General features: G+C 61.6%; 58 protein-coding genes, 1 tRNA gene and 5 pseudogenes (2 of these 64 running past the window's edge). 34 read left to right on the top strand and 30 right to left on the bottom strand.

Annotation, left to right across the window (positions count from 1 at the left end; translation table 11 throughout):
• Window positions 1–824: the 5' portion of an ABC transporter ATP-binding protein gene (locus tag AC0L3D_RS06205; RefSeq protein WP_023797498.1), read on the bottom strand. Its footprint begins 709 nt before the window's first position; the window shows 824 of its 1533 coding nt (coding positions 1–824); its start codon is at window positions 822–824; its stop codon lies beyond the left edge, outside the window.
• 163 nt (window positions 825–987) lie between these two features.
• Between AC0L3D_RS06205 and AC0L3D_RS06200 the strand changes: the two genes are divergently transcribed.
• Complete coding sequence (locus AC0L3D_RS06200; RefSeq protein ID WP_031254215.1) at window positions 988–1197, top strand: SlyX family protein; 210 nt, start codon at window positions 988–990, stop codon at window positions 1195–1197.
• Window positions 1198–1218: 21 nt separating this feature from the next.
• On the opposite strand, the gene AC0L3D_RS06195 is transcribed toward AC0L3D_RS06200, so the two are convergent.
• From AC0L3D_RS06195 to AC0L3D_RS06180, 4 genes are all read right to left on the bottom strand, one after another.
• Window positions 1219–1680: a GNAT family N-acetyltransferase gene (locus AC0L3D_RS06195; protein WP_473643476.1), complete on the bottom strand. Its 462-nt coding sequence runs from the start codon at window positions 1678–1680 to the stop codon at window positions 1219–1221.
• A 100-nt stretch (window positions 1681–1780) separates the two neighbouring features.
• Entirely contained in the window at window positions 1781–2770 is a 990-nt protein-coding gene (locus AC0L3D_RS06190) for a BMP family lipoprotein (RefSeq protein ID WP_023797496.1), read from the bottom strand.
• A 186-nt stretch (window positions 2771–2956) separates the two neighbouring features.
• Complete coding sequence (gene msrA / locus AC0L3D_RS06185; protein WP_023797495.1) at window positions 2957–3619, bottom strand: peptide-methionine (S)-S-oxide reductase MsrA; 663 nt, start codon at window positions 3617–3619, stop codon at window positions 2957–2959.
• A 49-nt stretch (window positions 3620–3668) separates the two neighbouring features.
• A complete protein-coding gene (locus AC0L3D_RS06180) occupies window positions 3669–3986 on the bottom strand; it encodes a hypothetical protein (protein ID WP_473643474.1) in 318 nt (105 codons plus the stop codon).
• Window positions 3987–4402: 416 nt separating this feature from the next.
• Between AC0L3D_RS06180 and AC0L3D_RS06175 the strand changes: the two genes are divergently transcribed.
• The 5 genes and pseudogenes from AC0L3D_RS06175 to AC0L3D_RS06155 all read left to right on the top strand — a co-directional run bounded on the left by AC0L3D_RS06175 (window position 4403) and on the right by AC0L3D_RS06155 (window position 10025).
• Window positions 4403–4492, top strand: a tRNA-Ser gene (locus AC0L3D_RS06175).
• Window positions 4493–5597: 1105 nt separating this feature from the next.
• Window positions 5598–6416 (top strand): alpha/beta fold hydrolase, encoded by an 819-nt coding sequence (locus AC0L3D_RS06170; RefSeq protein ID WP_473643472.1) that lies wholly within the window; start codon window positions 5598–5600, stop codon window positions 6414–6416.
• Between the two features lie 310 nt (window positions 6417–6726).
• Window positions 6727–8626: pseudogene (locus AC0L3D_RS06165) on the top strand (tetratricopeptide repeat protein).
• Window positions 8627–8736: 110 nt separating this feature from the next.
• Window positions 8737–8889, top strand: a pseudogene (locus tag AC0L3D_RS06160) (IS5/IS1182 family transposase); the annotation flags it as partial.
• A 590-nt stretch (window positions 8890–9479) separates the two neighbouring features.
• Complete coding sequence (locus tag AC0L3D_RS06155) at window positions 9480–10025, top strand: globin domain-containing protein (protein ID WP_473629196.1); 546 nt, start codon at window positions 9480–9482, stop codon at window positions 10023–10025.
• Between the two features lie 75 nt (window positions 10026–10100).
• On the opposite strand, the gene AC0L3D_RS06150 is transcribed toward AC0L3D_RS06155, so the two are convergent.
• The 3 genes from AC0L3D_RS06150 to AC0L3D_RS06140 form a co-directional block, all read right to left on the bottom strand.
• Window positions 10101–11027 carry an ATP-dependent DNA ligase gene (locus AC0L3D_RS06150; protein WP_473643470.1) on the bottom strand — a complete coding sequence of 309 codons (927 nt, stop codon included), beginning with the start codon at window positions 11025–11027 and terminating at the stop codon, window positions 10101–10103.
• Window positions 11028–11313: 286 nt separating this feature from the next.
• Complete coding sequence (locus AC0L3D_RS06145) at window positions 11314–12225, bottom strand: PhnA-like protein (protein WP_473643469.1); 912 nt, start codon at window positions 12223–12225, stop codon at window positions 11314–11316.
• Window positions 12226–12317: 92 nt separating this feature from the next.
• Window positions 12318–12866, bottom strand: a complete 549-nt coding sequence (locus tag AC0L3D_RS06140; protein WP_473629215.1) for a sigma-70 family RNA polymerase sigma factor — start codon at window positions 12864–12866, stop codon at window positions 12318–12320.
• Window positions 12867–13400: 534 nt separating this feature from the next.
• Between AC0L3D_RS06140 and AC0L3D_RS06135 the strand changes: the two genes are divergently transcribed.
• Entirely contained in the window at window positions 13401–14054 is a 654-nt protein-coding gene (locus AC0L3D_RS06135) for a Crp/Fnr family transcriptional regulator (protein WP_292432737.1), read from the top strand.
• A gap of 136 nt (window positions 14055–14190) precedes the next feature.
• On the opposite strand, the gene AC0L3D_RS06130 is transcribed toward AC0L3D_RS06135, so the two are convergent.
• From AC0L3D_RS06130 to AC0L3D_RS06115, 4 genes are all read right to left on the bottom strand, one after another.
• Window positions 14191–14973, bottom strand: coding sequence for a tyrosine-type recombinase/integrase (locus tag AC0L3D_RS06130; RefSeq protein WP_473629194.1), 783 nt, complete (start codon window positions 14971–14973; stop codon window positions 14191–14193).
• A gap of 42 nt (window positions 14974–15015) precedes the next feature.
• A complete protein-coding gene (locus AC0L3D_RS06125) occupies window positions 15016–15306 on the bottom strand; it encodes a hypothetical protein (RefSeq protein WP_473643467.1) in 291 nt (96 codons plus the stop codon).
• Window positions 15307–16119: 813 nt separating this feature from the next.
• On the bottom strand, window positions 16120–16476 hold the full coding sequence (locus AC0L3D_RS06120; RefSeq protein WP_473643465.1) for a hypothetical protein: 357 nt from the start codon (window positions 16474–16476) through the stop codon (window positions 16120–16122).
• 1256 nt (window positions 16477–17732) lie between these two features.
• Window positions 17733–18629, bottom strand: coding sequence for an ATP-dependent DNA ligase (locus AC0L3D_RS06115; protein ID WP_473643463.1), 897 nt, complete (start codon window positions 18627–18629; stop codon window positions 17733–17735).
• A 70-nt stretch (window positions 18630–18699) separates the two neighbouring features.
• Between AC0L3D_RS06115 and AC0L3D_RS06110 the strand changes: the two genes are divergently transcribed.
• Entirely contained in the window at window positions 18700–18888 is a 189-nt protein-coding gene (locus tag AC0L3D_RS06110; protein ID WP_128169910.1) for a DUF3606 domain-containing protein, read from the top strand.
• 254 nt (window positions 18889–19142) lie between these two features.
• Here the strand turns inward: AC0L3D_RS06110 and AC0L3D_RS06105 are convergent, their stop codons facing one another.
• Both AC0L3D_RS06105 and AC0L3D_RS06100 read right to left on the bottom strand, forming a co-directional pair.
• Window positions 19143–19598 carry a YybH family protein gene (locus tag AC0L3D_RS06105; protein WP_473643461.1) on the bottom strand — a complete coding sequence of 152 codons (456 nt, stop codon included), beginning with the start codon at window positions 19596–19598 and terminating at the stop codon, window positions 19143–19145.
• A 396-nt stretch (window positions 19599–19994) separates the two neighbouring features.
• Entirely contained in the window at window positions 19995–20885 is an 891-nt protein-coding gene (locus AC0L3D_RS06100; RefSeq protein WP_473643459.1) for a LysR family transcriptional regulator, read from the bottom strand.
• Between the two features lie 121 nt (window positions 20886–21006).
• On the opposite strand from AC0L3D_RS06100, the gene AC0L3D_RS06095 reads away from it, so the two are divergent.
• The 7 genes and pseudogenes from AC0L3D_RS06095 to AC0L3D_RS06065 form a co-directional block, all read left to right on the top strand.
• Window positions 21007–21732, top strand: a complete 726-nt coding sequence (locus AC0L3D_RS06095) for an SDR family oxidoreductase (protein ID WP_473643457.1) — start codon at window positions 21007–21009, stop codon at window positions 21730–21732.
• Window positions 21733–21817: 85 nt separating this feature from the next.
• Window positions 21818–22090: an Atu4866 domain-containing protein gene (locus AC0L3D_RS06090; protein WP_128247428.1), complete on the top strand. Its 273-nt coding sequence runs from the start codon at window positions 21818–21820 to the stop codon at window positions 22088–22090.
• A gap of 86 nt (window positions 22091–22176) precedes the next feature.
• Entirely contained in the window at window positions 22177–22941 is a 765-nt protein-coding gene (locus AC0L3D_RS06085; RefSeq protein WP_473643510.1) for an NYN domain-containing protein, read from the top strand.
• 598 nt (window positions 22942–23539) lie between these two features.
• The gene (locus tag AC0L3D_RS06080) at window positions 23540–23734 is read left to right on the top strand and encodes a DUF982 domain-containing protein (RefSeq protein ID WP_473643455.1); all 195 of its coding nucleotides are present in this window, start codon (window positions 23540–23542) and stop codon (window positions 23732–23734) included.
• Window positions 23735–24012: 278 nt separating this feature from the next.
• Window positions 24013–24201: a DUF3606 domain-containing protein gene (locus AC0L3D_RS06075; protein WP_023797481.1), complete on the top strand. Its 189-nt coding sequence runs from the start codon at window positions 24013–24015 to the stop codon at window positions 24199–24201.
• A complete protein-coding gene (locus AC0L3D_RS06070; RefSeq protein WP_036262205.1) occupies window positions 24201–24383 on the top strand; it encodes a hypothetical protein in 183 nt (60 codons plus the stop codon). The genes AC0L3D_RS06075 and AC0L3D_RS06070 overlap by 1 nt, the downstream gene beginning before the upstream one ends.
• A 389-nt stretch (window positions 24384–24772) precedes the next feature.
• Window positions 24773–25393: pseudogene (locus AC0L3D_RS06065) on the top strand (response regulator transcription factor); the annotation flags it as partial.
• A gap of 31 nt (window positions 25394–25424) precedes the next feature.
• Here the strand turns inward: AC0L3D_RS06065 and AC0L3D_RS06060 are convergent.
• Window positions 25425–25755 (bottom strand): annotated as a pseudogene (locus tag AC0L3D_RS06060) (IS5/IS1182 family transposase); the annotation flags it as partial.
• 230 nt (window positions 25756–25985) lie between these two features.
• On the opposite strand from AC0L3D_RS06060, the gene AC0L3D_RS06055 reads away from it, so the two are divergent.
• The 6 genes and pseudogenes from AC0L3D_RS06055 (at window position 25986) to AC0L3D_RS06030 (ending at window position 31769) form a co-directional block, all read left to right on the top strand.
• Window positions 25986–26177: a CAP domain-containing protein gene (locus tag AC0L3D_RS06055; protein WP_473643453.1), complete on the top strand. Its 192-nt coding sequence runs from the start codon at window positions 25986–25988 to the stop codon at window positions 26175–26177.
• A 375-nt stretch (window positions 26178–26552) separates the two neighbouring features.
• A complete protein-coding gene (locus tag AC0L3D_RS06050) occupies window positions 26553–27224 on the top strand; it encodes a hypothetical protein (RefSeq protein WP_473643451.1) in 672 nt (223 codons plus the stop codon).
• Window positions 27225–27302: 78 nt separating this feature from the next.
• Window positions 27303–29062: pseudogene (locus AC0L3D_RS06045) on the top strand (type I secretion system permease/ATPase).
• A 191-nt stretch (window positions 29063–29253) separates the two neighbouring features.
• The gene (locus AC0L3D_RS06040; protein WP_473643508.1) at window positions 29254–30513 is read left to right on the top strand and encodes an HlyD family type I secretion periplasmic adaptor subunit; all 1260 of its coding nucleotides are present in this window, start codon (window positions 29254–29256) and stop codon (window positions 30511–30513) included.
• A 321-nt stretch (window positions 30514–30834) separates the two neighbouring features.
• The gene (locus AC0L3D_RS06035; protein WP_473643449.1) at window positions 30835–31131 is read left to right on the top strand and encodes a hypothetical protein; all 297 of its coding nucleotides are present in this window, start codon (window positions 30835–30837) and stop codon (window positions 31129–31131) included.
• A gap of 128 nt (window positions 31132–31259) precedes the next feature.
• A complete protein-coding gene (locus AC0L3D_RS06030; RefSeq protein WP_473629189.1) occupies window positions 31260–31769 on the top strand; it encodes an NUDIX hydrolase in 510 nt (169 codons plus the stop codon).
• On the opposite strand, the gene AC0L3D_RS06025 is transcribed toward AC0L3D_RS06030, so the two are convergent.
• The 5 genes from AC0L3D_RS06025 to AC0L3D_RS06005 all read right to left on the bottom strand — a co-directional run bounded on the left by AC0L3D_RS06025 (window position 31745) and on the right by AC0L3D_RS06005 (window position 36981).
• Window positions 31745–32596, bottom strand: a complete 852-nt coding sequence (locus tag AC0L3D_RS06025; protein WP_473629188.1) for a citryl-CoA lyase — start codon at window positions 32594–32596, stop codon at window positions 31745–31747. The genes AC0L3D_RS06030 and AC0L3D_RS06025 overlap by 25 nt on opposite strands.
• A gap of 13 nt (window positions 32597–32609) precedes the next feature.
• A complete protein-coding gene (locus AC0L3D_RS06020) occupies window positions 32610–33794 on the bottom strand; it encodes a CaiB/BaiF CoA transferase family protein (protein ID WP_473629187.1) in 1185 nt (394 codons plus the stop codon).
• 15 nt (window positions 33795–33809) lie between these two features.
• Window positions 33810–35333, bottom strand: a complete 1524-nt coding sequence (locus AC0L3D_RS06015; protein ID WP_473629186.1) for a tripartite tricarboxylate transporter permease — start codon at window positions 35331–35333, stop codon at window positions 33810–33812.
• A gap of 4 nt (window positions 35334–35337) precedes the next feature.
• A complete protein-coding gene (locus tag AC0L3D_RS06010; RefSeq protein WP_473629185.1) occupies window positions 35338–35874 on the bottom strand; it encodes a tripartite tricarboxylate transporter TctB family protein in 537 nt (178 codons plus the stop codon).
• Between the two features lie 129 nt (window positions 35875–36003).
• A complete protein-coding gene (locus AC0L3D_RS06005; RefSeq protein WP_473629184.1) occupies window positions 36004–36981 on the bottom strand; it encodes a Bug family tripartite tricarboxylate transporter substrate binding protein in 978 nt (325 codons plus the stop codon).
• Between the two features lie 204 nt (window positions 36982–37185).
• Here AC0L3D_RS06005 and AC0L3D_RS06000 point away from each other — a divergent pair, with 204 nt between their 5' ends.
• A complete protein-coding gene (locus AC0L3D_RS06000) occupies window positions 37186–37959 on the top strand; it encodes an IclR family transcriptional regulator (protein WP_473629214.1) in 774 nt (257 codons plus the stop codon).
• 50 nt (window positions 37960–38009) lie between these two features.
• Here the strand turns inward: AC0L3D_RS06000 and AC0L3D_RS05995 are convergent, their stop codons facing one another.
• Together AC0L3D_RS05995 and AC0L3D_RS05990 are read right to left on the bottom strand one after the other, a co-directional pair.
• Window positions 38010–38549, bottom strand: coding sequence for a GNAT family N-acetyltransferase (locus AC0L3D_RS05995; RefSeq protein WP_473629183.1), 540 nt, complete (start codon window positions 38547–38549; stop codon window positions 38010–38012).
• A gap of 201 nt (window positions 38550–38750) precedes the next feature.
• A complete protein-coding gene (locus AC0L3D_RS05990) occupies window positions 38751–38951 on the bottom strand; it encodes a YdeI/OmpD-associated family protein (protein WP_128169938.1) in 201 nt (66 codons plus the stop codon).
• A 168-nt stretch (window positions 38952–39119) separates the two neighbouring features.
• Here AC0L3D_RS05990 and AC0L3D_RS05985 point away from each other — a divergent pair, with 168 nt between their 5' ends.
• Window positions 39120–39575 carry a DUF2214 family protein gene (locus AC0L3D_RS05985; RefSeq protein ID WP_473643447.1) on the top strand — a complete coding sequence of 152 codons (456 nt, stop codon included), beginning with the start codon at window positions 39120–39122 and terminating at the stop codon, window positions 39573–39575.
• Here AC0L3D_RS05985 and nth read toward each other — a convergent pair.
• Window positions 39569–40372, bottom strand: a complete 804-nt coding sequence (nth, locus tag AC0L3D_RS05980; RefSeq protein ID WP_473629181.1) for an endonuclease III — start codon at window positions 40370–40372, stop codon at window positions 39569–39571. The genes AC0L3D_RS05985 and nth overlap by 7 nt on opposite strands.
• Before the next feature lie 22 nt (window positions 40373–40394).
• Here nth and AC0L3D_RS05975 point away from each other — a divergent pair, with 22 nt between their 5' ends.
• The 5 genes from AC0L3D_RS05975 to AC0L3D_RS05955 all read left to right on the top strand — a co-directional run bounded on the left by AC0L3D_RS05975 (window position 40395) and on the right by AC0L3D_RS05955 (window position 45242).
• Window positions 40395–40889, top strand: coding sequence for a DUF2244 domain-containing protein (locus AC0L3D_RS05975; protein WP_091595586.1), 495 nt, complete (start codon window positions 40395–40397; stop codon window positions 40887–40889).
• Between the two features lie 235 nt (window positions 40890–41124).
• Window positions 41125–42003, top strand: coding sequence for a methylated-DNA--[protein]-cysteine S-methyltransferase (locus AC0L3D_RS05970; RefSeq protein WP_287346458.1), 879 nt, complete (start codon window positions 41125–41127; stop codon window positions 42001–42003).
• Window positions 42004–42149: 146 nt separating this feature from the next.
• On the top strand, window positions 42150–43061 hold the full coding sequence (locus AC0L3D_RS05965) for a ribokinase (protein WP_473523540.1): 912 nt from the start codon (window positions 42150–42152) through the stop codon (window positions 43059–43061).
• A 5-nt stretch (window positions 43062–43066) separates the two neighbouring features.
• A complete protein-coding gene (locus AC0L3D_RS05960) occupies window positions 43067–44515 on the top strand; it encodes an amidase (RefSeq protein ID WP_473629180.1) in 1449 nt (482 codons plus the stop codon).
• Between the two features lie 112 nt (window positions 44516–44627).
• On the top strand, window positions 44628–45242 hold the full coding sequence (locus AC0L3D_RS05955; RefSeq protein ID WP_023797453.1) for a LysE family translocator: 615 nt from the start codon (window positions 44628–44630) through the stop codon (window positions 45240–45242).
• 235 nt (window positions 45243–45477) lie between these two features.
• Here AC0L3D_RS05955 and AC0L3D_RS05950 read toward each other — a convergent pair whose 3' ends face one another.
• Window positions 45478–46419, bottom strand: coding sequence for a nucleoside hydrolase (locus AC0L3D_RS05950; RefSeq protein WP_023797452.1), 942 nt, complete (start codon window positions 46417–46419; stop codon window positions 45478–45480).
• Between the two features lie 143 nt (window positions 46420–46562).
• Here AC0L3D_RS05950 and AC0L3D_RS05945 point away from each other — a divergent pair, with 143 nt between their 5' ends.
• Entirely contained in the window at window positions 46563–46988 is a 426-nt protein-coding gene (locus tag AC0L3D_RS05945) for an Hsp20 family protein (RefSeq protein ID WP_023797450.1), read from the top strand.
• A gap of 63 nt (window positions 46989–47051) precedes the next feature.
• A complete protein-coding gene (locus AC0L3D_RS05940) occupies window positions 47052–47309 on the top strand; it encodes a BQ00720 family protein (protein WP_023797449.1) in 258 nt (85 codons plus the stop codon).
• 91 nt (window positions 47310–47400) lie between these two features.
• Here AC0L3D_RS05940 and ptsN read toward each other — a convergent pair whose 3' ends face one another.
• The 6 genes from ptsN to lptC all read right to left on the bottom strand — a co-directional run bounded on the left by ptsN (window position 47401) and on the right by lptC (window position 52674).
• On the bottom strand, window positions 47401–47865 hold the full coding sequence (ptsN, locus tag AC0L3D_RS05935) for a PTS IIA-like nitrogen regulatory protein PtsN (RefSeq protein WP_023797448.1): 465 nt from the start codon (window positions 47863–47865) through the stop codon (window positions 47401–47403).
• A 106-nt stretch (window positions 47866–47971) separates the two neighbouring features.
• The gene (gene hpf, locus AC0L3D_RS05930; protein ID WP_023797447.1) at window positions 47972–48556 is read right to left on the bottom strand and encodes a ribosome hibernation-promoting factor, HPF/YfiA family; all 585 of its coding nucleotides are present in this window, start codon (window positions 48554–48556) and stop codon (window positions 47972–47974) included.
• 269 nt (window positions 48557–48825) lie between these two features.
• Entirely contained in the window at window positions 48826–50352 is a 1527-nt protein-coding gene (gene rpoN / locus AC0L3D_RS05925) for an RNA polymerase factor sigma-54 (protein WP_287260989.1), read from the bottom strand.
• 189 nt (window positions 50353–50541) lie between these two features.
• The gene (lptB, locus tag AC0L3D_RS05920) at window positions 50542–51360 is read right to left on the bottom strand and encodes an LPS export ABC transporter ATP-binding protein (protein WP_027153062.1); all 819 of its coding nucleotides are present in this window, start codon (window positions 51358–51360) and stop codon (window positions 50542–50544) included.
• A complete protein-coding gene (locus tag AC0L3D_RS05915; RefSeq protein WP_473643445.1) occupies window positions 51360–51974 on the bottom strand; it encodes an LptA/OstA family protein in 615 nt (204 codons plus the stop codon). Before AC0L3D_RS05915 ends, lptB begins: the two co-directional genes overlap by 1 nt.
• The gene (gene lptC, locus AC0L3D_RS05910) at window positions 51961–52674 is read right to left on the bottom strand and encodes an LPS export ABC transporter periplasmic protein LptC (RefSeq protein ID WP_091595571.1); all 714 of its coding nucleotides are present in this window, start codon (window positions 52672–52674) and stop codon (window positions 51961–51963) included. Before lptC ends, AC0L3D_RS05915 begins: the two co-directional genes overlap by 14 nt.
• A 322-nt stretch (window positions 52675–52996) precedes the next feature.
• Here lptC and sppA point away from each other — a divergent pair, with 322 nt between their 5' ends.
• The 4 genes from sppA to lhpI form a co-directional block, all read left to right on the top strand.
• Window positions 52997–53950, top strand: coding sequence for a signal peptide peptidase SppA (gene sppA, locus AC0L3D_RS05905; RefSeq protein WP_473643444.1), 954 nt, complete (start codon window positions 52997–52999; stop codon window positions 53948–53950).
• 68 nt (window positions 53951–54018) lie between these two features.
• The gene (locus tag AC0L3D_RS05900) at window positions 54019–54303 is read left to right on the top strand and encodes an integration host factor subunit beta (protein ID WP_023797441.1); all 285 of its coding nucleotides are present in this window, start codon (window positions 54019–54021) and stop codon (window positions 54301–54303) included.
• Window positions 54304–54384: 81 nt separating this feature from the next.
• Complete coding sequence (locus AC0L3D_RS05895) at window positions 54385–54717, top strand: LapA family protein (RefSeq protein WP_027153064.1); 333 nt, start codon at window positions 54385–54387, stop codon at window positions 54715–54717.
• A 134-nt stretch (window positions 54718–54851) separates the two neighbouring features.
• Window positions 54852–55185, top strand: partial view of a bifunctional Delta(1)-pyrroline-2-carboxylate/Delta(1)-piperideine-2-carboxylate reductase gene (gene lhpI, locus AC0L3D_RS05890; RefSeq protein ID WP_473643442.1) — the 5' end (the start) only. The gene runs 635 nt beyond the window's last position; 334 of the gene's 969 nt are visible here — the first part of the coding sequence; it begins with the start codon at window positions 54852–54854; its stop codon lies beyond the right edge, outside the window.

Below are 55185 nucleotides of genomic sequence, written 5' to 3'. Positions count from 1 at the left end.
TCCACCATGGTGACGCCACGCGAATCCTTCACCGTCAGGTTCCTCACCGCGAGCTTGACCCCGCCGGCTTCAGCCTCGCCCTTCTCGACCCTGAGCAGCACGCGGCGCCCGACCATCAGCTCGGCCAGTTCCCCGACCGTGGTCTTCGTGGTTTCCCGTGTCGCCACCATCGTGCCCTGGCGCATGACCGAGACCGTGTCGGTGATCGCCATGATCTCGCGCAGCTTATGGGTGATCAGCACGATCGTTTTACCCTGCTCCTTCAACTGCCTGAGGATGCGGAACAGATGGTCGGCTTCTGCGGGCGTCAGCACGCCCGTCGGCTCGTCGAGAATCAGGATCTCGGCGCCGCGATACAGCGCCTTGAGGATTTCGACACGCTGCTGCAGTCCGACCGGCAACTCCTCGATGATCGCATCGGGATCGACCTCCAGCCCATATTCGCGCTCGAGCCGTTCCAGCTCGGACCGCGCCTTGGCGATGCTCTTCTTCAGCAGCGCATCGCTTTCAGCGCCGAGAATGACGTTTTCCAGCACCGTGAAATTGTCGACCAGCATGAAATGCTGATGCACCATGCCGATGCCGAGCGCGATGGCGTCGTTGGGCGATTTGATCGACGCCGGCTGGCCGCCGACGCGGATCTCGCCGCTGTCGGCCTGATAGAAACCATAAAGGATCGACATCAGCGTCGACTTGCCAGCGCCGTTCTCGCCGACAATGCCGTGGATGGTACCGCGCGCGATCTCCAGATTGATGTCGCGATTGGCGCGGACGGCGCCAAAACTCTTGTTGATGCCGACCAGCTCGATTGCGGCTTGCGCCATGCGGCCTTTCCCATCGTATTTTTATCGCTTGGTCAAAACGCCTAGCATGACGCCCCGCCCGTGCCAATTGCCGGAGCAGCGTTCACTCTCGACAAATCCCCGCGCGCTTGTCAATTTCGAACGTGGCCGCAGCCTGCACAATCGCCTGGATCGAGGATTTCAAATGACCATGCCCGACGACCGGCTGACGACGCTGGAAATCCGCGCCGCCGAGCAGGAGAAGACCATCGAGGAACTGTCCGGCCAGATCGCCGAGCAGTGGAAGGTGATCGAGCGCATGCAGCGCAAGCTCGATGCGCTGGCCGACCGCTTCCTGGCGCTGGAGGAACAGAGTGCGTCCGACGTGCCGGTGACCAAGCCGCCGCATTGGTGAGCGACCGAGGATGAGCAAAGGCTAACGGCCGAGCCTGCGCGTCATCAGCAGCATTGTCCGGCCATCCTGCTCGAATGTTTCGACCGCATGCCAGCCGAGCGTAGCGTAGAAATCGCGAGCTTCCCAGGTATAGAGATAAAGTTTGCTGACGCCGGCCGAAGCGGCATGCGCTTCGATCGCCCTGACCAGAGCCCGGCCGATCCCGCACCGCTGATGCTCGGGAACGACAGCCAGCCCGGCAAGGCATGGCGTCAGATCATGCGCCGGCTCGAGTTCATGGCGGACCAGCAAGCAAGTCCCGACCGGGACACCACCGATCCGGGCAACCAGCGAAGCCTCGAAGCCGTCGCCAGCCAACAACTTTCGCAGCCCCGCCGTGTCCTCCGTCAGCGTTCGTCCGGTGCCCTCAAAAAATACAGCGAGCCGCAGTCGCGCAACCATCTCGACGTCGCCCTCGTGCATTGGTTCGATTGTCTGCTGCATCGGTGTCCTGAATGGCTGATATTGTTTGGAGGAAAAACTGCTGCCCCAAACAAAACCGCCGGGACCATGCCCCGGCGGTTCGCAATCAGTGTCGGGTCGATCAATAAGGGCAGGAATTGTCCGACATGTAATCATGCACCTTGATGGTACCGGCGATGATGTCGGCCTTGGCCTTTTCAACCGCCGCCTTCATCGCGTCGTCGACAAGCGCCTTGTTGTTGTCGTCCATGGCGTAGTCGACACCGCCTTCCTTGAGGCCGAGATCGTTGATGCCGCCGGTGAACTTGTCGTTCTTGGCATCCATGAACGTGTTGTAGACGGCGACATCGACGCGCTTGACCATCGAGGTCAGCACCTTGCCGGGCTGCAGTCCATTCTGGTTGGAATCGACGCCGATGCCGAGCTTGCCGCCGTCGGCCGCTGCCTGCAGCACGCCAACACCGGTTCCGCCTGCCGCTGCGTAGATCACGTCGGCGCCCTGGTCGATCTGCGTCTTGGCGATCTCGCCGCCCTTGGCCGGATCGTTCCAGGCTGCCGGCGTGTCGCCGGTCATGTTCTGGATGACATCGGTCGCGCCGGCCGCCTTGGCGCCACCGACATAACCGCAGCCGAATCGGCGGATCAGCGGAATGTCCATGCCGCCGATGAAGCCGACCTTTTTGGTCTTCGAGGCCATCGCCGCCATCACGCCGACGAGATAGGAGCCTTCCTGCTCCTTGTAGACGACGGAGCGGACGTTGGGCTTGTCGACGACCATGTCGATGATGGCGAATTTGGTCTCGGGAAACTCGACGGCGATCTTCTCCAGCGCATCTGCCCAGGAGAAGCCCGCCATGGCGATTGGATTGCGGCCATCCTCGGCGAAACGGCGCAGCGCCTGCTCGCGCTGGGTGGCGTTTGAGACCTCGAATTCCACATAGGCGATGCCGGTTTCGGCCTTGAACTTTTCGGCGCCGTTGTAGGATGCTTCGTTGAATGACTTGTCGAACTTGCCGCCGAGATCGTAGAGAAGTGCTGGCTGGATGTCCGCGGCGAAGGCCGGAAGAACCATCGCAGTTGCGGCCAGGAGGCCGAGAACGATACGTTTCATGTGATCCACACCCTGTCGGTTATTTTTCCGTTATGCACCGCCTGCCTGCCCGGTTCTCCGGCAGGCATGCGACATCAGACAGGAGTGTCTTCCTCCCGCTTCGGGCCAATCTGGCACGGCCCGAAGCAAAATTCACGCGGAATTTTGACCTGTTGGAAAAGCCGGGATCATCGTCCCGCCAAGGCCTCAGGCGGAGACGGCAGCCGGGATGGCGCAGGTGACGCCGGTGCCCTGCAGATTGCAATAGCCGTAGGGATTCTTCGCCAGATATTGCTGGTGGTCTTCCTCGGCGAAGTAGAATTCCGGCGCCGGAGCGATCTCGGTGGTGATCTTGCCGCGCCCGGCGCCGCGCAGCGAGGCCTCGTAGGCGTCGCGCGAGGCGATCGCCGCCTGGTATTGCGCATCGCCGAAGGTGTAGATCGCCGAGCGGTAGGTGGTGCCGACATCGTTGCCCTGGCGCATGCCTTGCGTCGGATCGTGGCTTTCCCAGAACAGCTTCAGAAGCTGTGCATAGGACACGATTTTTGGGTCGTAGACGACCAGCACGACTTCGGCATGGCCGGTCAAACCGGTGCAGGTTTCCTGGTAGGTCGGATTGGGGGTGACGCCACCGGCATAGCCGACGGCCGTGACCCATACGCCCTCGACCTGCCAGAACATGCGTTCCGCGCCCCAGAAGCAGCCCAGCCCGAACATCGCCTTCTCCAGCCCGTCGGGATAGGGGCCCTTCAGCGGCCGCTTCGAGACAAAATGATTGGATGCCGTCGGGATAGGATTGGCGCGACCCGGCAGCGCCTCGGCAGGTTTCGGCAGGTTGAGCTTCTTGTTCAGCATGTCGCTGAGAAACATGTGCAGTCTCCCTTTCTCTTTGGTTGGGGACGCTGGAAAATTATCAAGTCTAGGCGAACCGCCCGGTCGCCCGCTCCCGCCTGTAGCCTATCATGTAGAGAATGAAGGCAAGCACCGCGAACACCGCGAAACCGGGCTGGTTGAGCACCCAGGCGATGGCGCCGTCCCACAGCAGCGGACCAAGCCTGTCGCGGACGAAGCTTTCGAAGGCGCTTCGCGTATCCGGCGCGACGGCGAGCCAGCTCGTGTTGAGCGGGGTCATGACCAGGGCGGAGGCCGCCACAGAGCGCGTCGCGTCGACTACCGCCATGATGACCGAAACCGAAAGCGCAACCATTGCGGCAAGACGGAAGACGAAGCGGAACATCCTACCTCCCCGCAAGCTTTTCAGAAATATCTATATCGGACTGATAAATAGGATCTGCGCGCTTTATCCGCAATCGCGACACGCGAAGTTGAACCTGCGCCGCCGGTTTTCGCCGCTGAGCGTCGGTCGGTTGAGACGACGACGCCGATCGCGGCGATCGGCGTGCCAAGGCAGCGCTGGCGGTATGGACAGAGCATCCGACAAAGCGAATGCAGTGCTGTTATGTCTTGGCATTCGGCACCGGATCGACTAGATGAGCCCCGCGCCTGTTGCTTTGACGGCTCAGGTGTGGGGAAAAGGTGTCCGCTGGTTGACGGCGCCTACGGTGCGAAGTTCCGGACCGGGAATCCCCCAACAAGGAGACGGCATCTCCCCAACCCGCGCGGCGAAACCGGCCGCAGCGAAAATGCCAGGACGGAGAGGTGGCCGAGTGGTTGAAGGCGCACGCCTGGAAAGTGTGTTTACGGGAGACCGTAACGCGGGTTCGAATCCCGCTCTCTCCGCCAGATGATATTCTATCAAATTGATTTCATTGCGCTTTGCAAGTTGCAGACTTACAGTTCCTAACTCCGTTCCTAACGTTCACAAACGATGAAGCCCGCCACCGTGAGGCAGCGGGCGACTTGGTCGTGGGTGCCGGCCGTTAGGAATTCTTATCGCCCGTTTGGATTTGGCGCCGGTGCCTCTCGCACATCTCGCGGTGGCGGATCGACATGTTCAGGCTCTGGCGATGCTTTTTTGTCGGGCCGACGAACAGGTGTCTTCTTCTTCGGGTCGGGCCTCGGTGGTGGCTCTTTGATTTTGTTTTGCATATCCAGTTTCCTCCATCCTCCTGAAACCGGATCGCCTCTCTCTTGTTCCTATGGCGCCATTAAAAGGCCCGCCACCGTGAGGCAGCGGCAGAGTTTGCCGCCGTTCAGTGACGCTCTGCCGGTCCTTCGAAGAAACTCCACGAAGTTGTCGAGCACTGTCTGACCTTTCGAAGGCCGCCGGAGTTCACCGCAACACGATTCGAACTTCGAGACATGCCGATACGGCGGTTCGGAAGATGCTTTGGCTGCGATCGAACGAGCGCTAGTCTCGGCCGGTGTCGAGTTCATCCCCGAGAACGGCGGCGGCGCTGGCGTGAGACTGAAGAAGTCGCTTGCGCCCGCCCCTCACCTGACATCGCCAAGCCACCACTCGGACGTCGCGTTTTGGGCCGACAGCGGAAGGTCGGCTTCTGGCTCCGCAACGAAGATTGCAGACGTTCAACTTACTGGGAGAAGGTCGCGAATTGACCCTAGTCGGACATTCCCGGCTCAAATTTGCTCCCGGAAGCGGACCTTCACCGGAACCAGGGGATTTGACCCGATGCCGCCACTCCCGACAACCGCGACGAACGGCTTAATCAAGCCCTAAACCGCCCTTTGTGAACCCAATACGCTACCGGAAAGCGTACTTTGGGCCGGGACCAGCGCTCCTGACCCAAAGTTGCCAAGCGGCATTCGACCCTTGTGCACATTTTTTTCTGGTTCCATAGTAGGGTCCAATCGACCTTGTGGGCAGGACAGTGCGGGAAGGCCGGACGAGCGCGAGGGGCTCGCAGGTGTTCGCCCGCAGCGCAATTCTTTGCTTGCCAGCGGCAGCGTATTCGACTGCAGGCGGTTGGGCGACAGATGTTCTTTGGGGAAGAAGCTTGGGATGACCATCGTTCTCGTTCATGGAATTCCGGAAACGGAGGCGATCTGGGACGATCTCGTCCCGCATCTGCGCGACGATGACATTGTTCGGCTGTCTCCACCCGGATTTGGGTCCGTCATCCCTGCCGGCTTCGACTGTTCCATTGATGCTTATCGCGACTGGCTTGCCGGCGAACTCGAGAAGTTGGCGCAACCGATCGATCTCGTGGGGCATGACTGGGGTGGGGGACATGTCATGCGCATAGCAATGGACCGCCCGGACCTAATACGGTCTTGGACGGCCGATGTTCTGGGCGTGCTCGACCCGGATTACGTCTGGCACGACCTGGCGCAGGCCTGGCAGACGCCGGAAATCGGCGAGCAGGCGGTTGCGCAGATGGTCGGCATGCCGGCCGAGGCCAGAGCCAAGCAGTACGATAGCTTGGGTATGACCTCGGCGATTGCTGAAAAGGTGGCGGCGGGTACGAACGCGGAGATGGGCAGGGCAATCCTGGCACTGTACAGATCAGCCGCTCAACCGGTGATGCGCGAACTCGGAACCGGCTTGCCGCGGGCAGCCGCCAAACCCGGCCTGGCGCTGATCGCGACGGAAGATTCCTATTGCGGCGGCGAGACGCTCGCGCGCCGTTCTGCCGAGCGCGCCGGGGCAAAGGTTGCCGTTCTGGAAGGGGCGGGTCATTGGTGGATGTGCCAGCAGCCAAAGCAAGGTGCTGACGCGATCAACGCGTTCCTGGCAGAGCTGAACTAGGCCAGAACCGCGCGACGAAAGACGGTCGGTGACAAGGGGACGGGCAATGCGCATGATGAGAGGCCAGCATGCTACCGCATTGCCGCTGTAGTCTTCAGAGCAAACGGTGCTATCTCTGCTAACTGCGAAGGCCGATCTGAAGCGGCGCCCTGCCGTCAAAAGCGACGCTCCCTGTTGCCGCGAATTGCTGCGTCGCCGTAAAATGACGCGAAGTGCAACAGCGGTCATGCCCATTTGGCAGCGTGCTCGCCATGGCACTTCGAGGGGTGTAGACTCCGCGCACGTTACATGTTCATGCAGGGGCGCGCTCATGAATGTTCCCCCGCTCGACCGGAAGCTGCTGGCGATCCTCGCTGCGGACATGGCAGGCTATTCGAAAGCGATGGAGGCCGACGAAGCCGGCACGATTGCGCGGTTAAGGGCGGTTCGCACCGAGGTCATCGATCCCGCCATTGCCCGGCATCATGGCCGTATCATCAAGCTGATGGGCGACGGCGCGCTGGTCGCGTTCGATAGTGTCGTCGATGCGGTTGCATGTGCCGTGGAGATCCAGACAGCGTCGGGGACGCGCAATGCCGGATTGCCCGAGGCTGAGCGCGCCGTGTTCCGTATCGGCGTCAATCTTGGCGATGTCGCCCTGGTGGATGACGATGTCTATGGCGATGGCGATGGCGTCAATGTCGCAGCGCGGTTGTAGCACTCGCCGAGCCGGGAGGCGTGATGGTGTCCGGCACAGCCTACGATCATCTGCAGGGCAAGCTCGACGCCCTCTCGATTTCCTGAGCGAGCAGCGGGTAAAGAACATCAGCCGCCCGGTTCGGATCTACCGACTGAGACTCGACGGCAAACGAGTGCGCCGGCCGTTTCGCCAGATCATGCCGCACTGGGCTGCCATCGCAGCGGTAGCGATCCTGGTGCTGGGTTTAACCGGCGCTTGGTCGTTTTTTTTCAGCCCGCACCCTTGAGCGCCAAGCCTTCGGTCGCAGTTCTGCCCTTCGCCAATTATGGCGGCGACGATGCGACCGGGCGTCTGGCCGACGGCTTGACCGAAGACATCATTACCGACCTAGCCCGGTTTCCCGAACTCGAGGTCGTCGCGCGGAATTCGACGGAAGTTTACAAAGGAAAGGCGGTTGATGCCCGTCAGGTCGCGAGTGTCCTCCACGTTGGCTATGTACTAGAAGGCTCGATTCAACGCCAAGGTGACCGGGTGCGGATCGCTGCGCAGTTGATCGATGCGAAAACTGGCAACCATCTTTGGTCGGAGCGTTGGGATCGGCCCACTGAGGACGTCTTCGCCGTTCAGACCGAAATCGCAGAGCAGGTCACCAACCGCCTCGGCGGCGGAGTGGGACTAATTCAAGAAGCCGGGCGGGCTGCAGCCAAACGTAAACGGCCTGAAAACCTGAATGCCTATGATTACTATCTGCTCGGGACGGAGAAGATTGAAAAGCTCACCAAAGCGGATGAGGAGGCGGCCATCACGTTTCTCAACCGTCGAGCTGGATCCGGGGCTGGCCCGGGCTTGGGTAGAACTTTACCATGCTCATGCTCTATTGGCTGTGTTTGGTTTCAATCCCGAGAGCAACTTCAAGGCGGCTGCCGAGGTGGCCGAACGCGCGGTGCGGCTTGACCCGAGCGACGCTGAAGCACACGCGGTGTTTGGTATGAGCCTTGCAGATCAGGGCGACATCGCCCGCGCCAAGGCTGAGATGGATACGGCCCTTCGCCTAGCTTCTGGTTCGTCCGAAATCCTGACTTTCTATTCCGGCTTTGCAGCGCATTTCGGTTAACCCGAACGCGGTGCTCAAATGGTCGACCAAGTCATCCGGCTCGACCCGAACTACCCGATGTGGACGTCCAACTTCTTCTCCAATGCCTATTTTATGGTGGGCCGGTATGAGGACGCGCTGAAGACGCTGGAGCGCATGACGCGTAACAACTACCAAAAGTGGAATTGGGTGGTGCGTAGCAGCTCCCTCGCGGCACTGGGTCGAACCGATGAGGCAAATGCTTCGGTTGTGGAAACTCTCGAGCAGCACCCGGACCTGACTGTCGAGAGCATGATCAATGAATCCGGCCTGAGCACAATGGAGCGCAGTCGGTTCATAGAGACAATGCCGCTAGCTGGTTTCCCTCCCTGCGCCAAACCGGAGGTGCTTGCGAAGCCCGCCAAACCTGTGCGGCTGCCGGAATGCGAAGCAGGATAGTCGTGCTTCCCAGACGCCGATTGGATCTTGTCCTCCAGCATGGAGCCTGGGCGAATATCCCTCCAAAGAGCAATCGGAAAGACGCGCTCAGCTTCAGCCCGTAGCTCTAACGGGCTCGAAATCTGGTCGAAAGGTTCTTCAACAAGATCAAGCAGTGTCGGCGAGTGGCAACACGCTACGACAAGCTCGCGGCCAACTACCTTGCCTTCATTCAACTTGCGTCAATCCGGGTATGGCTGCGCGTTAACGAGTCCACGCCCTAGTTCCCAGTTAATCCGATAGATCATCGATCGTCTGCCGCATAGCCGGGCCATTGCCTGGACAACCGCCAAGGCTGCGATTGTGCGTTTGGTCCTGCCTCCGTTGCGATAGTTGCCGTTCCGCTTGCCTTCAGGTGCGCCACCGCCGGCACCGTGCATGCGACAGACTGCGCAGCCCCTCACCGCTGGCGATCGAGACTGGCAACCCGTCCGCTTCGACTGAGCATGACACCGAGGCGCTAGGTTCATGAGGTTGACGTTATTTTTTTCCGTCACCCTGCGGCGTTTTCTGTGCCGCCGTCATAAGTCGAGCACTGTTTGACATGAAACGTCAGCCTGAGGTTGTCGCCCATGAACTGGAGCGGGCCGGCGGGCCCATCTAAAGTCCGCAACGCTTGGGGAGCATCCGCGGTTTTCGCCTTCTAACGAATGTCGAGCGTCGGAATGTGGTCACTCGGAATAATTCGGGCGGGGGGCTCGTTGATTCCTTAGACGATGCCCGGTTACGGCAAAGTGGATATGTCCGAATGTCACTTCATGAAGCCGCCAGACATGCTGCGGCTTGCTCTGGCTTAACTCGAAGGAAAACAGAGATGAAAACGGCTGTCTCGACCTCTTTCACAAGACGAAGCGTTGTCGCCGGGCTGACCGTCGCCCCGATGGCTTTGGCGGCGGCGGATAATACCTCCGCGCAGGCCAACCAAACCACGCCTGAGAACAGTCTGTACGAGCGGCTGGGAGGCGTCTTCCCCATCGCAGCGGTGGTGGATCACTTCAGCGACGCCATCGTGAAGAACCCCATCGTCGGCCAGACGTCCGAGAACCCGCAGCTGCGAGAATGGCACACCGAGAACCTTGGAAGGTTGCCCGGCCTCAAGTTCATGCGCACGCTGTGGGTCTGCGACGTTTCTGGCGGGCCCTTCAGGTTCACGGCCACCAAGCCCGGCACGACGCCGCTCGGCCTTGAGGAGGCCCACCGGGACCTCCGGATCTCTCCCGCGGAATTTGATGAGGTCGCAGCGGAACTCGGACGGACGCTGGACTTCGCCAAGGTTCCGAAGCCTGAGAAAGCGGAGGTCCTCGCAGCCTTCGCCGCACACAAAGACGAGGTCACCGCCGGCTACGTCAAGCAGGGCTGAAGCGCCTCAGGGTCGACTCAATCAACCTACCGCAAGTGGCCCAGATGGTGGAAGCGGTAAGGACGACCCGACTGCTTAAGGATCAACAAAAGGCGGTTCAGATCGAAGCGGAAGCTCACTCGTCATCCAGAAGTCCTGCAGCGAGGCGTGCCGAAGGTCCTCTTCGCCGCGCAAGTGCTTCACGCGGGCTTTGACCCCCGGCTTGACCCACTGCGTTGCCGGCCGCTTTGGCATGTCCTTGGGCGGTGGCCCGGCATGTTCCTGGACCCTTTTCCAAAGTCTCTCGCGCATCTCGCGATTGACGCTGACGGCACTGCCGGCATATTTGCGGGTCCCCGGCTCGGCCATCAGGGCAAAGGCCGGCTTACCCCGCTCGCGCTCGACACCAAGAAGCTCGAATTCGCTTTCGGTGAAAGATTTTGTCTTCAGCCAATTGGTAGTCGGACCGCTGCGGTATTTAGAGTTCGCGCGCTTTGATACCATCCCCTTCAGGCCAGCCTTGTCGACTAGGTGATAAATCGCATTCGCCTCGCCCGGCAGTGCCTCGCTGAATTGGATACGGATATCAGGAGGGATCATGCCGTGCAGTATCTCCCGCCGGTCCCCCAGTGCCATGTCGCGGAGGTCGTGGCCGTTGAGGTGCAGCAGATCAAAGGCGACGAAGTAGAGGTCGTGCTGGCGCCGCGTGATCGCCTTCCGAAGGGCGGCAAAATCCGAAATGCCATCCTCATTCAAGACGATAATTTCGCCGCCGATGATGGCACCCTCGACATGCATTGTCTTGGCCGCTGCAGCTAGGTCGCGGTATTTGGAGGTCCAGTCGAGTCCGCGGCGGGTGAAAATCCGCGCGCCGCCGCCGTCGATGATGATCTGGGAGCGGTAGCCGTCGAACTTGACCTCGTGAATCCAGTCGTCCCCCCGGGTGGCTTGGCGACCAGCTTGGGCTCCATCGGTGGAATAAACGCCAGCCTTTCGGCCATACAAACCCCAACGCAACAGCACCCGATTTCAATAAAGTTTGATCTTTTTGGTTCCATGAGCGAAGAAAGCCCGCGCCTCCGGGAGAGGACGCGGGCTGATCGGAGGACACCGATCGCAGCATGTGCCTGCGAAAACATGCTGCAAATGGCCAAACTATCGTCGCAAGCCTTTGTTCCACGCGCAAAAAAAGCCCGCCGCACCTTTCGGCATGGCGGGCTTAAGTCGCATGCGGCCCCTATGTTTCAATCCTTCAAGGCATCATCGCGCTTGAACGAGGCCGGCGTCGCGTCATCGGCGGAACTGAGAGTCATGTCAAACCGTGCCGCGTAGGTATGAGGCGGTCTGCAAAGACTGGGTGAACCACCCCGGAACGGCCACCAAACCAGCCCGCAATCGCGCCAAGCACAAGGGAAGCGAATGCCAGGAGTGCGCCGGACGATACGACCGAAGCAGCGATATCTGCGGCTTCCGCCGCTTGTTGCTTCGCCTGCTCGACGGCTTGGTGATATTGTTGTTCCATCTGCGTCACCTGCTGCGTGGCTTGTTCGAGAGGGATGCCGCGCGCCGTCGCCAGTGCTTGTGCCGCGTTTTGACGCGCTGCGTTCGCATCCGCCTCGTTGCCCATGATGAGAGCGCGCATCGCGTTAATGGCCGCATTGTTAAGGGCTTCCGGATCTGTTCCGGTCGAGCGCACCTGAGCTTCAATAGCTTCGAGAGGATTGGCCTCTGCGACAATCGGGGCCGCAGTCTGCGCTACAGTCTCGCTCAAGCCGCCGACGGCACTTGCGATGCCACTGAAAGCTCCGCCAACAATCATGCCGACGGTGCTGGTGAGGAAATATAAGACCAGCAAGGTTGTGAGTGCCCACGTTGTCAGACCATGGAAGGCGCCCGTGGTCGGGAGCGTCTTGCCGGACATCCGAGCAGCGATGTAGCCGCCAACAAACGCAGCAACAATGCCGGACAGGACGTACCAGATACCGGCTACAATCGACAAGGTCGATGCCTCGGGATTGTCACCGGTCCCGGGATCGAGCGTGGCGATGCCCATACCCGCACCCAGCAAAGTCAGCAGGACTTGGACCACGAGAGCGACGACCACCCCGGCGAAAATGGCGCCCCAGCTAACTTTGTTCAGCAAGATCGTGCGAGCGTCGTCACTGGCGGTCGAGTAAGCCAAATTTTCGTCCTGGCGGGAGTGGGGAAATGCGTCGCTCATCAGTTTTATCCTTATTGCGGCGAGTTACTGGGGGACCAGCGCTGCGAATGATTTGCCTCGGCTTGCTGGTGACTGCATCGAAAGGGTTACTCCTAAACGCGCGCCTCGTCGAACTGGAGGGCGGCGGCGGAGATGGACGAGGTGGTTACGGCATCGCCCGAACCCTTTTCGCCAAACGTTCCTAGGAGCCGGTGGCGCGCGCGGCTCAAGCGGCTCTTGATCGTTCCGATGGCGCAGCCGCATATGCTTGCCGCGTCGTCGTAACTGGTCCCGAGAACGCCTATCAAAACAATAACCTGGCGCTGATCGTCCGGCAAAGCTTCGATGGCCCGCGCCATCTCCTGGCTGCGTAGCGACCATTCCTGGCTCGCCGCGATCGCAGGCCGGCTCGAAGCGCAATCGAGCAGACCGGGTCCCTCGCGATTCGCCATTTTGATGCGCGTATAGAAAGTGTTGCGCATTATGGTGAAAAGCCAGGATTTCATATTGGTCCCGGGCTGGAAGCGGTTGATGTTTGCGATACCTTTCATCAGCGTCTCCTGGACCAGGTCGTCGGCATCGTAGGCATCCCTAGAGAGCGTGCGGGCGAAGGCCCGCACGGCAGGGATGAGGGTCACAAACTCGCTCCGCTCTGTTGGCATGTTTATCTCCGAGTTCGAATGAGGTTGATCGGTCTGATAAGCCCACGCTAACCCGTCGAAAGAAGGTCGGTTCCACATTGGCGTCGCGGTTTTGGAATTACTTACGTGCAGACTAACAAATGCTAATTTTCCGGCATCGTGCGGGTCGGGACGACAGCTTCGAATCTTATTGGCGGTCGTCTTCGCGAGCGAGACGACACGCCCTCATCAACCATTTAGCTGTCCGTTGAGGGTCACCTCCGTTCCGCACATTCGGACCTGATGGGCGCGGCGCGTGGGACGAAACGGAGCCCCGGACCGACAAAGGGGATTGGCCAGCAAACCGCAATCGCTTAAAAAGGGGTTGGTCTGATCATCGGTGTTTCCTCGCCCGATGAGCGACCATAAGCACCAGAAGGAGAAGGCTGTGCCACAACGCGACCAACCACCTCCCTGGGGCGTCGGTGCCCCCGGCATATTGTGACTGGCACTTTCACAGCGCTGATCCTGGCTCTCGAGCGCCGAGACCACATCAGCGAGGAAGAGAAGAGGTTATTGGAGCAGCTGCCGTTCCGAATCCGGACGTTTGCTGCTGGCGAGAAACTTGTGGTGGAGAGCTCCCGTCCAACCGAAAGCTGTCTTGTCCTGAACGGCTTTGCGGCCCGCCAGCAATACGTCTCCGAGGGCAAGCGCCAACTTACGGCAGTTCATATAGCGGGCGACTTCGTTGACCTGCACTCGATGCTGCTAAAGGTCATGGACCACAGCGTCGTGTCGCTTGGGGATTGCATCGCTGCGTTCGTGCCCCATACCAGTCTCCAAGCCATAATCGCTGCGTCGCCACATCTCGGTCGTCTGCTGTGGCTCTCTACTGTGATAGATGCCGCCATAGAGCGGAACTGGGTCACCTGCCTCGGCCGCCGGCCGTCCAATACTCACCTTGCTCACTTGATCTGCGAGCTCTACGCACGTCTGGAAACTGTGGGGCTTGTCCGTGGCCAAAGCTTCCAACTACCCGTTACGCAGTCCGACATTGCCGATATCGTTGGTTTATCAGTCGTACACGTTAACCGGATGATCCAGGAGTTGCGCGCATCTGGGCTGATCAGATGGGATCGCAAAATGGTGACCGTTCTCGATATCGATCGCCTTCGCGAGTTGGCGGATTTTGACCCGACTTACTTGAACTTGATACGAGAGCCTCGGTAAGTGCACGTGTGCCTGCTAGGGCTTCTAGACTTTCCGGTTCCTCTTCGGCTTGGCTGCTAAGGCAGCAGGAAGAGTGATTTCGGCCTTAAGTCGTTGCTCCCGAAGGCGAGCCGTCTTTGCATCCCGTGCGGCGCGCTCATTGTGCGTGAATGCCCGTGCAGCATCCGACGTGCGCGTCTTTGCCCGCCTTCATGCGCTCAGCCGGCACGGTCCAGACCTTTTCGTCCAGATCCACCTCAGGCCACTTCATTCCGAGAACTTCGCCCGAACGCGCCGCCGTCAGGATGAGATAATCCAGCGCCTTTGCCGACAGGGCTTCAGCGGCCCGCAGGCGCTTCGCGAATACCGGGACATCAGCGTAAGGCATCGCTGGGTGGTGCCCGCGAGAGAGCTTCTTTGCCTTCGCCAGCAGGTGTTGCAGATGGCCGCGCCACAAAGCTGGGTTTTCGCCCGATCGATGCCCCGAGGCCTTGGCAAAGTCCAGCACCCGTTCAATTCGGCCGCGAAGCCGTTGCGCCGTTTCCGGCTTGGCCTGCCAGACCGGCTTTAAAATTTCGAGGACCTCGGCCGTGGTCACCTTGTCGACCGGCTTTTTGCGGATCGGTTTGCAGTAGGCATCGCCGAGGGTCATTTCCCATTGGGCCTTGTGTTTCGGATTCCTCCAGCTCTTGCAGACTTCAACAATGAAGTCTTCCGCGCACTCAGCGAATGTTGGAGCTTCGGCCTTCTTTTCGGAAGGCTGTTCTATTGGGTCAAGCCCGCGCCGCAGGCGGTCGCGGCAGGCGGTCGCGACAATGCGCGCATCTTTCAGGGAGACAGAGGGATAAGAGCCGAGCCCCGCTTCCTTCCAGACGCGGCCGGCACCCGAGCCCTTGAAGTGGACGAAGGTCCAGGACTTGGTCCCACCCTTCTTGACCATCAGATAGAGCGGTGAAAACTCAAGGGAATCAACGGCTTTTGGTTACATTAGCAGACGTTGGCGGACAATGGTGTAGAAGACGCTCTCTCCGCCACATTTCCCTACTAAAAGGTTGTTTAGCTGAGAAATATCGATCGTCGTCGAATTTCCTTGCACCTTCGGTTGGCGCTTTGCGCAGGCCCGGTCCGCGACAGCCTGCTGCATTCTCGAACCATCCGAAACGACGCTTCCGCCTGCATTCGCGTCAGGCAGTTTCCCCTTCACCAAACGTGGTTCAACGACGGACGCCACGGCGGTGAACGCAAGTAGTGTACGGCGGGTGACTTCGGGCATGCGTCATATCCTTGCTATCTGACAGGCCGGCCGGCGCAACACTTCGGAGAGGCGCTCTAGGACGCGACTACATCGTTTGCTGACAAAATGTATCCGCATTGCTGGCCGGTTCCCTAAAAGCCGAAAAAAACGCAGGGTGGTGGGCTCCCACAATCCGCACCCACCCCGCCTTCGGACAAGCTCCCCCGGGGGGGTCAACCGGCACGGACAAGGATGCCTGCTTCGCGCACCCATCAGCAGCGGTGTGGCTTCTAGCCGCAAGCAATTGCTTGAAGCAGTTCCCGACACCACATGGTGTTCCATAGCCAGCCAAGCGAGATGAACTCGCCCGACCCAGTCGCTGCCCTCCACCGTGGATCATGGCGACGACGTACGGCCAACCTTTAGGAACCAGAAAGACATCATGCCTGAAAATACCAGACTGCCAACGAGTGACGTCCCCCTCATCAAGCTGGGCAGTTGTCAATGCCGCTTCCCGGTTCGCGAAGATCGGTCAGTGCCCGGCGGTCACCGCTTTTGTGCTGGGCCAACTTCGCCTGACCGCGTGTACTGCGATCACCACCACAGCATCGTGACCGCCGTCGAGCCTCGTCGAGCCCGTTCGGGTTTCCACCTCGCTCAACGACGCGCCGCGTAAGTAGATACCGGGCGGCTGCACCTCGAACCGGTCTCAAGGGCTCGATGTGATGCTCTCCCACGTGTTCGGGCACCCACATCGTCGGGCCGAGCAGTCCAAGAGAGCCGCAGAACCATCCGCTTTCCATTGAACTCGCTGGAGCCATCGAATTGCGGTGGCTGCCGGTGACAATGGTATCAGCCCCGCATTATCGAGTGCAGGATGGCCTGCATGTGCTCTTCCAGGTCAAGTTCGCCCCGTGCTTCAGTGGCTAACAGGTACTGGGCCTTGGCTCGGCGGTCGCCTCGACCGATCGCAGGATACGAGCAGATGGCCAGCAATGCGTCCTCTTCAATCCGGTCTGCCCTCTTGCGGTCGTGGCTGCTGCTGTCCGCTCGATGAACAACCCTGTGGAGCGCGTCGTAGGCGGCCTCATGGGCTCCGATCAGCGCCTGCAATTCGGGTGAGGCACCTTCCCCTTCAGCAAACGTCGGTTCAACGAACGAGGCTACGGCGGTGAACGCAAGAAGTGTACGGCGGGTGAGTTCGGGCATGCCTCATATCCTTGCAGTCTGATCAGGCAGGAACACCATAGCACCGAAGCAACAGTTCGGAGAGGCGTTATGGAATGGGGCAGCGTTGTCTGCTGACAAAAATGTATCCGTTCCCTCACGCAGCAAGCACCGTAATTGCCTATAGATCAGGAAAGCTTGCTTTTGAGCAGTCATTCCGGCTCCGAAATGAAAAGCCGCTGTCATAAGGCGGCGAGGCGCTACGGCGTTCTTGCGCGGCGGTTAGGACTTCCTGTCGCCGTTTGGATTTGGTGCCGGAGCCTCACGCACGTCTCGTGGCGGCGGGTCCACATGTTCAGGCTCCGGCGATGCTTCCTTGTCGGGACGACGGACAGGTGTCTTCTTGGGGGCGGGCTTCGGTGGCGGGTCTTTGATTTTGTTTGGCATATCCAGTTAACCGGATCGCCAAGCTCTGGTTCCGGTGTGCCCATCAAAAGGCCCCGCCACCGTGAGGCAGCGGGCAACGGGTGGAATGCGGGAACAGAAGACAAAAAGGTGCACTGTCACCGTAAAACGTTGGCACGTTAGGGGAATAGTCCCTTCCAGATGGTCGGCGCCGCTGAGAGGATCAATCCGTCGAGATCGTACACTGAACTACTTGACCCGTTGCCTTGTCACGAACCCTTTTCGAAAACACGCGATGAAGGCCGATTGCGCGTGATTTAGCTTCATCGCTCGCAACGTAATCGGGAGTGCCGACATACATTACCCAGCGAATGTCTCTGGGGGCAGGTTTCCACGTAACTTTTGATCCATAGGCCGCTTTGCCCGGAGCTGTGCTATCGAACCGGCAGTCGATCGCTACGGGCATCATGCCTTTCTTAAACATTGCTTCGTCAACCCTGGCAAAATTTGACTTCGTAAGCCATCCATCCGCACCGCTAGTCGAAACTGTAGTGCACCCTGCCAGAGATATGCTCGATATCAAAAGCCCGATGGCCAGTGCGTTGCCTATGGATGATCGCCGACTGCCTTCTTGATTCTGTTTCATACCCGCCCCCTGAGATTGAAAGTAGTTCGGGCTAGGTAGGATGTCGGCAGGAAACAACGCAAGGCCACTTTTTAGTATTCCCCCCGAAAATCTTGTGGCGAACCACGCGGCAGGTCTCCTTGCCGTGCAGGTGCATCACACGGCCGATCATCCCCGGCTTGACCCCTGTGTCGCTGGCTCTTAAGCCCCTCGGTAATGCCGCGTGCCAAAGGCGATCATCGAGCGACTAAGCCGATGCCAGACGACGCTACTCCTCGTCAGCGAAACCCAGCAGCGACGCATTGCGTATCTGGCTGTGGTCGCCGCGCAGATGCTTGATGCGCAGCTTCACCCCCGGCCTGAGCCATTGCGTCCCAGGCCGTTTCTTCATCGCCTCTGGCGGCGGCCCGGCGTGCTCCCGAACCCGCTTCAACAGCCGCTCCTTCATGTCGCGGCTCAGGCTGATCAGGGCGGAACCGACATATTTCCCGCTGCCGGGCTGTGCCAGAAGGGCGAAGGCTCCCTCGCCGGGCTGGCGCTCGACGCCCAATAATTCGAATTCATCGACCGTGAAGCTCTTGGCCTTCAGCCAGTCCGTGGTCAGGCCGCTGCGATATCTGCTGTCGGCGCGCTTCGAGACAATGCCCTCAAGCTCGACCTCCTCGACGAGGTGGAAGAGCGACTGCGCGTCGCCAGGCATGGCCTCGCTGAACCGAATCCGGCTGTGCGGCTTGATGATACCGCTGAGAATTTCGCGGCGCGCCTTGCAACCGATGTCGCGCAGATCATCGCCGTTGAGGTGCAGAATGTCGAATGCGCACAGGTACATGCCGTGGGGATTGTTGTGGACGGCGTTCTGGAGCGCGTTGAAGTCGGGCATGCCGGCCTTGTCGGTGACGACCGCCTCGCCGTCGATGATGGCGTTCTTGACCTCAAGCTCACCCGCGGCTTCCATGATGCCCAGATATCGACGCGTCCAGTCCTTGCCGGTTTCGGTATAGACGCGGATATCCTCGGGCCCGTTGATAGTGATCTGGGCGCGGTAGCCATCCAGTTTGATCTCGTGAATCCAGTCATCACCCTCGGGCGGCATGGCCACCAGCCTGGGCTCCATCGGGGGAATGAACTCTAGCCGGCCGGTGCCGGCCTCTGCCCGCCTGCGCATGGAACCCAGTCTAGGTCATCACCGTATATTAGCCATAGTAAATATTAGAAAATTCTAAAGGATGTGCGATATGGCAGACGACCAAAGCAAACGCGACTTTCGCGACCGCAACAAGATATCGGCGAGCGACGATTATGAAGTGAACTTCTTCGCTCTGCAGAACAACATCACGCCGGAGCAGGTGCGCGAACTGATCCGCAAGCACGGCAACGATCGGGCAACCCTGACCGCTGCCGCGAAGGCATTGCCGGCACAATGATGACCAAACGCTCAGACCTGGGGCCGCCGATCGCCGGCTGGTCATTGGCTATTTCCGTACGATAGGCAGAAAAGCCCGCGCCCCGTGGTGGGGAAGAGGACGCGGGCTGATCGGAGGGACGAGCCGATCTCGCAACATGTCTGCACAGGAAAGAATGCTGCGGAAGCCGAACTTTCTACCTAAGCCTTTGTTCCAACGCAAAAAACCCGCCGCAGCTTTCGCCAAGCCGGTCAATGAGGCCCGGATTTCAATCTCTATTGGGCCGCACCCAAATTCCAGATGTCCCGATGCAGGCGCCATGTCCCGTCGTCGCCCTTTTTCCAGACGACGATGTACTTGCCCGCAAGGGTGGAGAGGGCGCCGTCTTTGCTCGGCACATCGAGCGTAAATGCGCCAACTTCGTAGGCAAAGTTCGCGCTCTCTTCCACTTCCAGCGCCTTCAGGGTGAGATTCTTCATCCCGCCTTTGATCGCGCCCTGCCAGAATTCTTCCACGCCCTTGCGACCATCGACACGCTTGCCGTCGGGCGGCAGCAAGGCAGCGTTCTCGGTATACAATTGACCCACCGCCGCCGCGTTTCCGCTGTTGAAGGCGTCCGTGAATTTCGTCAGCGCCGCTTCGATGTCCTCGCGAGCCGACTGGGCGGCCGCAGACAATGCAGACGAAAGAAGCAGCACAGCAGCAAATGCAAATGACTTAACCGGTCTCATCTCGTCCTCCCTTTGCGTGATCGACATATCTACCGGATGAATAGCACACCCAACCCGAGTGCGCCGCCGCGCCCGCTCAATCGGCCAGACCTGATTTGCATTAGGCTTATCTAATATAATTGCGCAAGCGCCAGACGCTCTCAGCCCACAACCCGATCTGCCCGCTTTCTCCGCCAGAGGCGCGGGATTGCGGGCGGCCCGGCAGCCTGTTGGGGGTGACCGGCCGGCCGCCGGGCCTGACCGGCTTGCGACCGGCTGACGGAAACATGCGCTCACACTAATATAATTGCAATATCGAGATAGCGCTGCGCACAGCGAGTTTTGACGATCTCCCGTCCCAAAGCGGATGATGGGCCGGAAAGCGATTTCGGCTCGATCGGTCCGCGTGAAAAAAAGCTAGCCAGGACGCCGCAGGTGTTCGACAAGCGCGCGCAGCTTCGGCGCGGCGTTGCGACGGCTCGGATAATACAGGTAGAAGCCGGCAAAGCGCGGGCAAAAATCCTCGAGAACCGGCACCAGTTCGCCCCGACCGATCCACGGGCGAAAGCTTTCCTCCATGCCGAAAGTGATGCCGGCGCCGGCAATGGCGAGCTTTATCATCAACGCCATGTCGTTGGTCGTGATCTCCGGCGCAACCGCGACGCTGAACTCCTTGCCGTCCTCGGCGAATTCCCAACGATAGGGCGCGACTTTCGGCGCGCGGCGCCAGCCAATGCAGCGATGATCAGCGAGTTCCTTCGGATGCGAGGGCTCCCCGAACCGATCGCGATAGGCCGGCGCGCAGACGGCCAGCTGCCGCTCGTCACCGGCAACAGGCACTGCGATCATATCCTGCTCGATCACCTCGCCGAGCCTGACGCCGGCATCGTATCCCTCGGCGACGATATCGAATTCCTCGTCCGTCACCATGATGTCGATCTGAACCTCTGGATTGGCCTCGGCAAAGGCCGCCAGGAACGGCCCTGAAAGAAAGCGCTCGGCGATCGACGAGACGGCGAGCCGCAGCTGCCCGCGCGGACGCCCGCGCAGGTCGCCGGCGCTCTCCATTGCGGCGCGCATGTCGGCAATGGCGGGCGCAATCTCGGCGTAGAGGCGTTCGCCAGCCTCGGTCAGGCTGACGCTTCGCGTCGTGCGCTGGACGAGCGCGATACCGAGCGTCTCTTCCAGCCGCTTCATCGTCTGGCTCACCGCCGAGCGGGTGACGCCCATTCGGTCCGCAGCCGCACGAAAGCTCCGCTCCTCGGCGACGAGGGCGAAGACGGCAAGCGCATTGAGATCCGGCTGCATTGGTTAGCTGTGCTTTCGACGCTGTGAACAAATGGTCGTCTTATCGCAACAGTGAAACAGATCCATCTTCGTGGCAACCGCTGCATGGCGGCTCGCAAAATCAACCAGACGGAGACGGAACATGTCCCTTAGCAAAGTCGTGCTCATCACCGGGGCGTCGAGCGGCATCGGCGCCGCCATCGGCCGGGAGCTCGGTGCCGCAGGAGCAAAGGTCATGCTCGGCGCGCGCCGCACCGATCGGCTGGACGCCCTCGCAGAAGAGATTAGGGCAAAGGGCGGGGAGGCAATGACGCGCCGCCTGGACGTGACCGACCGCGCCGATGTCGCCGCCTTTGCCGAGGCAGCGCGTCAGGCCTGGGGGCGCGTCGACGTGATCGTCAACAATGCCGGCGTCATGCCGTTGTCGCTGATGGCCTCGATGAAGGTCGATGAATGGGACCGAATGGTCGACGTCAACATCAAGGGCGTGCTCTACGGCATCGCTGCCGTGCTGCCGCAGATGACGGCCCGAGGCTCCGGCCATGTCGTCAACATCGCCTCCATCGGCGCGCTTTCGGTATCGCCGACAGCCGCGGTCTATTGCGCAACCAAATACGCGGTCCGCGCCATCTCCGATGGCTTGCGGCAGGAGCACGACAACATCCGCGTCACTTGCATCCACCCCGGTGTGGTCGAGAGCGAGCTCGCCGACACGATCACCGATCCGGTCGCGGTGGAAGCGATGAAGACCTATCGTGCCATTGCCCTGCAGCCCGACGCGATCGGCCGTGCCGTGCGCATTGCCATCGAACAGCCGGACGATGTCGACGTGAACGAGATCGTCATCCGGCCGACAGCCAGCAAGTAGTCCCATGAAACAGATTTCCATACTTGCCGCTGCCGTGCTTGTTGCCGGCGCGGCCGGCTCATCCGCACAGAAAGGCTTCGCCCAAATGAATATCGCGCAAAATTCGGTTACCCCAGCTTCGGCAAGCCACCCCTATGTCGGGATGTGGGTCACGGCGGATGGCCATATCCGCCACAACTTGCTTCCAAATGGTCGCTATGACGAAGCGCGTGGGAACCGTGACAGCGCATACCAGGGGCGCTATGAGATCCGGGGAAATCACATCGACTACTGGGACGACACCGGCTTTACCGCTGACGGAACGTTCATCGACGGTGTGCTGCACCACGCCGGCATGATCTTGTATCTGGAGAAGTAGATGACGTCCGTATCTCGATAAAGAGGTTTCGCATGGCTCCGCTGCACCATATGTCTCTGGTGCGCAGCCAAAAACAGGGGCTCACCTTGCCAACCGAACCACGTTCTCCACGGCTTGCAGTGCTGATCGACGCGGACAATACCTCGGCCAAGATTGCCGACGGCTTGTTCGAGGAGATCGCAAAGATCGGCGAGGCAAGCGTTCGTCGCATCTACGGCGATTTCTCCAGCACCCGCTCAAAGGCATGGGCCGATGTGCTGTCGAAGCATGCGATCATCCCGCAGCAGCAATTCGCCTACACCACCGGCAAGAACGCATCCGACATCACGCTCGTCATCGACGCCATGGACCTTCTCCACAGCGGGCGGTTCGAAGGCTTCTGCCTGGTGTCGTCCGACAGCGACTTCACCCGCCTTGCCGCTCGCATCAGGGAGCACGGCATCGACGTTTATGGATTTGGCGAGCAGAAGACGCCGGAGAGTTTCCGGCAGGCATGCCGCCGCTTCGTTTACACCGAGAACCTGCTTCCGACTGCGTCAGCCAACGCGCAAGATGCGGCGCCAACGAAATCCTTGCAGCCGCCCAGCGCCGCGACACCGATCATCACCAGAGTCATTTCACAGATGGGAACCGAGGACGGCTGGGTGCCGCTCGGCATTGTCGGCAATCAGCTCGCCAATCTGGTATCCGACTTCGATCCCAGAACCTTCGGCTTTCGCAAGCTGAGCGATCTCGTGCGCAAGACCAACGCCTTTGAGATCGACCAGCCCGAGGGCGGTGGAGCGATGCGCATAAGGGTCAAGTCAGCGGCAAAAAGCCGAGAGAAATCGAAGTCGGCAGCATCGCGCTGAGCCCTGCAAAAAGCTAGCTGGCTCGGTACTGGCCCGGTCCAATTGGTGTCCGGATCGGCCTCTGGTCGGACCACAATTTCGCTGGCGAAAACCGCCGTTCGGCGTATCATTCTGGTGGGAAAGGCTTCATGGTGGAGGATGCCAATGAACGTCGTTTCGAGAGCGCCTGTCGTCGACTTGCCGGCCCATGAACTTGTTTCATCTGCGCTTTCAAAATTCCGCGCCGGCGACACCATATCGACCAGAGCCGCAATAGATTCCATCCGCCGGGCAGGCCCGGCTTGTGCGGACAGCGACGACCAACTGGTCGAGCTTATCGTCATGACCGCAATTGGTAGGACCATGGGGATCGTGTTCGACCATCGGTGCCGCTAACCCATCGCCTGCAATCGGCTTGCGCATTGTCGAAAATGAGACCGGCGACGTAAGCCACTCGGTAACCATGAATAGTGATCGGGATGGTTCGCGTCATTCGAATCGGAACTGACAATCCGCTGCGCCGTTGCTGCCGTTGGGCTCAAGGAGTGGCGGCAATGCGTGATGAACAATTCGACGTTCCGGTGACGATCGAGAGCGAACGCACCGGACCCGGCTTTCTGTGACGAGGACGGTCCAGGCGGCCTCGCTTCTGGTCGACAAATGGCCAGACGAAAAGCGCGGGCCGAAATATCGCGCGGCCTTGAAAGCCATGATGGATGCGATGGAGCAGCGGCGGGCGGTTGGCACTGCGCGGCGGGCATTCACGGCGGCCGCCAAGGAAGCCCATGTGTTTGTGCGCGAAGGCCGGCATTAAAGCGCGTCACGTCTGAAGAGCGCGATGCCACGTGCTTTTGGTTCTTGTTTTAGGGATGTCGTTGCCCAAGACCGCTGCGCAGCTTTGGGCGACATGCATTGTTCCTGTTTATGCATGTCGTTGTCCCAAAACCGCTGCGCACTTTTGGGCGACAGGCATTGCTGCTGTTTATGCAATCGTTGTCCCAAAACCGCTGCGCACTTTTGGGCGACAGGCATTAAGGAACCTCACGAAATCTCCGCCGTTATGCTCCAGGTCCAAGCGAGGAGAGAACTGCCATGCCAGACGACAAGACCAAGACCGACAACCGCGATCGCTCACAAGTAGCCGGCGACGAAGACTATGAGGTGAGGCATCTCGCCGAGGAAGCCGGCATCACTCCTGACCAGGCTCGCACGCTGATCAAGCGCCACGGCACCGACCGCAAGGTGCTGAACGAAATCGCCAAGAGCATAAAGGCATTGTGATGGCTGACAAACGGACCGCAATGGCCGATCGGAAGAAACGCGAACCGGACGACAAGGAGGCCCTGCGACTGGCCGAGACAACTGACGTTTCGCCCAACCAGGCGAAGGATCTGATGCGCAAGCACGGCAAGGACAGCGCCAAGGTCGAGAAGGAAGCCAAGAACTTCAAGGCCGAAGGCTGAGCAGCCGATATGGCGGAGCGAGTCCGCCCTCGTTCCCGCATCAGCTTCGCACCCGCCAGCCATTCGCACGCTGGACGACAGCCCCATCCCATTCTTCGATGAACTCGGCTGGAAGCGGGCGTATGCGGACGACTATGCCGTGATCTATACGCGAAATCGCTGATTTTCGGCGGCTTCGCCCCGCCGCACGGCTTGTCTTTGAGCGCCGCGCTGAGAGCCGCGACGGCGAATCCTTTATAGGATTTCTTATTTCTTTCCTCTTCGCCACGTCTCGAACCTTTATGGGGTTTGGATCCATATTTCGTCGGGAAGGACACATCTCGGTCGCCATTATTGGACGAGGGGCTGGGCATTCTGCGCGCCGATCTGGAGCGCGTTTTCGACACGTTCTTGGCAGCCAGGGCTATGCGATCAGCGAGGCGCCGAACGCCAAGACGGCGATCGAACTCGTGGAGACGGAAAAGCCGGACCTGATCCTGCTCGATCTCGGCTTGCCCGGCATGGGCGGTCACGAATTGCTGCGCAAATGGCGGGACGACGGCCTGGATGTTCCCGTCGTCATCCTTTCCAGCCGCACCGACGAGGCCGGCATCGTCTCGGCACTTGATCTCGGCGCCGACGACTATATCACCAAGCCGTTCGGCATGAACGAGCTTGTCGCGCGCATCCGCGTGGCGCTCCGCCACAAGTTCCAGCAGCAAGGCGAGAAGCCGGTCTTCCACACCGGCGATCTCACGGTCGATCTGGTGAAGCGCATCGTCATGATCGAGGACAGGGAGATAAAGCTCTCGCCGCAGGAGTACGACATCCTGCGCATCCTCGTGCAGCACGCCGGCAAGGTTCTCACCCACCAGTTTCTTTTGAAGCAGGTCTGGGGCGATTCGACCGACGTGCAGTATCTCAGGGTCTATGTGCGGCAGCTCAGGCAAAAGATCGAGAAAACGCCCGACCAGCCGCGTTACATCACCACCGAAACCGGCGTAGGATACCGCCTGCGCGAAGTCGACTGAAGCGAGGGCCGCGGGCGGGCCCGTCTAACCCCACTGCGGGGCGCGCGTCTACCATCAGCCGCCTGTTGCAGCTGATCCAGCGCTCCACAACCAAGCGTCCCGGTTGCACGGCGAAGCCGACTTGATCAGCTTTTCGTTTAACGATCTTGACAGCGATCGAGACGGCCCGGCCACACGGGTCCCTGATGTCCAGGATCGGCGAACAACCTTCGGTTAATGGCAATGGTCGACGCGAGGCGTTCGGGACCGGACCGGGCGCCGTCCCGATCTGGATGCCGGCGGCATGCGGGTAAAGGACGAGAGCCCGACCTCTTGCCGGCGGCATAGCCGCGGCCGCCACTCTCGCAACTCGTCACGGCCTGGCGCGCACGTCGCGCATCGCGAGAACGCGCACAATTGAATGTCACACTTGCTGGTTGCATTACAATATGAAATTTTTTGTTATCGCGTCCCCACAAATTCTCTTTAACAAAATCATGGTTAACAGCTGCTTGCCGCAGGTTAGCCACAGTCGGCTTTTACCAAGCGTTATTGGGTAAATTCTACATCTTGGCGGGGCCGTCCAAAAACGAAACAGTGGAGCGACGACCTAATGCCGCAACATAGCGCACATGAACAATATCTACTTGAACTTATCAACGCGGAGAGGGCTAAGGCCGGCGTGCAGCCGCTGGCCTTCGATAATGATCTCAGCGAGGCGGCTGAGGGGCACAGCAGATGGATGCTTGCAACCGACACCTTTTCTCACACGGGGTCGGGAGGGTCTCGCCCACCCAGCGTATGAAGGCTGCCGGCTACACCCTAACGGGCTCCTGGGCGACAGGAGAGAACATCGCATGGGCTACGACCAGGTCACCGACGGGCTACAATGACGAGATTCTGCTCCTGCACACAACCTGATGAACTCCCCGGGTCATCGTGCCAACATCCTCAACGGGAACTTCCGCGAGGTAGGTCTTGGATTTGAGGTTGGCGATTACCGGGGGCGCTCCAGCGGTTTCGTGGCGGAGAATTTCGCCAAGACCGGATCAGACCTGTTCCTGACCGGTGTGGCGATCGACGACAAGGACGGGGATAGGTTCTACGATCCCGGTGAAGGTCTATCCGGTCTCACCATCACAGCGAAGATTCGACGGGCGCGACGTTTACGACGAAGACCATGGGCGCCGGCGGCTACGACCTCGCGCTCAAGCCCGGCACCTACACAGTAACCTTCTCGGGGGCGGGCATCGAAGCTTCGACGCGCACCGTCTCTGTCGGGAGCAAGAACGTCAAACTCGATCTCGTCGATCCGAAGCAGGGAGCCGTCGCTGCCGTTCAGGATGAACCGGCGGCAGTTTCCGATCCGGCGCCGCAGCAGGAACCAACGCCAACGGCGCAAGCTGAGCCGGCCCCGACACCAACGGCGCAAGCTGAACCGGCCCCGACAACGCCGCCCGATTCTGGGCAGCCGAATTCTGGCTCCCAGTGGCTTGCAACCTTTTTCGGCAAACAGGGCGTAAACTTCCGGTCTGACCAGACCCTGGCCGAACATGAGGAGGCTGAAGGAACGCCTGGCACGGCTAAGGAGAGTGGTGCACAGGTGGCGCTTGACGGCGATAACATCGTGTTTCCACAACTCGGGAACGCTCGGGGCCAACTCGACGACGCTATCGAGCAGGTCCGGGACAATGCGTCGACCGCGCTAGCAAATGCGGGCGATCCGAGACCGGCTTTTGATTGGGCAGAGTATGCACATACGCAAGCGGGCGATGCCGACGCGCTGGCTGCGAAACTCATCGAGCAACTGTCTGCGCATAACAACAGCGTAATCGCCGATCAGGCCGCGTAGCCAATGCCGGGCGATGCGGGCCTGCAGTTATGGGCCCGCATCGCCTGCTGACGCATGCGGTTGATCGAGGGGACATCAATGTCACAATCTGGTTCAGAGAAGCTCCGCCCGCCGAGGGCGAAGTCCGAATTGGCTGCCTGCCTGGCGCATTTCCGGCGCGCCTTTTTGGCGGTGGCGGCTTTCAGCGGCCTTATCAACGTGCTGATGTTGTCCGGCTCGGTGTTTATGCTGCAGGTCTACGACAGGGTCCTGCCCAGCCGTAGCGTGCCGACGCTGGTGGCTCTGGTCCTGCTGATTTCGATTCTATATGTTTTTCAAAGTGCACTCGACGCGATCCGCGGCCGGGTGCTGGCGCGTATCGGCAGCGGACTCGACGAGCGCCTAAGTGAGCGGACCTACCGCGTGATGTCGCAATTGCCCTTGGCCAGAGGCCGTTCGGGCGAGGCATGCAGCCGGTGCGCGATCTCGATCAAATCGGCGGTTTCCTGGCCAGCGGTGGTCCCGCCACTCTTTTCGACCTGCCGTGGATGCCGCTTTATCTCGCGCTCTGTTTTGCCTTCCATCCTTGGCTCGGCCTGGCTGCGCTGATTGGGGCGATCCTGCTTTTGGCATTGACCGTGCTCACGGAGAAAACGGTCCGCCATCCAGCAACTGAAATGTCTGGATATGCCGGAGCGCGCAGCAATATCGCACTGGCAAGCATCCGCAATGCCGAGGTGCTCGAAGCGATGGGCATGAGATCCACTATGGCCTCGCGCTGGGCGGAAGCAAACGGCAAATACAGGCAGGCGCAGATGCGTGCCAGCGATGTCACGGGTTCATTCGGCGCGCTCTCCCGCGGCTTTAGGATGCTGCTGCAATCAGTCGTTCTCGCGATCGGAGCGTATTTGGTGATCGGCCAGGAAGCCACGCCTGGCATCATCATCGCAAGTTCTATTCTCACCGCGCGAGCGCTGGCGCCAGTCGAACTCGCAATTGCGCACTGGAAGAACTTTCTTGCCGCTAGACAAGGCTGGCATCGGCTGAGCGAACTTTTCAGGGAGTTCCCCGCCACAGAGGATCGCTTGCAGCTGCCGCCGCCGCGGACCGAACTCTCGGTTGAAGGGATCGGCGTCGTTCCGCCAGGCGAGCGCCGTTTTGTTGTACAGGACATTACGTTTTCGCTGAGCGCCGGCTCCGCGCTCGGTGTCATCGGTCCGAGTGCATCGGGCAAATCGTCACTGGCGCGGGCGCTCGTCGGCGTCTGGCCGGCAGCGCGCGGCAAAATCCGCCTGGACGGCGCCGCCATCGAACAGTGGCCGGCTGAGGCACTGGGGCGGCACATCGGGTATCTGCCGCAAGATGTCGAACTTTTCGCAGGCACCATTGCTCAAAACATTGCCCGCTTTGATCCTTCTCCGGATCCGGCAACCATTATCGCGGCGGCCAAGACCGCGGGCATGCACGAAATGATCCTGCGCTTGCCTCGCGGATATCAGACCGAGATCGGCGAGGGCGGCGCATCGCTTTCAGCAGGACAGCGGCAGCGCATCGGACTGGCCCGCGCGCTTTATGGTGATCCTTTCCTCGTTGTTTTGGATGAACCGAACTCGAATCTGGACGCTGGAGGCGAGCAGGCTTTGACCCAGGCGATCCTTGCAGTCAAACAGCGGCACGGCGTGGTTGTCGTAATCGCCCATCGTCCAAGCGCCCTGGCGGCAGTGGACCTTTTACTTGTTCTCGACTCCGGCCGTCAGCACGCATTTGGGGCGAGGGATCTGGTCGTGCGGGGCACGACGCGGAGTGCCTCCGTGGGAACGGTTCAAGCAGTTGCCCCGGAGGAAAAGGCATCAGGATGACGTTATTTCATGATCGATCGTTCTTTGGCGCGCGTAACGGCGTAAAGGGGATGATTCCGCATATTCGTGCCGGAGCGAGCCATCTGGCCAGCGTCAAAGGCAAAATCGGCGGGCTGCTGTTCGTTCGGGCTAACCTCCCTACCGATGTGCGATCGCAGCCGACGCAGAACGACTTATCCCTTCGCCGGTATATGCTTCTTGGCGCCGCAACCGTGGCGCTGCTTGTCGGCGGCCTTGGTGCATGGGCCGCAACGACGGAATTGTCAGGCGCCGTCATCGCTACCGGCCATATCGCAGTGGAATCCAACGTCAAGGCGGTTCAGCATCCAAGCGGCGGCGTTGTGGGTGAGATCAACGTGCGCAACGGCGATGAAGTCAGAGCAGGCGATATTTTGCTCCGTCTCGACGACACGCTTACACGCGCCAATCTCGCCGTCATAACCAATACCCTGGACGAACTCTCGGCGCGGGAGGCACGCCTCACAGCGGAGCGTGAGGATGCCGAGGCGATAGCCTTTTCCGAGGATCTCACCAGCCGCTCCTCTGTTGGACATGTGGCGCGTGTGATCGGCGGGGAGCAGAAACTTTTCGCTTTGCGACGGGGAGCTTACCGTGCCCAAATCGAGCAACGCAGGCAACGGGTGAGCCAGCTCAAGGAGGAGATAGCGGGCCTCGAGGCACAAAGGGCGGCCAAGGAGCACGAGATTGCGTTGGTCCGCGACGAGATCAAGGGCGTCAGGGGCCTTTGGGAAAAAAAACTCGTCCAGCGGTCGCGACTCCTGGACCTGGAGCGGGGCGAGGCTCAGATCGAGGGAGGGCGCGGCCAACTCGTCGCTGCGATAGCCGAAGCGAACGGCAGAATCAGCGAAACAGAAATGGCCATCATCCAGATCCAGCAGGATTGGCGCAGCGAGGTCGCGAAAGAATTACGCGAAACGGAGGCTCGAACCACAGAATTGGCAGAGCGAAAGATCGCCGCGGAGGAATTGCTTAGACAGACCGATATTCGTTCACCCCAGAACGGCCGGGTGCATCAGCTTGCGATCCATACGGTCGGCGGCGTCGTCACGACCGGCGGGCCAATTATGATGATTGTCCCGACCGCTGACGAATTGACTGTGGAGGCACGCATCGCGCCTCAAGACATCGATCAGGTCCAGCCCGGCCAGCTTGTCCATCTGCGGCCGTCGGCGTTCAGCCAGCAGGTCACGCCGGAAATCGAAGGACATGTAGCAACGGTTTCTCCCGACCTCGTCGAAGACGAGCGGAACGGACTATCCTACTACAGCGTGCGGATCAGGCTTGACGAAGGCAAGCTTGGCTCGTTGGATCCGGAAAGCCTCAAGCCGGGCATGCCGGTGGAGGCGTTCATGCGCACGACCGATCGCACCGTCATCTCGTTTCTGATGAAGCCATTGACCGACCAGATCAGCCGCGCATTCCGCGAATAGTCGCGCAGCTGGGCTATCGCCGTGCCGTGGCCAAAGGCTCCGGGGAACGCAGCGCCGCCCGTGCCGCGGTTTTCAACTGTGCGATGTTGCGGTTCAAATTATCCAATCCAGGCCTGAAAGGCATGGAACTGCAGGATGCCCTCCAGCTTCTTGTCGTCGGCCTCGTATTGGTGCCCTTTGCCAGCACACATCGGTCGACGGGCTTTGCGCCCTGACTGGCTAGTCAGCCAATTCCGCTCCGGCGCGGGGTTTTAATCCATGGCATCATCAGACAAACGCCCTATATAATCGCAAGGTTCTGTTTCGTAAGGGAATGGATGGATGTCGCCGCTTCGCCTTTCGACGGTCTTGATGTCGGCAACCCTGGCAACAGCGATGCTGTCGGGCGCGGCTGTCTCCGCGCAGAACGTCGCTCCCGCCAATCGCAATACCGTGGTCCTGCAAGGCGAATTGCAGATGCTGGAGAACAGGCTGCGACGGCAGCAATTTCAGCAGCAGCAACAGCAGTTCCGTGCCCAGGATCGCGTGGTCGTGCCGCAACGGCCAGATGTGCCGCAGATGGCGCCTACTTGCCAGTTGCGGCGATCGGGCAGCCGCTTCATCAGCGTCTGCCGCTGATGGCCCGGCGTTTTCATTTATTTAGCTGATATGCTTGAACGCCGCTCTACTTAAAGTAGCATCAAAGGCGGTTTTGATTTCGCAACGTGCCTTTGCGCTTGGGCACTGCCCTGATTGGATCGTCGGCAATGGCAGCCACCAAGAAGAAGGTCGTGCGCAAGGCGAGGAAGGGCGAGCGGATCCGCCAGGTCGCGGCAATTCCCTTTCGGCTGGGCAGGCATGGCGTTGTCGAGGTGATGCTGGTCACCTCGATATCGACAAGGCGCTTTATCGTTCCCAAGGGCTGGCCGATGAAGGGCAAGAGTGGGCGCAAGGCAGCCACCATCGAAGCGCGGGAGGAAGCCGGCGTCCTCGGCAAGACGCTGAAGCAGCCGCCCGGCACCTATTCCTACTGGAAGCGGCTGACGAACCGCTTCGTCCGCGTCGACGTCACCGTCTACCTGCTGGCGGTGACGGAGGAACTGGCCAACTGGCAGGAAGCCAAAAGGCGGCAGCGGGCATGGCTGGCGCCGGAAGACGCAGCCGTGCTTATCGACGAGCCCGAACTTTCAACGCTGCTGAAGAACTTGAAAATTCCCCAGCCAGCGCCCGCTGGCGCACTTGAACCAAGGTCTCATTTGGCGTCGTCCTCTCCCTGAGGGAAAGACCGGACCGGCGTGCCGGTATAGGCCCACAACCATTCGCGCGGCAGTGGTCCTTTGTTGCGGTCGCTCTGTTGCGACTGTTCCCACGCATGCGCCAAGATGCCGACCGAGCGCGACAGCACGAAAAGGCCACGTGTCAGCGGCGGCGGAAAGCCGAGCTCGCCATAGATGACGGCGGTGGCGCCGTCGATGTTGAGCGGGATCTTCTTGCCCTTGCGCCGCGCGACCTCGGCCTCGACAGCCTCGGCGATGTCGGCGAAACGTCCGCTGACGACGCCGCGCGCGGCAAAATCGCGGGTCAGCTCGATGAGACGCGGCGCCCGCGGATCGACCGGGTGGAAGCGATGGCCGAGCCCCGGCACATAGGATTTTTCATCGGCGAAGAAGCGATCGAGCCGCGACGCGACGGCATCGGCAAGCGTCACGTCTGCGTCCAGTGCCGCGGCGATGTCGCCGTAGAAGGCGAGCGCCTGCTCGCCGGCGCCGCCATGCACGTCGCCAAGCACATTGATGGCTGAAGCCATGGCGCTGTTGATGCCGACGCCGCAGGTGGCCGCCATGCGGGCAACGGCGATCGACGGCGCCTGCGGCCCGTGGTCGACGGCCGCCCCCAGCGCGATACCGAGCAGCGCCGCCTGCTCCTCGCCAGGCAGTTCGCCGCGCAGCATCAGCCAGATCATCCCCGGAAAGCTGACGCGGCCGATCAGGTCCTGGATCTCATAGCCACGCAGCCGGATCACGCCAGGGCGCATTTCGATGATATCGGTCTGCCACCATTCCTCACCGCGCTCGCGGCCGGTTTTTTTCTCAACGTTGCTCATGTTCTCGCGTCGCTCATGCCTGCGCCCTTTTCTCGACGCGCGGCGGCAGACTGGCAAACACCTCGTCCATGTGCTCGCCCAGCGCCGGCGGCGGCCTGGTCGGCAACGGTGCTTCGCCGTCGACCATGAACCCTCCGCGCACGACGGTCAGCGGCCGGTCCATCTTCGGCATGCCATCGAAGCGGGCGGTCATCTCGCGCTCGATCACCTGCTGCTCGGCCAGCACCTGCGGGATGGTCAGCACCCTGCCCGCCGGCACGCCTGCGCGATTGAGCGTCTCCTCCCAGGCTGCGGCCGAGTTGTTCGCCAGGGCATCCTCGATCAGCGCCTTCAAGGCGATGCGGTTGCGCTTGCGCGTCTCGCGCTCGGCAAAGCGCGGGTCCGACGCCAGCTCCGGCAGCCCGACCAGCCGGCAGAGCGTGACGAACTGCTCCTGCTTGTTGGCGGCGATGTTGAGCAGACCGTCGCCGGTGCGAAACGTGCCGGAAGGTGCCGCCGTCATGTTCTCGTTGCCCATCGGCTGCGGCTCGACGCCTGCCGTCAGATAGTTGGAGACCGGCCAGCCCAGCGCGGAAAGCGTGCATTCGAGCATCGACACGTCGAGGAAAGCGCCCTCGCCTGTCGTCTTCTGCTTCACAAGTGCCGCCGTGATGGCGAACGCCCCGACCAGCCCACCCAGCGTGTCGGCGACGGGATAACCGACACGCAGCGGCGCGGTCTGCGCTGTGCCGGTGATGCTCATGATGCCCGAAAGACCCTGGATGATCTGGTCATAGGCCGGATTGTCGCGCATCGGCCCGGTCTGGCCGAAGCCCGAAATCGCGCAATAGACAAGACTGGGGCGGACCTCTTTCAGCCTGGCATAGCCGAGCCCCAGCCGATCCATCACGCCGGGGCGGAAATTCTCGACCAGCGCGTCGGCGGAGGCGACCAGATCGAGGAAGCGTCCGCGATCGGCCTCTTTCTTGAGATCGAGCACGACCGATCGTTTGCCGGCGTTCTGCGCCAGGAATGAAGCGCCCATGCCGGTGCTGTTGAGTTCCGGCGAGCCGCCGAGCTGGCGCGCCAGATCGCCGCCTTGCGGCGCCTCGACCTTGATCACATCGGCCCCGAGCAGCGCCAGCTGATAGGCACAGTAGGGGCCAGCCAGAACATTGGTCAGGTCGAGGACGCGGATGCCGGACAGCAGATCGGTCATGATGTCACAAACAGGTCAAGCATCGCCCGGCACGTGTTCCGGTCCACGCATGCGCCGGCGTTCGATGTAAGCGTAGATATGCGGCCCGATCAGCCCGATGAACGCCAGCGTCAGCAGCGTCAGCGACAGCGGATGTTTGTAGAACACCGACCAGTCGCCGTTCGAGATGGTCATCGCGCGGCGGAACTGTGTTTCGGCAAGCGGCCACAGGATCATGCCGATGATGACCGGCGCCGTAGGGAAATCGAAGCGCCGCATCAGGAACCCGGCCGCGCCGAGCAAATAGAGGATGACGAGATCGGTCGGCGACTGAGAAATACCGTAGGTGCCGACCGTGGCGAACACCAGGATGCCGGCATAGAGCTGCGGCGCCGGGATTTTCAGCAGCCGCACCCACAACCCGATCAGCGGCAGGTTGAGGATGACGAGAATGATGTTGGCGATGAACAGGCTGGCGATCAGCCCCCAGACCAGATTGGCCTGCGTCATGAACAGCATCGGCCCGGGATTGATGCCATAGCTTTGGAAGGCCGACAGCATGATCGCGGCCGTCGCCGAGGTCGGCAACCCAAGCGTCAACATCGGCACCAGCACGCCGGCGGCCGATGCGTTGTTGGCGGATTCCGGCCCGGCAACGCCTTCGATGGCGCCGACCGTGCCGAACTCCTCCTTGTGTTTGGAGAGCTTTTTCTCGATTGCATAGGAGAGAAAGGTCGGGATTTCGGCGCCGCCGGCCGGCAGCGCGCCGATCGGGAAGCCGAGCAGGGCGCCGCGCAGCCAAGCCTTCCACGAGCGTGCCCATTCGGCCGCCGTCATGTAGAGCGAGCCCTTCAGCGGCACGATCTCGTCCTTGCCGGCATAGCGGCGCGAGGCCATGTAGAACGTCTCGCCGACCGCAAAGAGGCCGACCGCGACGACGATCACGTCGACGCCATCGAGCAATTGGCTCATGCCGAAGGTGAAGCGCGGTTGCCCGGTCTGCAGGTCGACGCCGATCATGCCGATGACGAAACCGATGAACAGGCTGGTCAGGCCACGCACCGACGACGAGCCGAGCACCGCCGAAACCGTGATGAAGGCCAGCACCATCAGCGAGAAATATTCGGCCGGGCCGAAGGACAGCGCGAATTTGACGACGACCGGGGCCAGGAAGGCGACCCCCAGCGTGCCGAGTGTGCCGGCGACAAAGGAGCCGATCGCCGAGGTGGCAAGTGCAGCGCCGCCGCGGCCGGAACGGGCCATCCTGTTGCCTTCCAGCGCAGTGACGATGGTCGCGCTTTCACCCGGAGTGTTGAGCAGGATCGATGTCGTCGAACCGCCATACATGGCGCCGTAATAGATGCCGGCAAACAGGATGAAGGACGCTTCCGGCGCCACCTGGTAGGTGATCGGCAAAAGCAGGGCGATGGTCAGCGCAGGTCCGAGGCCTGGCAGCACGCCGATCGCTGTCCCCAGTGTCGTGCCGAGCAGGCACCACATGAGATTGACCGGCGTAAAGGCGACCGAAAATCCGTGCGCGAGATGGCCAAGCGTTTCCATGGCTTCAGCCTCTCAACATACGGATAATGGAATCGATGCCCGTGTTCAGCTGGTTCTCGATGAAGCCGGCGCCGATGTTGACGCCGAGCGCCCTGGCGAAGCCGAAATAGGCGGCAAGCGCCAGGATCAGGCCAAGCAGCACGTCACGCAGCGGATGTCTGCTGCCGAATCCGTGGCAGATGAGAACGAACATGATCACCGAGGCTGCGGTGAACCCAAGCGGCTGGATCAGAACAAGATTCGTGACCAGTCCGACGGCGACGATGCCCATCGCCTTCCAGTCGGTCGGGGTTTCCTTTTCTTCCTCCGGCTGCCAGCCGCCCCGCAGAGCGGCGACGATCAGCAGCAGGGAAAGGACCGTCATGCCGACCATGGTGATGTAGGGGAAGACGGTCGGGCCGACCTTGGAGTAGAGCGGCGACACCGGAATCGACAGAGTCTGCCAGGCCACTGCGCCGGCGCAGGCAAGAAGCCCGATGCCGATCAGCAATTCGGGCACGGCAAGGCGCGGCCGCGCCGCCTGCTGGTCGCTGGTGCTCATGATCGTCCTCCCTGGATAGCCGGTCTCCCACGGCCGACCTCATCGCAGTTTCACTCGCGCCGGATCGTATGTCCATGCGGCTGGCGAACATCGGAAAGGGGCAGTGCAGACCGCCCCTCTCCGGGGACATCAGGCAAGGCCGAGGTCCTTGAGGATGGCTGCGATCCTAGCCGTGTCTTCGGTGAGAAATTTCGCATAGTCGTCGCCGGTGAGCAGGATCTGCGTCCAGTTGCGGTTTTTGCATTCGGTGGTCCAGGCTTCGCTTTTGGCCATCGTCTCGACCAGCGTGATCATCGCCGCCTTGTCGGCGTCGGAAACGCCCGGCGGTGCGAAGACGCCGCGCCAGTTGAACAGTTCAACATCGATGCCGGATTCCTTCATCGTCGGTGCGTCGATGCCTTCCTGGCGCTTGTCCGCGGAAATGGCGAGCAGCCGAAGCGCGCCTGCCTTGACCTGTTCGGAGAACTCGCCATAGCCGGAGATGCCGGCCGCGACCTGGTTGCCGAGAAGCGCTGACAATGCCTCGCCGCCGCCGGCGAACGGCACGTAGGAGAGGTTGGCTGCCGGAACACCGGCCGTCTTGGCGATAAGGCCGAACAATATGTGGTCCGAACCGCCGGCCGAACCGCCTGCCACCGGCACTTTGGTCGGATCGGCCTTGAGGGCGGCGACGAAATCCGCTGCTGTCTTGAACGGCGAGGCCGCCGGCACCACCAGCGCCTCGAATTCGCCGGTGAGGCGGGCGATCGGCGTGACCTCGGTGAGATTGTTGGCCGATTTGTTGGCGATGATAGCGCCAACCATGACCATGCCGGCAACCATCAGCGAATTGCCCTTGCCGTTCCACTGGCTGATGAATTGCGGCAGGCCGACTGTGCCGCCGGCGCCGCCGACATTGGTGATCTGCGAACCGGAGATCAGCTTCTCACTGCGCAGCACCTGGTCCATCGTGCGCGCCGTCTGGTCCCAGCCGCCGCCGGGCGCTGCCGGCACAAAGATCTGGATCTGCGGTGCGTCCTGCGCGAAAGCGGGCGAGAGATGCAACGCTGCGAAACCGGCGGCGCCGGCAGCGGCGGTGCTCGTTAAAAATCTGCGTCTGTTCAGCATGGGATTCCTCCAATCACGACACCTCCTCCGGTGCCTGCCAGCAACGTAGCCTGAATTCAGACCCGCTCGACAAAAATTCATGCAGTCTTTGCATCGTTCTGTCAACCGGAATGGCATTCTGCTGGACAGAACTGTCCGGATGCGGCACAATTGTTCCGATCGGCCCTTCTGTCCAACTGGGAACGGAACGACGTGGTCAAGCGGATAACCGTAACACAAACCAAGCCTGCGTCGACCAACGGCGTTGCCGCGCTCGACCGAGCGATCGCCATCCTCGATGCTTTCGCTGCTGCCGACCGTTCGCTCAGCCTGGCCGAAATCGCGGCGCGCACCGGCCTCTACAAGAGCACGATCCTGAGGCTGGCGAACTCGTTGCTGGGCGGGCAATTGCTGGAGCGTCTCGACGACGGCCGCTACCGTGTCGGCCCTGCCACCTTTCGGCTGGGCGCCCTATACCAGCGTTCGGTGGTGGCGATCGACATCCTGCTGCCGATCATGCGCGATCTGGCCGAGCGAAGCTGGGAAAGCGTCGCCTTCTATGTCCGTTCGGGCGACGTGCGCACCTGTCTTTACCGCGTCGAGTCCAAGCATCCCATCCGCTACACCATCCGGGAAGGCGACGTGCTGCCCCTGCTGGCCGGCACAGGCGGCCGCGTGCTTGCGGCGTTTTCCGGTCAGCAGGGCGAACCATACGAGACGATCCGCAAAACCTACCATTGTTTGTCGGTCGGCGATCGCGACCCCGAGACGGCGGGCGTCTCGGCACCAGTGTTCGGGCCGGGGCACACCCTGCTCGGTGCGTTGACGCTGTCCGGCCCGAGCACGCGCGTCGACGCGGCCTTTCTACAGCGCATGAAAAATCCGCTGATCGAGGCGGCCGCGCGCGCCACCCGCGCTTTCGGCGAAGACGCCTCGATGCTAGAACAGGCGGCCCTAAAGGCCGAAGCGGAAGGCCCGGTGCTGAAGCGGCAGGCCTAGAAAGCCTCGATTCGGCCCGATCAGAACCACCGGATGACAGGCCGCAACCGCTAGGGCTGCCGTTCCAGCAGGATCGTCGCATCGTGGTGATAGGTGGTCCGCAACACTTCGCTGTAGCCGCATTTGGCCGCGACGCTCAGCGAAGCGGTGTTTTCCGGATCGATGATGCAGACCGTCCTTGCGCGCCCGAATGCCTCGTCGCCCCAGGCGAGAGCCCGTCCGACGACTTCGCTGGCGAACCCTTGGCCATGTGCGCTCGGGGCCAGCGCCCAACCGGCTTCCGGAACGCCTTCGATCGACGGCACCATGTCGCGCTTCAGATCGTGGAAACCGGCCTCGCCGATGAAACGGCCGGATGCCTTGTCCTCGATCGCCCAGAAGCCGTAGCCCAGCAGCGACCACAGGCCGGCATGACGCAGGAAGCGCATCCAGCTTTCCTCGCGCGTGCGCGGCTTGCCGCCGATGAAGCGGGTGACGTCCGGATCGGCCCACATGGCAACATAGGCATCGAAATCATCGAGCTGGTGTGGCCGCAAGATGGTTCGCTTCGTCTCGATGACCGGTGCACTGGCTGCTCCTGGAATTCCCATAACTCTGCCTCGCGGCGCACGATCGCCGAAAAACCGCCTCCGAAACGATCATGCGCAAATTCAAAGTGTTTCTTTGCCGGTGCCTCATGCATGTCGCCCAAATGTCCAACAAGAGCCAGGACAGGGCAGATCATCTTCCAGCGCGAGAAACGAGGTCGAGGCGCTTCGACCGCGGGAAACTGTGACCCGACAAGCGCGATTTCAGCCGCGCCACGGCATGTTCATGTAGACGCCGCCACGCTTCAATTCGTCCAGCATCTGGTCGAGCCGCTTGTGTCTTGTCTCGGGGCGTTTGGCACGAGCGATCCAGCCGAGATAGTCGTTCTTCTGATAATCCGGTCTGTCATCATAGGCCGCCATCAAACCCTGCTTTGTCAAAGCGGTTCGGATGTCGTCCGGCATCGGGTTCAAGGCGCGTTTCAGTCTGGTTATGTCAAATTTAGGCTGTCGGGATTTGGCGTCAACGTAGTCGCGAACTCCAGCTCCGGCATGGGAATCTTGCCGAACGATGCTACCCTTCGCATGAACTGATTCAGCGTCCGCTGTGCCGTCCGACGGAGGGAAAAGGGCATGGATACCACCGATTTTCTGCTTGCCATCGTTCATCATCTGCTGGTGTTTTCACTGGCCGGCATCATCGGCGCCGAATTTGTCCTGATCCGCGGCGATCTGCCCGCCGCGACGCTTCGGCGGCTTGTCGGCATCGATCGCCATTACGGCATCATCGCCATGCTGATCATCGTTGTCGGCATCGGACGCGTCATCTACGGCCTGAAAGGTTGGGAATTCTACGTCTACAACTGGGTATTCTGGGCAAAGATGGCGGCCTTCGTCACCGTCGGGCTGCTGTCGATCATCCCGACGGTCCGCTTTGCGTCCTGGAGCAGGCGGGCCTCGGCCAGCCCCGGCTTTCAAGTGCCGGCGGCACAACTTGCATCCGTTCGAACTTATGTCCGCGCCGAAGCCTCGATCTTCCTGCTGATCCCGGTCTTCGCCGCGGCGATGGCGCGCGGCTACGGCTACTGAATCTCGCTTAAGGGTTCGAGCGGCGCAATTTCGACCAGCGGCGCCGGAACATCATTCGTCTTCTCCTCGGCCTTGCAGATGTCGGCGATGACACAGATCGGGCAATCCGGTTTGCGCGCTTTGCAGACATAGCGGCCATGCAGGATCAGCCAGTGATGCGCATGGCGCATGTATTCGTCCGGAATGATCCTCAACAGCCCCTGCTCGACCTGTTCCGGCGTCTTGCCGGGCGCCAGCCGCAGCCGGTTGCCGATGCGAAAGATATGCGTGTCGACCGCCATCGTGTGCTGGCCGAAGGCCATGTTGAGCACGACATTGGCGGTCTTGCGCCCGACGCCCGGCAGCTTGACCAGTTGGTCGCGGTCGTCGGGCACTTCGCCGCCATAGCAGCGGATCAGCGCCTCCGACAGCGCGATGACGTTCTTGGCCTTGTTGCGCCAGAGCCCAACGGTGCGGATATAGTCGCCGACCTTGGCTTCGCCGAGAGCCAGCATCTTTTGCGGCGTGTCGGCGACCTTGAACAGCGCCCGCGTCGCCTTGTTGACGCCGACATCGGTCGCCTGTGCCGAAAGCACCACCGCCACCAGCAGCGTGAAGGCGTTGACATGTTCGAGCTCGCCCTTCGGCTCGGGCCGCTGAACGGAAAAGCGTCGGAAAATCTCGTGCACTTCGGCCGGGCCGTAGAGCGAATGGGACCGCAGAGGCCGGGCACGCGGTTTGGCGTTCGCGCTATCGCGTCGGCCGGGGAGCAGTTCATTTTTGGGTGTAGAGGAATTTTTGGACTTGGGGCTCGTCATCCCCTTCCTATAATATCCCGGCATGAGCGACACAAACGCCTCATTTCAGGCCGACGAGCCATTCTTCCAGGCGTTGCTGATACCGCATCGCTCGCTGGGCAAAACCGGCTTTGCCATCCTGATGGGCGCTCTGCTGTTCGGCTCGTTGGTCACCGGAGCGTTTTTCCTGTCGCGCGGCGCCTGGCCGGTGTTCGGCTTCCTGGGTCTCGACGTCATCGCCGTCTACATCGCCTTTCGCGCCAATTATCGTGCCGCCCGCGCCCGTGAGGAGGTGTCGGTCTCGCGCACCAGCCTCGACATCCGCAAGACCGCGCCATCAGGCAAATCGGAAGCCCATCGCTTCAATCCGTTCTGGGCGCGTTTTTCGGTCGCCCGCCACGCCGAAATCGGCATCACCAGGATGGCGGTGGAAGCACAAGGCCAGAATGTGCCGATCGGCGGCTTCCTTAATCCCGACGACCGCGAGAGCTTTGCGTCAGCCTTTTCGCGCGCCCTGGCGACCGCGAAAGCGCGCTGAATGTGAGCGAACCGCCTCGTTCGCGAACCGGTTCTGCAATGCCTCATAAACCGGCAATCGGCCAAGAACGGTAATCGGCAGCGTTACTTCTCCCTGCTGGAATGCACCTTTTTGCCAGCCCTCGTCGGCTCCTTCCTCGAAGCCAGATCTATCTGGATGCACATGACGAGAAGGCAAGTTTCGGGTGGTGATCGGAGCCGCGAAGGACGATATTCACGATCAAGGAGATGGCCCGATGAACGCACAGACAGCTATTCTGAAGAAAGACATCACACCCGAAGGCGGTGACTACGAAGTTGTTCGGCGCGCGATCGAGAAGATCAGCCTTGACTATCGTGACCAGCCGTCGCTCGAGATATTGGCGGAGGAAGTCGGCGAGACACCGACCGGGTTGCAGAAGCTCTTCACCCGCTGGGCCGGCCTGTCGCCCAAGGCGTTTCTGCAGGCGGTCACGCTCGACCACGCGCGCAAACTGCTCGATTCCGGCATGCCGCTGCTCGAGGCTTCTTTCGAGGTCGGCATGTCGGGCCCCGGCCGGCTGCACGACCTTTTCGTCACCCACGAAGCGATGTCGCCGGGCGACTACAAGACGCGCGGCGCCGGGCTGACGATCCGCTACGGCTATCATATCTCGCCTTTCGGCATCGCCCTGATCATGGTCACAGACCGTGGGCTTGCCGGCCTCGCCTTCAGCGATGTCGGCGACGAGCGTGCGGCCTTCGCCGACATGTCCGGCCGCTGGCCGAACGCAACCTATGTCGAGGACATGGCCGCGACGGCGCCCTATGCGGCGCGCATCTTCGACCCGGCACTGTGGCGCGCCGACCAGCCGCTGCGCGTCGTCTTGATCGGCACCGACTTTCAGGTCCGCGTCTGGGAAGCCTTGCTGCGCATCCCGATGGGCAAGGCCTGCACCTATTCCTCGATCGCCGCCGGCATCGGCGCACCGAGCGCCAGCCGGGCGGTGGGCGCCGCGGTCGGCGCCAATCCGATGTCCTTCGTGGTGCCGTGTCACCGGGCTCTCGGCAAGTCCGGCGCGCTCACGGGCTACCACTGGGGCCTGACGCGCAAACGCGCCATCCTTGGCTGGGAAGCGGGACAGGTCGGATCCTGAAATCGCGCGCCAATTGTCGATGTCGGCGCCGACGACGCCTGGAGTTGCGCTGAGAAGCGCGTTCAGACCTGACGCGATTAGATCGCGCCGTCTGGCAAGCGGCGGCCTTACGGAGTAGCTTCCCGCAGTCAGCAGGGAGGCACCACTTGATCATCGTTGTCGGCTCGATCAACCTCGACCTTATCGCCAATGTCGACCGCTTGCCCGCACAGGGCGAGACGGTTCGGGGTTCTGGCTTCAGCACCGCACCCGGCGGCAAGGGCGCCAACCAGGCGCTGGCCGCCGCGCGCGCCGGCGCCAAGGTGCGCATGGTCGGCGCGGTCGGCAAGGACAATTTCGCCAACGAAGCGCTGGCGCTGTTGCGGGACGGCAAGATCGACCTGTCCGGTGTCGGTGAAACCTTCGCTTCGACCGGCACGGCATTGATCATGGTCGCCGACGACGGTGAGAACATCATTGCCGTGGTGCCGGGCGCCAATGATTCGGTCGTCACAGGCGACCTCTCCAAGGCTTTCATGAAGAAGGGCGATGTCGTGCTCCTGCAGCAGGAGATTCCGCTGCAGACTGTCGATGCAGCACTGGACGCGGCACGGGCGGCAGGCGCGGTTACCGTGCTCAACACGGCACCGTTCCGCGCAGAGGCGGCCGCCTTCCTCGGCAAGGCCGACTATGTCGTCGCCAACGAAACCGAATTCGACCTCTATGGCGAGGCGCTGTCGCTGAGCGGCCGCGATCGCCCGGCGCGGATGCGCGATTTCGCGGGGACGACCGGTCGCACAATAGTCGTCACGCTCGGCGGTGACGGCGTTCTGGCCGCCACGCCAGCCGATCTCCTGATGGTTCCGGCGTTGAACATCACTCCGGTCGATACGGTCGGCGCCGGCGACACGTTCTGCGGCTATTTCGCCGCCGGGCTGTCATCGGGCCTGCCGCTCGACCAGGCGCTCGCCCGTGCTGCAGCCGCTGGTTCGCTCGCTTGCCTGAAGCCCGGCGCCCAGCCGGCGATCCCACTAGCGAAGGACGTCGAGGCGGCGCTCCAAAACACGCCAGCCAGGTGAGAGCCATGCGTCCGGCCACAAAACACGCCGTGCCGCCTGCCGGCAATATCTGCCGCCTGTCCGCCGTGGATCTTGCCGAGGCGATCCGGCGCAGGCGGTTGTCGGTGCGCGAGGTGGTGACGGCATTCCTCGACCGGATCGACGCGGTAAACCCGCTGGTCAATGCCATCGTCTCGCTGCGCGACCGTGCCGACATCTTGCGCGAGGCCGACAGGGCAGACGCCCATCTGGCGCATGCAGGGCATGCCGGACCGCTGTTCGGCCTGCCGATCGCCATCAAGGATCTCGCGCAGACCAAGGGCCTCAGAACCAGCTTGGGCTCGCCGATCTTCGCCGATTTCGTCCCGCAGGAAGACGATTTCTTCGTCGAGCGCATCCGCAAGGCCGGCGCCATCATCATCGGCAAGACCAATGTTCCCGAATTCGGCCTGGGCTCCAATACCTACAACACCGTATTCGGCCCGACACGCAATGCTTTCGACCCGGCCTTGACCGCCGGCGGTTCGAGCGGCGGCGCGGCGGTCGCGCTGGCGCTCGACATGGTGCCTGTCGCCGACGGCAGCGACTTTGGCGGCTCGCTGCGCAACCCGGCCGCCTACAACAACGTCTATGGCTTCCGTCCGTCGCAGGGGCTTGTCCCGGCCGGCCCAGAGCTTGACGTCTTCCACGCCCAGATGGGCGTCGAAGGGCCGATGGGCCGCAGCGTGCGCGACATGGCGTTGCTGCTCGACGAGCAGGCTGGCTACGACCCTCGCGCGCCCCTCTCGCATCACAAGCAGGACTGCTTCCTGCAGGGACTGCAAACGCCGACGGCCGGCGGCCGCATCGCCTGGCTCGGCGATCTCGGTGGTCATCTGCCGGTCGAACCCGGCATCCCTGGTCTTTGCGAGGCCGCTCTCGGCCGGTTCGCCGCGGCATCCTTTCAGACCGAAGCGCTGGTGCCGGATGTCGATTTCGAAGCGCTGTGGCAGGCCTTCGTGACGCTGCGCCAGGCGAGCAGCGGTTGTGCGCTCAAGGCGCATTACGACGATCCCTTGAAACGCGCTCTTCTGAAGCCGGAGGCGGTGTGGGAGGTGGAACAGGCGCTGCAGCTCACGGCGCCGCAGATCCACGCCGCCACGGTGAGGCGCTCGTCCTGGCATCGAACGTTGCTGGCGCTCTTCGATCGCTTCGACCTGATTGCGCTGCCGACTGCGCAGGTTTTTCCCTTCGATGTCAGTACTCCTTGGCCCCGGGAGGTGGCCGGGCGTGCCATGGACAGCTATCACCGCTGGATGCAGGTTTCAGCACTCGCCACGCTGGGCGGCTGCCCGGCGGTCAACGTACCGGCCGGCTTCGATGGCAGCGGCAGGCCGATGGGCATGCAATTGATCGGGCGGCCGCGCGGCGACATGGCCGTGCTGAGAGCGGCGGCAGCCTACGAGACGACGCTGCCGTGGCTGGCTGGAGCCTAAAATAATCCAGGTCAAGGTTGCCGGCGACATCTCCTGCCGCTTGCAGCCGCGTTACTGTCATGCATTGATCGCGGTCAGCCGTGTCGCAAAGCCGCATACTGTTGAGGAAACCATGTCGCTGGAACTCTATGCCACCTATCTCGTCGCCTGCCTCGTCATCATCCTGGTACCCGGACCGACGGTCACGCTGATCATCGCCAACAGCATCCGCCATGGCTCTCGCGCCGGCCTCGCCAACGTCGCCGGCACACAGGCCGGACTGGCGATCATGATCGCCATTGTCGGCATCGGATTGACCTCGCTGATCGCGGGAATGGGCCATTGGTTCGAATGGGTCAGGCTGATCGGTGCCGCCTATCTGATCTGGATGGGTGTGCAGATGTTCCGCTCCAAGGGCAAGCTGAACGCCGACGGATCGGCGAAGACACCGCGCGGCGGCTTCTTCCTGCAGGGCCTGCTGGTGGCGATCAGCAATCCCAAGACGCTGGTGTTCTTCGGCGCCTTCTTTCCGCAGTTCATCGCCCCTGACGGCAACCATGGGTTGCAGATCGGCGTCATGGGCCTCACCGCCATGATCTTCGCCGCCGTATCGGATTCGACCTACGCGCTGGCCGCCGGCCGCGCCGGACGCCTGCTTTCGGCCGGCCGCGTCAAGCTGCTGTCGCGGATAAGCGGCAGTTTTCTGGTCGGCGGCGGCCTGTGGCTGGCATTTTCAAAGGCGAAGTGAGCGGCACTCCTTTCCTTCTCCCCCCGTGGGAGAAGGTGGCCGCCCACTGGTCTTGCCTCCGGCAAGCCCGAGGACAGGCTCCGCGGCCGGATGAGGGGTGTTCCAGCTCCAACAGCGCTCCGGCCAATACCCTCAACCGTCTCGGCGCTGCACGCAGATCCCCCGCCCGGGGCGAGTCACGGGCCTCGCCCGCCCTTCGGGCCACAAGGCCCCACGAGGGGAGAAGGAAGCGGCCCTAAAGCCGGCCCAGCCTTTCCAGCAGCAGCGCGAACAACGCATCGTGGTCGATGTCGCGCATCACCATGGCGTTGCTCGGCCGTTTGGTCACGCCCCACCAGTCGATCACGGTCATGCCCATGGTGAGTTCCGAGGCGGTTTCCACAGCGACGTTGCAGTTGCGGCCCCTGAACAGCTCGGGTTTCAGCAGATAGGCGATGACGCAAGGGTCATGCAGCGGACCGCCGTCGGTGCCGTATTTCTCTTCGTCGAATCGTTCGAAGAATTCCAGCATCTCCGCCGTGGCCGTGCCGACCCTGGTGCCGAGCTTGCGGTAGGCTTGGGTGCGCTTGGCGGTGGTCAGCGCCTTGTGGGTGACGTCGAGCGGCATCATGACGATCGGAATGCCGGATTTGAATACGACATCGGCGGCATGCGGGTCGACATAGATGTTGAATTCGGAGGTCGGGGTGACGTTGCCGCCTTCGAAGAAGCCGCCGCCCATCAGCACGATTTCCTTGATGCGCGGCGCAATGTTCGGCTCGCGGATCAGCGCCAGCGCTATGTTGGTGAGCGGGCCGAGTGCGCACAGGGTGATCGTGCCGCTCTCTTCCTTCATCAGCGTCTCGACGATGAAATCTACTGCGTACTGGGCCTGCAGCTCCATGGTTGGTTCGGGCAATTGCGGTCCGTTGAGCCCGGTCTCGCCGTGCACCTCCTCGGCGGTTACCAGTTCGCGCGCCAGCGGCCGGATGGCGCCGGCATAGACCTTGATGTCAGGCCGGCCGGCCAGCTCGCAGATCTTGCGTGCATTCTTTTCGGTGAGTCTCAGCGGCACGTTGCCGGCGACGGCGGTCATGCCGACGATCTCCAGCTCGGCGCTGCCGAGCGCCAGCAATATGGCGACGGCATCATCCTGGCCGGGATCCGTGTCGATGATGATCTTGCGGGATTGGGGCATTTCAATTCCTTGTTTAGGGAGTCTTTTTGGGCGGGGCTTTTGACGGCTTGAACTCGACCGCCGGGCGGACCATATCAAGACCATCGGGAAAAATGCCATCCGGGTTTTTCCGCTTTATGTCGCTCTTGAGAGGACAGTGTAACATGAGTCGAATGACGCCTTTTTCCAGCCCGCTTCTCCTGGGTTTCGACGCCATGGAAAAGACCCTGGAGCGTCTGGCGAAGTCAGGTGACAGCTACCCTCCCTACAACATCGAGCGCCTCAGCGGTGCCGACGGCAAGGCCGAAAGGCTACGTATCACACTCGCTGTCGCCGGTTTCGCCGAAAACGATCTCGATGTGACCACGGAGGAGAACCAGTTGGTCGTGCGCGGCCGTCAGAACGATGACACCGAGCGCGAATTTCTGCACCGCGGCATTGCCGCGCGGCAGTTCCAGCGCTGTTTCGTGCTGGCCGACGGCATGCGGGTGATCGCGGCGGAGCTGAAGAACGGTCTTTTGTCGATCGATCTCGATCGGCCCGAGTCCGAACGGCTGGTACGGAAAATAAACATATCGGTGAAAGACTGATTTTTACCGATTGCTCTCATGCGAGGCGGCCTTGAACGGGGTCCTCGCAGCACGGAGGCTTAAATGACCAGAACTGACGAAAACCTTATCATGACCAGCGGCGAGTTCGCCCATCTCGGCGAAGGCTCGGTCGCCTATCTCAGGAAAATCTCGAGCGACGATCTGCGCGGCCGTTTCCCGGGCCTCGGCGAAATCGCGCCCGGGCTGGAACTGTGGGCCCTGTTTGCCGCCAACGGCCAGCCGATCCTGCTTTCCGACGCTCGCGAGCGGGCGCTGGCCGGCGCCCTGGAAAACGACCTGACCCCCGTCGCGATCCACTAAGTCGCGATCCACTAACAAGACGGCGCAGCGATCTGGTTAGAACGGACAGGGCCGCTCGCGGCGGCCCTTTAACCGAACTGATCGAAAACACTCAGGCCGCGTGCGAGGCTTGTGTATCCGATAAAAGCGCATGGATCGCGGCGGCGTCGCGGGTGCCCCTGATCTTGGCCACCGTGTCGGCGTCGCGCAGCACCCGCGCAATGCGCGACAGCGCCTTGAGATGGTCGGCGCCGGCGCCTTCGGGCGCCAAAAGCAGGAACACCAGATCGACCGGCTGGTCGTCCAGCGCCTCGAAATCGACCGGCGTCTCCAGCCGGGCGAAAACCCCGGCGATCCGCTTCACCCCGGCCAGCTTGCCATGCGGAATGGCAATGCCGTTGCCGACACCGGTCGAGCCCAGCCGTTCACGCTGCAGGATGGTGTCGAACACCTCCCGTTCCGGAATGCCGGCAATCGCCGCCGCCCTTTCGGACAGCATTTGCAGCAGTTGCTTCTTGGAGTTCGCCTTCAACGCCGGCAAGATTGCCGGAACGTTGATAAGATCGCTCAGGTCCATACTTGAAATCCCTTGTTCGCCTGCCGTCGCCAGCCCTCACTCTCGCGTGCGGCTGGTGCCTTATCCCAGTGCGGCCTTGGCCGTCAGCCCAGTGCGGCCTTGGCCGTTAGCCCTGCGCGACCTTGGTCGTAGACGGGTCGATCCAGCCGATGTTTCCGTCCGGCCGACGATAGACGATATTGAGATGCTCGTTTCCGGCGTTGCGGAAGACGAGGACCGGGCTGTCCTTGGTGTCGAGTTCGATCACGGCTGACGCCACCGACATGGTCCGCAGCGTCATGGTTGATTCGGCGACGATGGCTGGCGCGAAATTCTCCGGCATTTCCTCGTCATCGTCGGCAAGCGGCGCCATCACCGTATAGGCGACGTCGGTGGGTTCGCCATTGGCGTTGCCTGAATTATGCGACTTCAGCCGACGCTTGTAGCGGCGAAGGCGGGTCTCGAGGCGATCCGCCGCCGCCTCGAAAGCGAGCGTCGGGTCCTGCGCTTCACCGGTCGCCTGCAGCGAAGCGCCGGAATCCAGCCGGATCATGCAATCGGCCGTGTAGCGCGATCCCGATTTGACGACTACAATTTGCCCAGAAAAGCCCCGATCGAAATATTTCCCGATCACCTCTCCGACACGGTCGTTGATGCGCGTACGGAACGCATCGCCGATATCCATGTGTTTTCCTGATATGCGCAGCGTCATCTGAATACTGACCTTCCTTGCTCAGGCTTCAAACTGTCCCGAGTTTATACCCGTGGTCTGAGCGCACAAGCTTTGCGGCGTCACTTGCGCCGATTTTAAATCCGAACTTTTCCGATTGATCACAAGCCGCCTTCTTGACCGTCCCGTGGCCAACGTCGTGACGGACCATCCGCATGCGGGCAGTAGCCCGTCCCATGCGGGCGGGCTTCTAGCCACTTCATTGCGGCTTGTCAATGAAGTGCGAAAGCTGTCGAAAATTCAGTCAGAGATCAGCGTCCGGCGCTGGCCAAAGCGCGTTTTTCACGCCGCCGCTGCACCGACGAGGGAATATTCATGCCCTCCCGATACTTGGCGACCGTGCGCCTGGCGATATCGACGCCGCTTTCCCGCAACATATCCACAATCGCGTCGTCGGAAAGCACGTCGGCAGGTTTCTCCTCGTCGATCAACTGCTTGATGCGGTCGCGCACCGCTTCAGACGAATGCGCGTCACCGCCACCCGACGAAGCGATCGAGGCGGTGAAGAAATAGCGCAGTTCGAACACGCCGCGCGGCGTCAGCATGTATTTGTTGGCGGTGACCCGGCTGACGGTCGATTCGTGCATGCCGATGGCGTCGGCCACCGTGCGCAGGTTGAGCGGCCTCAGGTGACGCACGCCATGGACGAGGAAGGCGTCCTGCTGGCGCACGATTTCTGAGGCAACCTTGAGGATAGTCTTCGCCCGCTGATCGAGGCTGCGCGTCAGCCAATTGGCGTTTTGCAGGCACTCCGCCAGGAAGTCCTTTTCCGTCTGATTTTTCGCATGCGGCGAAACCCGAGCGAAATAGATATGGTCGACCAGCACGCGCGGCAGCGTTTCGGGGTTGAGTTCGATCACCCAGCTCCCGTCATTGGCCGCACGCACTTCGACATCGGCGATGATCGCGTCGCTGGCGCCGCCCGAAAACGCCATCCCCGGGCGCGGATCGAGCGCACGTATCTCGGCCAGCATGTCGAGCAGATCCTCCTCATCGACCCCACAAATCCGTTTGAGGGTCTGGAAATCGCGCCGGGCCAGGAGTTCGAGATTGGCAATCAAAGCCTTCATCGCAGGGTCGAGACGGTCGCGGACGGCAAGCTGCAGCGACAGGCATTCGGCAAGGTCGCGGGCAAAGAGGCCGGTGGGCTCGAATGTCTGGCAGACCGCGAGCGCATTTGCCACCGCTGCTCTGTCGGTGCCGAGACGGGTGGCGATCTCAGCCATGTCGGCGCGCATGTAGCCGGCCTCGTCGAGGCCATCGGCCAGTTCGCTGGCGATCAGGCGTGCTGCCGGGTCGGCGAAGGCAAGCGCGACCTGCTCGGCGACATGCTCGCGCAAAGTGATGGCTCCGGCCGCCATGTCTCCGACGTCAAAACCGTCGGAAGAGGATGCGGAACCGTTGCCGGATGCCGATTTCCACTGGGCCGTCAGGTCGGGACCGAGCCGCTCGCTGGTGCCGGGGTCGTCGGGAAACAGGTTTTCCAGCGAAGTATCGAGCTTTTCCGAGATCGCCTCGGCGCTCCACGCCGTTTCCTTCTCGAACCAGTCGCCGGCGGTGACCGTTTCCAGCGCGGCATCGATCTTCTGCGCCTGGTCGCTGACGGCATCGTCTTGCGGCTCGGCGCGCTCGAGCAAAGGATTGCGCTCGATCTCGTCGTCGATGAAGCGTTCCAGCTCGATATGGGTGAACTGCAGCAGCCGTATCGACTGCATGAGTTGCGGCGTCATCACCAGCGACTGGGACTGTCGTAGCTGTAGTTTTGCCGCCAACGCCATGGTTCGGTTTCAAACGCCCTGTCTACGCATCCGGACTGCCGGAAGGAGTTCGGCATAGAAACTGGCCCGGCTTTTGCTTGTCAAGGCGACGGCGATCAAAACTCGCCTGTCCGTGCGTATTCCGACGAGAAATCGAAGAAAAAGCTCTGCCTCGCGTCAAAAACCGCGTCTGGACAGAAATTTTCACGCTTAGAGTGTAAACCCCTCGCCGAGATAAAGCCGCCGCACATCCGGGTTTGCGACCACTTCGTCGGCCCGGCCATGGGTCAACACCTGGCCGGCATGGATGATGTAGGCGCGGTCGATCAGGCCGAGCGTCTCGCGGACATTGTGATCGGTGATGAGCACGCCGATGCCGCGCGCCGTCAGATGGCGCACGAGTTGCTGGATGTCGGCGACGGCGATCGGATCGATGCCGGCGAAAGGCTCGTCGAGCAGCATGTATGCGGGGCGGGTCGCCAAGGCGCGCGCGATTTCAAGGCGCCGCCGCTCGCCGCCGGAAAGCGACAGCGACGGGGCCTTGCGCAGATGGCTGATGTGAAACTCCTCGAGCAGTTCGTCGAGAATGCGTTCGCGCTCCTTGCGGCTCTTCTCGACCACTTCGAGCACGGCACGGATGTTTTGCTCGACGCTCAAGCCGCGAAAGATCGACGCCTCCTGCGGAAGGTAGCCGATGCCAAGGCGGGCGCGGCGGTACATCGGCATAGAGGTGACATCGAAGCCGTCGATTTCGATCGTGCCTTCGTCGACCGGCACCAGGCCGGTGACCATGTAGAAGCAGGTGGTCTTGCCGGCGCCGTTGGGGCCGAGCAGCCCGACCGCCTCACCGGCGCGCACGCCGATCGTCACGCCACTGACGACTTTGCGGCCCTTGTAGCTTTTGGTCAGCCCTTTGGCGATCAGGGTTCCCTTGAATTTTACCTGATCGAGGTTAACCGCGGCCGGTGCCGCAAGTTTGCTGGCGGCGCGTCCTGGAAGACGCGCCAACAGCGATGCTACGTCGACCATCAGGGGTTCGCCGCTCCCGACTTCGGCGGCGTGATCGACATCATGACGCGTCCGCCGCCGCAGGGGTCGACCTGGGCCAGACCGCTCTTCATCTGCACGGTCAGCTTGCAGCCGACCAGTACATTGTCGCCTTGCGAGAGCACGACTTTGCTGCCTGAAAGCACCAGCACTTCCGTCTTCATGTCGAAGGTGCCGCTGTCGCCCGTGGCGACCTGGTCGTCCGATTTGATATAGACCTTATTGGCGACCTCCAGACGGTCGATGTCGGCCGAGCCGGTCATCGCGGCACCCGAGGCCTGCTCACCCTTGGCGGCAGCGTCCGGGTCCTTGACGTAATAGACCGTCATCTTGCCGGCCTTGAGCAAGGTCGGACCCTGGACGACGTTTACATTGCCGGTGAACACGGCGACGCTGTCCGCCTGGCGGACCTCGAGCTTGTCGCTTTCGATCTGGATGGGCTTGTCGCCGGACAGTTTGAGGCCCGACAGCTGGCTGGTGGTCCTGGACTGCGCCAGAGCCGGCGCCACCGCCAAAGCCAGCCCCAGGGCGGCCAGCCCTACGGCCGGCAACGCCGAAGCCGCGGCCACGAGCCGTGTCGAACTACTGAACCGCATTGGATTCTCCGCTCATTGCCTCTGCCGCCTTCAAGCTGGCGGGATCGATGTTGACACGCACTCTGTTCTCGAAAACCACGATCTTGCCGTTGTCCTGGACAGACATCGAATCCGCGGTAATCCGCGACCCGCCACGGCTGACGTCGACTGGATCGTTCGTCTTCATAGTGCCTTTGCCCATGTCGAGAAAGACCGATTTGAACTTTGCCGCCAGGCCATCTGTGGTGGTTATGGTGACATCGCTGGTCAGGCTCATGGTGTTGCCATCGCGATTGAAGCTACCGTGCGGGGCATTGATGGCCGCCACATTGTCGGTTGATATCGGCAGCTTGGCGTCGATGCCTTCCAGATTGATGATACCTTGCTGGCTCACGTCCTGTATGGCGCGCAAAGCCGTCATGGAATAGGGCAGTTTCTGCTTGGTGAACCCGTTGAGCTTGGGGTTGGCCATCACCAGCTTGCCATTGGCGAACGCGCTGGCGTCGGCCTGGACCTGGATTGAGCCAGGTGCCATGAGATAGGAATAGACCGGGACGGCGACCGCGATCGCGGCAGCGGCCAGCGGCACCGCCAGCTTCAAGATACGCACGCGGCGCGAATGGCGCTGGGCGATGCCGAAGGCGTCGACTCGCGCCGGGCCTACGTCCGGGGAAGCCAACTCCGTCTCGGTGTTGGTCGGTTCGATCGGTCGCGCTAACATAACTGCTTTCTTCTAAGCCCCTGCCGCCAAGCACCCCTATAGGTGGGATGCCGGCGCCCTCAAGCAAGCACAAGCGGAGGAAAACCGCAAAAGTGTGACGGTTGCTGTTGCACAAACGAAAATGAAACCGGCACAACTTGCACGTCATACCAGATACGGGCGGACAGCGTTAGGGGCTGTGGATTGGTCTTTTATGTTCTCTCGAAACGCCGGCTCGCCAACGTCGAGACCTTGTCTTTGGCGCAAGCTCGTCAGGAATCGGTAGCCGGGCGCGGGCGGTTGCTTTAAAAGCATCTGCTCCCCACCGACTATGAGGCTGACCATGGTACTGAGAGCCGACGACCTGATCGACCGCCGCCGATTGCGCCGCAAGCTGACATTCTGGCGCGTTGCAGCGCTTGTCGTCGCAGCAGCCGGGCTGATTGCCTTTTCGACCTGGATTTACGGCGATGACTTCACTGGCGCGGCGGTCGACCATATCGCCAAGGTCAAGATCGAGGGCACCATCACCGAAGACGACGACCTGATCAAGCAACTGGACGCCATCCGTCAATCCTCGAGGGTGAAAGCTGTAATCCTGTCGATCGATTCACCTGGCGGCACCACCGTCGGCGGCGAATCGATCTACGAGGCAGTGCGCGAGTTGGCCGCCGAGAAGCCGGTGGTGGCCCAGGTCGGCACGCTGGCCGCATCGGCGGGCTATATGATCGCCACCGCGACCGATCATATCGTCGCGCGCAAATCGTCTATTGTCGGCTCGATAGGCGTGCTGATCCAGTATCCGGACGTCAGCGGCCTTATGAACAAACTCGGCGTCAAGCTCGAGGAAGTGAAATCGTCGCCGTTGAAAGCTTCGCCGTCGCCTTTCAAGCCGACCAATGACGACGAGCGCACCATGGTCCGCAAGCTCATTCTCGACAGCTACGACTGGTTCGTCGGCATCGTCGCCGAACGCCGCAAGATGACCAAACCGGAGGCGCTGGCGCTGGCCGACGGATCGATCTTCACCGGCCGGCAGGCCGTTGCCAACAAATTGGTCGACGCGGTCGGCGGCGAGACCGAAGCGATCGACTGGCTCGCAACCAAGGGCATCGACGCCAAGCTCAAGGTGGTGGAGTGGAAGGACGCGGAAAGCGGCGGTTTCCTGTTCTCGAAGGCGATGGCGCGAACCATCGGCAGTGCGCTCGGCCTGCCCGACTATGGCGGCGACATCATTCACGAACTTGGTGCCGATCGCTTGTTTCTTGACGGTCTGGTTTCCGTCTGGCACCCTTGAGACGAGTGAAAAAGCAAATAAAATCATCCTCATAATTTGACCGCAGTGTTTTCACGGGGAGCCCTCTCATGATCAAATCCGAACTTGTGCAGATCATCGCCACACGCAACCCGCACCTTTTCCTGCGTGACGTCGAAAACATTGTCGGCGCGATTTTCGACGAGATCACCGACGCGCTTGCCGAAGGCAACCGGGTCGAACTGCGCGGTTTCGGCGCTTTCTCGGTGAAAAACCGCCCCGCCCGCACCGGCCGCAATCCGCGTACCGGGGAATCCGTCGAGGTCGAGGAGAAATGGGTGCCGTTCTTCAAGACCGGCAAGGAATTGCGTGAAAGGCTGAACAGCGGCAAATAAGCGCCGCGCGGGCTCATGCGCCATGCCGGCCTTTTCAGTAGGGCCGGCCTTTGGTAGAGCCCGCCTTCGACAGGAAATTCTATGTTCAATCGTTTCATGCTCATCGTGGTCTTCGTGCCGCTGGCCGTCATTCTGATTGCGCTGGCGGTCGCCAACCGCGATCCGGTTGCCTTCACCCTGGACCCATTCAACCCCGGCAATCCGGCGCTGACGATGACGCTGCCGCTTTTCATCTTCCTGTTCCTGGCCCTCGCCATCGGCATGATCGTCGGTAGCCTGGCGACCTGGATCAAGCAGGGCCGCTATCGCAAGCTGGCGCGCCAGCGCGGCGTCGAGGCCGAGAACTTGCGCCAGGCGGTCAGCCGGGCACCGGCCGCGCAACAAGGCCCCTCCTTGCCGAAGCCGACGGGCTGAGCCGGAACCGCCGCGCGTCCTTTTTGGGCGCGCAAAGGACGCTGTACCATTTTTGATTGCGCATGATCTTTGCAGAAAATCGCTTCTGATTTCGCGGTCATTCGTCAGGCGTATTTCTCTCGACGGAGTTTCCCATGCTGAGTATTTCGGCGGCCGAGGTCGATCAGGCGCTGACCTTTCCCGGCCTGGTCGAAACGCTGCGCGCGGCTTTTCGCGATGGCGCAGTACAGCCGGTCAGGCACCACCATACGGTCGAACGGCCCGATGGCGCGGCCTCGACCCTGCTCCTGATGCCGGCCTGGACCGACTTCAATGCCGCCGGCTCGTCGGCAGGCGGCCATATCGGCGTCAAGATCGTCACCGTGTCGCCCGACAACAACGCCGTGGGCAAACCCGCGGTGATGGGGCTTTACCTCCTGCTCGACGGTGCGACCGGCGAACCTGAAGCCATGATCGACGGCCAGCGGC

The organism is Mesorhizobium sp. WSM4837, from assembly GCF_055811435.1.
Note: the sequence above shows the minus strand (reverse complement) of the source record. Positions and strands in the feature narration are given on the sequence as shown.

Bases quoted from the DNA above. Each gene is read 5' to 3' on its own strand.
- AC0L3D_RS06200 (WP_031254215.1), top strand. From the start codon at position 988: ATGACCATGCCCGACGACCGGCTGACGACGCTGGAAATCCGCGCCGCC.
- AC0L3D_RS06195 (WP_473643476.1), bottom strand. From the start codon at position 1,680: ATGCAGCAGACAATCGAACCAATGCACGAGGGCGACGTCGAGATGGTT.
- AC0L3D_RS06190 (WP_023797496.1), bottom strand. From the start codon at position 2,770: ATGAAACGTATCGTTCTCGGCCTCCTGGCCGCAACTGCGATGGTTCTT.
- msrA (WP_023797495.1), bottom strand. From the start codon at position 3,619: ATGTTTCTCAGCGACATGCTGAACAAGAAGCTCAACCTGCCGAAACCT.
- AC0L3D_RS06180 (WP_473643474.1), bottom strand. From the start codon at position 3,986: ATGTTCCGCTTCGTCTTCCGTCTTGCCGCAATGGTTGCGCTTTCGGTT.
- AC0L3D_RS06155 (WP_473629196.1), top strand. From the start codon at position 9,480: ATGAAAACGGCTGTCTCGACCTCTTTCACAAGACGAAGCGTTGTCGCC.
- AC0L3D_RS06145 (WP_473643469.1), bottom strand. From the start codon at position 12,225: ATGAGCGACGCATTTCCCCACTCCCGCCAGGACGAAAATTTGGCTTAC.
- AC0L3D_RS06140 (WP_473629215.1), bottom strand. From the start codon at position 12,866: ATGCCAACAGAGCGGAGCGAGTTTGTGACCCTCATCCCTGCCGTGCGG.
- AC0L3D_RS06130 (WP_473629194.1), bottom strand. From the start codon at position 14,973: ATGGTCAAGAAGGGTGGGACCAAGTCCTGGACCTTCGTCCACTTCAAG.
- AC0L3D_RS06125 (WP_473643467.1), bottom strand. From the start codon at position 15,306: ATGCCCGAAGTCACCCGCCGTACACTACTTGCGTTCACCGCCGTGGCG.
- AC0L3D_RS06120 (WP_473643465.1), bottom strand. From the start codon at position 16,476: ATGCCCGAACTCACCCGCCGTACACTTCTTGCGTTCACCGCCGTAGCC.
- AC0L3D_RS06115 (WP_473643463.1), bottom strand. From the start codon at position 18,629: ATGCGCAGGCGGGCAGAGGCCGGCACCGGCCGGCTAGAGTTCATTCCC.
- AC0L3D_RS06110 (WP_128169910.1), top strand. From the start codon at position 18,700: ATGGCAGACGACCAAAGCAAACGCGACTTTCGCGACCGCAACAAGATA.
- AC0L3D_RS06105 (WP_473643461.1), bottom strand. From the start codon at position 19,598: ATGAGACCGGTTAAGTCATTTGCATTTGCTGCTGTGCTGCTTCTTTCG.
- AC0L3D_RS06100 (WP_473643459.1), bottom strand. From the start codon at position 20,885: ATGCAGCCGGATCTCAATGCGCTTGCCGTCTTCGCCCTCGTCGCCGAG.
- AC0L3D_RS06095 (WP_473643457.1), top strand. From the start codon at position 21,007: ATGTCCCTTAGCAAAGTCGTGCTCATCACCGGGGCGTCGAGCGGCATC.
- AC0L3D_RS06090 (WP_128247428.1), top strand. From the start codon at position 21,818: ATGAATATCGCGCAAAATTCGGTTACCCCAGCTTCGGCAAGCCACCCC.
- AC0L3D_RS06075 (WP_023797481.1), top strand. From the start codon at position 24,013: ATGCCAGACGACAAGACCAAGACCGACAACCGCGATCGCTCACAAGTA.
- AC0L3D_RS06070 (WP_036262205.1), top strand. From the start codon at position 24,201: ATGGCTGACAAACGGACCGCAATGGCCGATCGGAAGAAACGCGAACCG.
- AC0L3D_RS06055 (WP_473643453.1), top strand. From the start codon at position 25,986: ATGCCGCAACATAGCGCACATGAACAATATCTACTTGAACTTATCAAC.
- AC0L3D_RS06050 (WP_473643451.1), top strand. From the start codon at position 26,553: ATGGGCGCCGGCGGCTACGACCTCGCGCTCAAGCCCGGCACCTACACA.
- AC0L3D_RS06040 (WP_473643508.1), top strand. From the start codon at position 29,254: ATGCTTCTTGGCGCCGCAACCGTGGCGCTGCTTGTCGGCGGCCTTGGT.
- AC0L3D_RS06035 (WP_473643449.1), top strand. From the start codon at position 30,835: ATGTCGCCGCTTCGCCTTTCGACGGTCTTGATGTCGGCAACCCTGGCA.
- AC0L3D_RS06030 (WP_473629189.1), top strand. From the start codon at position 31,260: ATGGCAGCCACCAAGAAGAAGGTCGTGCGCAAGGCGAGGAAGGGCGAG.
- AC0L3D_RS06025 (WP_473629188.1), bottom strand. From the start codon at position 32,596: ATGAGCAACGTTGAGAAAAAAACCGGCCGCGAGCGCGGTGAGGAATGG.
- AC0L3D_RS06020 (WP_473629187.1), bottom strand. From the start codon at position 33,794: ATGACCGATCTGCTGTCCGGCATCCGCGTCCTCGACCTGACCAATGTT.
- AC0L3D_RS06015 (WP_473629186.1), bottom strand. From the start codon at position 35,333: ATGGAAACGCTTGGCCATCTCGCGCACGGATTTTCGGTCGCCTTTACG.
- AC0L3D_RS06010 (WP_473629185.1), bottom strand. From the start codon at position 35,874: ATGAGCACCAGCGACCAGCAGGCGGCGCGGCCGCGCCTTGCCGTGCCC.
- AC0L3D_RS06005 (WP_473629184.1), bottom strand. From the start codon at position 36,981: ATGCTGAACAGACGCAGATTTTTAACGAGCACCGCCGCTGCCGGCGCC.
- AC0L3D_RS05995 (WP_473629183.1), bottom strand. From the start codon at position 38,549: ATGGGAATTCCAGGAGCAGCCAGTGCACCGGTCATCGAGACGAAGCGA.
- AC0L3D_RS05990 (WP_128169938.1), bottom strand. From the start codon at position 38,951: ATGCCGGACGACATCCGAACCGCTTTGACAAAGCAGGGTTTGATGGCG.
- AC0L3D_RS05985 (WP_473643447.1), top strand. From the start codon at position 39,120: ATGGATACCACCGATTTTCTGCTTGCCATCGTTCATCATCTGCTGGTG.
- nth (WP_473629181.1), bottom strand. From the start codon at position 40,372: ATGACGAGCCCCAAGTCCAAAAATTCCTCTACACCCAAAAATGAACTG.
- AC0L3D_RS05975 (WP_091595586.1), top strand. From the start codon at position 40,395: ATGAGCGACACAAACGCCTCATTTCAGGCCGACGAGCCATTCTTCCAG.
- AC0L3D_RS05970 (WP_287346458.1), top strand. From the start codon at position 41,125: ATGAACGCACAGACAGCTATTCTGAAGAAAGACATCACACCCGAAGGC.
- AC0L3D_RS05960 (WP_473629180.1), top strand. From the start codon at position 43,067: ATGCGTCCGGCCACAAAACACGCCGTGCCGCCTGCCGGCAATATCTGC.
- AC0L3D_RS05955 (WP_023797453.1), top strand. From the start codon at position 44,628: ATGTCGCTGGAACTCTATGCCACCTATCTCGTCGCCTGCCTCGTCATC.
- AC0L3D_RS05950 (WP_023797452.1), bottom strand. From the start codon at position 46,419: ATGCCCCAATCCCGCAAGATCATCATCGACACGGATCCCGGCCAGGAT.
- AC0L3D_RS05945 (WP_023797450.1), top strand. From the start codon at position 46,563: ATGAGTCGAATGACGCCTTTTTCCAGCCCGCTTCTCCTGGGTTTCGAC.
- AC0L3D_RS05940 (WP_023797449.1), top strand. From the start codon at position 47,052: ATGACCAGAACTGACGAAAACCTTATCATGACCAGCGGCGAGTTCGCC.
- ptsN (WP_023797448.1), bottom strand. From the start codon at position 47,865: ATGGACCTGAGCGATCTTATCAACGTTCCGGCAATCTTGCCGGCGTTG.
- hpf (WP_023797447.1), bottom strand. From the start codon at position 48,556: ATGACGCTGCGCATATCAGGAAAACACATGGATATCGGCGATGCGTTC.
- rpoN (WP_287260989.1), bottom strand. From the start codon at position 50,352: ATGGCGTTGGCGGCAAAACTACAGCTACGACAGTCCCAGTCGCTGGTG.
- lptB (WP_027153062.1), bottom strand. From the start codon at position 51,360: ATGGTCGACGTAGCATCGCTGTTGGCGCGTCTTCCAGGACGCGCCGCC.
- AC0L3D_RS05915 (WP_473643445.1), bottom strand. From the start codon at position 51,974: ATGCGGTTCAGTAGTTCGACACGGCTCGTGGCCGCGGCTTCGGCGTTG.
- lptC (WP_091595571.1), bottom strand. From the start codon at position 52,674: ATGTTAGCGCGACCGATCGAACCGACCAACACCGAGACGGAGTTGGCT.
- sppA (WP_473643444.1), top strand. From the start codon at position 52,997: ATGGTACTGAGAGCCGACGACCTGATCGACCGCCGCCGATTGCGCCGC.
- AC0L3D_RS05900 (WP_023797441.1), top strand. From the start codon at position 54,019: ATGATCAAATCCGAACTTGTGCAGATCATCGCCACACGCAACCCGCAC.
- AC0L3D_RS05895 (WP_027153064.1), top strand. From the start codon at position 54,385: ATGTTCAATCGTTTCATGCTCATCGTGGTCTTCGTGCCGCTGGCCGTC.